Genomic DNA, 56,436 nt, shown 5'->3' with positions numbered 1-56,436 from the left:
TTCAGGCAAAGTCAGGGACCATCTTTGACTGGCAAAGGGAATCTGCACCCCATAAGAAATGCGGGACGCAAAAATGAAATCACCGGGTTTGAGCGCGGGCTGCATAGAGCCCGTTGGCACCTTATAGGCTGTTACCAGAAAATGACGCACAAACAGCGCACACAGCACAGCCAAAACTAAAGTTGTCAGATATTCCCGCCAGCGATTCATCCTTAAATCCTAAACGGAACAGGGACGCGCCTTCAAAGGAATTTTACACACAGAAGGTCTTTTTCGGGAATCAATGCAAGGACTGGAAGAGTCTGTTAAATCGGATTTGCGAAGGATCACACACAAATGTCATCGTCGGCAAGGTGCTGTGACAAGAAAGCCAGATCACTGACGCCCGCCCCACCAGATAATCGTTCTTCACGAATCCCCAAGCACGCGAGTCCGCAGATTGATCGCGGTTGTCACCCATAAAAAAGTATTCCCCCTCGGGAATCTTATAAACTTGCACGTCTCCAGAATCTTCAGGGGAAAGAAAACGAACCGTGTATGATCGCTCACCATTATTCTCTGTGAAATATTGAAAGCCCGCCTCAAATCCACGGTCCGACATGGGCGTCATCGTAAACGGATTGCCATTGACCGCCACGCGACCGGCTTTGATCTCCACTCGATCCCCAGGAAGACCGACCAGACGCTTGATGTAGTAGACATCCGGATTTTCAGGATATTTAAAGACCACAATATCGCCACGCGAAGGTGTCGACCACTGCACCAACCAGCGGTCACTGAAGGGAATATGCAAGCCAAAGGCGAATTTTTTTACAAGGATATGGTCGTGAATCAAAAGATTCGGAATCATGCTGCCAGAGGGAATGACAAAGGGCTCAAACAAAGCCCAGCGCACACCCATCACCAGTAAAATTGGAAAAAGGAACGTTAGAATCGCCTGATTCCAAGTTCCTTTTAAATTAGGTGTGCTTTTTTCTTCAGACATCTAGTTAACAGAGTGGAAGAAGCGGCCCCAGCGGATTGTCAGAGGGTTGCACAGGAATGGAAGATTCGGAACCGTCTCTTCACAGCTCAACCATACAAACATCGCACGGCCCAGGATATTTTGTTTGGGCAGGAAGCCCCAGCCACGGCTGTCGTGAGAATTCATACGGTTGTCACCCATGACAAACAGATGATCATCCGGAACTGTCACTGGGCCAAAAGTCTCATAGACGTCACCCTTGCGAAGAAGGATGGCGTGTTCTTTACCCTCTTTGGCGCCTTTACCTGCTGGCAAAGCTTCTGTGAATTCCACATAGTTTTCTTTGTTGTCGTTGATGTTGCCATCACGCTGGAAGTCCGCATCGCGCAGCCATGCAAAGTCATCCATGTTGGCCGGAACCTTTTTTTCAACCGGTTTGTCGTTGATATAAAGAGTTCCGTTTTCGTAATAAACCTTGTCGCCTGGCTCACCCACGATACGTTTGATGAAGAATGTGCTCATGTCCTTCGGGAACTTGAACACGATCACTTCGCCACGTTCTGGTTCGTTGAACTTCACCAACCATTTTTCACTGAACGGAACACGCAGACCATAGGTCAGCTTGTTCACAAAGATATGATCGTGAATCAGCAAGGACGGCAGCATGGAACCCGACGGAATCACATAAGCTTCAATAAAGCCCCAGCGAATGAACAAAGCGATAAAGACCGCCAGGAACAAAGAGCCCCAACCTTCGGTCCAAAAGTGCTTCGTTTTGAAGTCCCAGCTTTTAGGTTTGTTGTCACTCATGATGATTCTCCTAGTCTTCCACTTTCAAGATGGCCAAGAAGGCTTCCTGAGGGACTTCCACATGGCCGATGGCCTTCATGCGTTTTTTACCCTCTTTCTGCTTTTCCAGAAGCTTACGCTTACGGGAAATATCACCACCATAACACTTCGCGGTCACGTCTTTTCTGATCGCGCCCAGTGTTTCACGAGCAATGATCTTGGCACCAATCGCAGCCTGAATCGCGATCTGATACTGCTGACGAGGAATCAATTCTTTCATCTTTTCCGCCAACAAACGTCCGCGATTTTGCGCCTTGGAACGGTGGACGATCAAGGACAGCGCATCGATCGGTTCGCCATTGATCAAAATGTCCAGTTTCACCAGGTCGGACTCTTCAAAACCGATGAATTCATACTCCAAAGAGGCGTACCCCTTGGAGATCGACTTCAAGCGGTCGTAGAAATCCATGACCATCTCATTCATTGGCAGTTTGTACTCAATGATGACCTTTTTCTCTGTCACATATTCCATCTTCAACTGAATACCGCGCTTGTCTTCACACAGCTTCAGAATGCCACCGATGTAGTCCGTTGGCGTATGCAGAGTCACCTTCACGTATGGTTCTTCAAACTTGGCAATCAACGTTTCATTTGGCATTCCGGAAGGATTTTCCAGCATCATCTCCGTACCATCATTTTTGGTGATACGATAAACAACCGTTGGTGCCGTGGTGATCAGATCCAGATTAAATTCACGCTCCAGACGTTCCTGGACGATTTCCATGTGCAAAAGACCCAGGAAACCGCAACGGTATCCAAAGCCCAGGGCTGCGGATTTTTCCACTTCAAACGTCAAGGAAGAGTCATTCAGACAAAGTTTGTCCAAAGCATCTTTCAAATTTTCGTATTCCGACGCCACGACCGGGAAGATCCCGGCAAAGACCATCGGTTTGATTCTTTGGAAACCTGCCAGAGGCTCGGATGCCGGATGTTTTGCTGCCGTAACAGTGTCACCCACCTGGACGTCACGGATATCTTTGATACCGCAAACCAGGAAGCCCACTTCGCCGGCCTCAAGAACCTCTTGCATCGCAGGGAATGGTTTGTACTTACCCATGCGCAGGACTTCATAGTCACGATCCGTGGCCATGAATTTAATCTTGTCGCCTTTTTTAATCACGCCATCAACCATACGAACCAGGACAACAACGCCCTGATAGGCATCGAACCACGAGTCGAAAATCAACGCTCGCGGAGTCAAAGAGCGATCCGCTTTTGGCGGCGGAACTTTTTGAACGATGGCTTCAAGAATATCCGTGATGCCGATTTTTTCTTTGGCAGAGGCATGGATAATGTCTGTGCAGTCCAAGCCCACAGTGTCTTCAATCTGCTTGGCAACCCCTTCCGGGTCCGCCGAAGGAAGGTCAATCTTGTTCAGGACAGGAATGATTTCCAGATTGTTTTCCATGGCCAGGTAAACGTTGGCCAGCGTCTGAGCTTCGACACCTTGAGCGGCATCAACAACCAGAATCGCACCTTCGCAGGCGGCCAATGAACGGGACACTTCGTAAGAGAAGTCCACGTGCCCCGGTGTATCGATCAAGTTGATCTGATACATGTTTCCGTCTTTGGATTTGAAATCCAAACAGACCGTTTGAGCTTTGATAGTGATACCACGCTCGCGCTCAAGTTCCATGTTGTCCAGGAACTGATCCTTTTTCTCACGATCCGACAAAGAGCCGGTGGCAGAAAGAAGACCGTCAGCCAAAGTAGATTTGCCGTGGTCGATGTGAGCGATAATAGAGAAGTTACGTATAAATTTAGGATCCATAGGGCGGTATTATAAATAAGAAGCGCCGAGTTGCTAGGAACAACTCGGCGCAATGATTAAGGTTTTAAAGATTTTTAAGCCAGTGTTTTAACGGCATCTTTCAGTTGGTCGACCTTATTCAGGCGCTCCCAAGTGAAGGAATCTTCGTTACGGCCGAAGTGACCGTAAGCCGCTGTGGGGCTGTAAATGGGTCTTAGAAGGTCCAACTCCTTTGTAATGCGAGCTGGGCGCAAATCGAAGACCTGACGAACCGCTTTTTCCAGAACTTCTGGACCCACTTTGCTGGTTCCGTAGTCGTTTACGGTGATGCTCACTGGTTCTGCCACACCGATAGCGTAAGCGACCTGAACCAAGCAGCGCTCGGCCAAACCTGCACCTACGATGTTCTTAGCAATATGACGTGATGCGTAAGCTGCGGAGCGATCCACTTTGGATGGATCTTTACCAGAGAACGCGCCACCGCCGTGAGCTCCGTGACCACCGTAAGTGTCCACGATGATCTTACGGCCTGTCAGACCCGCATCACCCATTGGACCGCCCGTTACGAAACGGCCTGTTGGATTGATGAAGAATTTGGTTTTGGAATCGATCCACTGAGAAGGGATGGATTTTTTGATCAGTTCTTCTGTGATGAATTCCTTGATAGTCGCATTGGAAACGCTGTCAGCATGCTGAGTGGAGATCACCACCGCATCAATGCGTTTTGCAATGCCGTTTTCGTACTGAACTGTCACTTGGGATTTTGCATCCGGGCGCAACCAGTCAACCTTGTTAGCCTTACGAAGAGCAGCAAGGTCCTTCACCAACTGGTGCGACATCGCGATGCTCAAAGGCATCAGTTCTGGAGTTTCATTCACAGCGTAACCGAACATCAAGCCCTGGTCGCCGGCACCCTGATCGTCAGAAAGAGTTTCTTTTACACCCACAGCGATATCCGGGGACTGCTGACCAACAGCGATCATCACACCGCAAGTTTTGTAGTCGAAACCCTTGTCAGAGTGATCGTAGCCAATGCGTTTGACAACATCACGAGCCACTTCAGAGAAGTTTACTTTTGCAGACGTCGTGATTTCACCAGCAACAACAACCAAGCCCGTTGTCAGCATTGTTTCACAGGCAACACGTCCCTTTGGGTCTTGAGCCAAAATGGCATCAAGAATACCGTCAGAGATTTGATCCGCCATTTTATCCGGATGGCCTTCAGACACAGATTCACTTGTAAACAGATAATTTTTCACAGCTTTCGTTCCTCATTAGGGGAAGGTTGTTAATGAGCTCGGCCTCGTCAAAAAGGCCATCCTAAAATCAGTCTGCCCTCTTTCAAGCCCCCTCTGGGAGCGGAAATAAAAGCGGACTTTTTTAGCGAACGGCCAACCTAACAAAACGAGTCGGAGGGGTCAAGAGTCCTTGGGTTTGTGGTGGTAAAAATAGGCCAACTCAAGGAAAAAGACTGTAAAGCCTCCCACCAGGCCGATCAGCCCCATTCCAATCATGAACTGAGCAAGTGTTTTCCCCAGGGCGCTGATGGACGGTTCGGGAACCCAGCCCTGATTTTGCAATAAGAACATAAGGATGTAAGCAGCAACACTAATAAAGGTCCAAGCAACGGCATGAGTCCGATTCGTCAGCAGCCCGACAATCAAAGGCAACACCGCAAACCATAAAAGCGTGGGCGAGAAGAAGCCGCCGGTATAGAAAGAAAAGGAAAACTGAAACACCATTCCGGCTAGTACCATATTATAGGCTGCAGCCACCATCGAACGGCTGATTCGATAAACCAAAGGCGACAAGGCATGAATGATGGAGCAAGTGAAGCCAATGCGGGCCAAAACCGGCTGTTCCACAAAAAACAAGGAAATCAGACTGTAGGTCCACATCAGCAAACCCGTCAGAACCGTGATCAGAACAAGCAGACGACTCTTGTAGTGACGAACCAAATTATCCTCTTTGACATCCAAAGAGAATAAACTGGCGCCCCAATGCAAACGATCTTCGTGTTCCAAGCAACGTTCCAAACGAAAAAGAGGTGGATAAGTCCACCTCTTCAGTATAGTTCGGCACTATAAAAATTGCACGAAAATCAGGCCGCCTTTTTCCAGCGGGCAAAAGTCTCATAACGGGTCTCTTTTGTGCTTTCCGGTTTCTTATGGTCTTTGTATTGTTTGTTCACCTTCAGGAACTGCTTTTCAAGCTTTTCCGCCACGGAATCGACAACACTGTACGCATCCGGTCCGTAGGCCGTCGCCTTGAAATACTTCTCTCGGGTGTTCACGGAAATCTCAACGCAGAATTCATTCTTCTGCTTACTGAAATACACGTTGCCGTAGCCCTCTTTAAGCAGGAAGCGCCCGATCTCAGACATTTTTTCTTCTGTGTGTTTCACCAGGGAATCGGAGTGATCGAGATGCTTAAAGGTATAGTTGAGTTTCATGTTTTCTCCTTCTTGGCCCCTTTCAAGGCCTTGGTTTCGTACCTGGACTTCTTATCGGTCCAGCCGGACTAAAGATGAGCCCTATTTTGAGACTCATTTGGTTTTTCTTTGGGTTAATAAACAGGCCTTAAAAATTTCAACGTCCTGCTGATTTTTTAGATATTTCGCCACAGGAGCCATAGATGTATAGGCTTCCTGACATTGGCCGCGACTGAATTCAAGCTTGGCATCAAAATAAGAATCCCTCAAAGCTGCGGGCAAACGGTCGACCGTGCGAGGCTCCACCTCCCCGGCTTCGATTTTTCTTTTATATTCACGCAAAGCCTCTTCGGACTTGCGGCGCAGTTCTCGGATATCAGCATAACGAGGAACATGTGGTGGAATTCTTTTGGATGCTTCCAGTGCTCCTTCATAGTTCCCGGCCTGGAAATAGGTTTCCGCACGCTCTATTCGCGTGGCAATTTCATTCGGATCAATCTTTTTATTTGAAGAGCCAAAAGGATTGGCAAGGATTCCCAAGGACAGGCCCGAAAGGGCGACCGCATACATGGCGAATTGTGCTGGCTTAATCATAGGGAACTTATCGGAAACCCCCGACTAAAGATGAGGAATTTCCATGTTCCAATTCGAGATTTGGGCGAAGAAAAAAGCGCGCTTCGCCCCGGGAATGTCTACAGATTCACCATTTTCTTATAATACTCCAGAAGCTTTTTGGCCCCGTGAAGTAAATTGGCTTCCCAATCATTGTGCGCATTATGATCCGCACCATCGGTGATATATTTTAAAGAAATCAACTGCACATTCATTTTGCGACAGACTTTGGCCAGCGCATAACCTTCCATGTCCACCAGATCACAGGCCACTTTGGGCGTGCCGGTTTCAAAGGCGTCACCGGTTCCACAAATGCCCGAACTTAGTTCAGGGAAATACGGAATCAAATCAATCGCTCCGGGCAAGGGATCAAAAGGAGTTTCCCCCACTTTGAAACCCAACGGAGAAATATCCATATCCCGCTGCACGAAGCTGGACACCTCGACAAGATCATGGGTTTTAAAGCGCGAACTGCCCGCCGTACCCAGGTTGATCATCACTTTGCACTTGGTTTTGTGAATGGTATCCAAGGCGGCATAGGTGGCGTTCACCTTGCCGATACCAGAGTATATAACAGGAATATTTTCTTTTTCAAAAAGCCCCTGCGACTCTCCGGGAAGAGCCATTATCAGAGCCACGTCATTAATATTGAACAAGGGAATAGACCTCTTCGTTTTTAAACTTCATTTTATTCAGGAATGTCAGATTCACCAGAACCGCGACGGACTCCACCTTGTAGCCCGCAAGAACGCTTAAATCAATAGCCGCCTGCAGAGTCCCGCCCGTGGCCAACACGTCGTCGATGATCATGATATTGCCCTGACCCAAAGGCAGCTCAATTTCCGCCGTGCCGTATTCCAAGGCGTATGAAACTTTTTTGGTGGGTGGAGGAAGCTTCCCTGCTTTGCGAATGGGAAGAAAACCTTTTTGGTGTGTCGCTGCCATATGAGAGGCCAGAATGAACCCCCGGGACTCGATGCCCGCAAAATAGTCCACCTGACTCAAATCCACATTCTTCACAAGCTGCCTTGAAACAAACGCCATGGCATCTGGGTTCTGCAAAAGTGGTGACATATCACGAAACAAAATTCCCTCTTTAGGAAAATTTGGCACGTCGCGAATCAAACTCTTTAGATCCATAAAGCCTCTCCCCGAGAATCCTTATCTTATTTGCAACACGGCCCCGAGTAAAGAGGCCTTGGTCTTGTTGACTGGTTTTGTTCCTGCAAAGATTTTAAAAGAAAAAAGCCCTCTCGAAGAGGGCTCTTTTTAGAAGTATTTCTTACGTTGTGAAGATGGCAAGATCTTCAGCATATCGCGGTATTTGGCCACGGTACGACGGGCAATCTGGATGCCTTCGACCTTCAAAAGATCCACGATCTTCTGATCGGACAATGGGTTCTTCGGATCTTCTTTGGAAACCAGATCCTTGATCTTGATCTTCACGGACTCGGAAGCCAGAGAATCCCCGTCTGAAGAACTGATACCAGAGTTGAAGAAGTATTTTAGCTCATAAATACCCTGAGGCGTGTGCACGTACTTGGCCGTCGTCACACGGCTGACCGTGGATTCGTGCATACCAATGTCATTGGCGATATCACGCAAAACCATCGGCTTTAAGTGCTCAGAGCCTTTTTCAAAGAAGTCGCGCTGATGCTTCACGATGGACTCTGTCACCTTGTAGATCGTGCGCTGTCTTTGGTGGATGGACTTGATCAACCAAACGGCAGAACGAAGTTTCTCCTGGATATAATCCTGGGTCTTGTCGCCGGTGGTTTTGCCGCCTTTAAGCATGTTTTTGTAGAAGTTGGAGATTTTCAAACGCGGCAGACCGTCTTCATTCAAAGACACCACATAGTCATCACCGACTTTATAAACGTAAACATCCGGAGTCACATAGTGCGTGTCGCTGCTGACAAACGCGCGACCTGGCTTGGGATCCATGGCGTAGATGATTTTGCAGATTTCCACAATGTCTTCCACGTCACGGTTCAAGGCCTTGGCAATAGCCTCGTAGTTTTTCTTTTCCAGATCCTTCACGTGATTTTTGATCAGAGTGACCAGATCGTGGGTGTCTTCTTCCATGTGTTTGGCCTGGATCAGAAGACATTCCTGCAGATCACGAGCCCCCACACCCGGGGGATCAAATTCGTGAATCAGGGTCAAAGTGTCTTCCAGAAGCGCCAGATCCACTTTTTCCTCTTCCGCAATTTGCTCCAGAGGAACTTTGATATAACCGTCGTCATCGATGGCGCCGATCAGGGCGTCTGCGGCTCTTTCCTCTTCTTCAGAGAAGCCGTTCATTTTCACTTGCCAGTAAAGGTGATCATGCAGGGTTTGAGACGCCGTGATGACGTTCTCATAGTTCATGATTTCTTCAGAACCTGCCATACCGGATTGAGGCGGTTTTTGGTTGGCTTCGATGTAGGATTCCCACTCGAATTCATCCTGCTTTTGCGGGTCCTGAATATTCTGCTGGTCCGGAGCTTCTGAGTGCTCCACTTCGTTGGCAGCCTCCTTGGTGCGCTGAAGGTCTTCTTCCTTCAGTGCGGATTCTGCCTCCTCAAGAATAGGATTTTCCTCCAGCTCCGAGCGAACAGCCGATTCCAACTCCATACGCGACATCTGCAAAAGCTTGATCGCCTGTTGCAGCTGCGGAGTGATTACCAGAGACTGGCTCAGGTTCATCGTCTGTCGAAGAGCCATTAAAATTTCCCTTTCCTGTGAAACTGCTATAGCTGGAGGCGACTGCCTTTATCAGCTTTACAGCTTAAAGTTTTCGCCGAGATAGAACTTACGCGCCAATTCGGAATTTGCAATTTCGTCTGAACTTCCGCTGACCTGGATCTTCCCGTCCTTCAGTATATAAGCATAATCACAAATGCCCAAAGTCTCACGCACGTTGTGATCAGTAATTAGAACTCCTATACCTTTGGCCTTAAGTTCGCGGATGATATTTTGAATATCGGCGACCGCGATCGGGTCAATCCCGGCAAAGGGTTCATCCAATAGAATGAACTTCGGAGAGCCTGCCAAAGCCCGGGCAATCTCCACACGGCGGCGCTCCCCTCCGGAAAGGGCATAACCATAACTGTCACGGATATGACCCACGTGGAAGTCCCCGATCAACTGCTCCAGGCGCTCTGAGCGCTGCGCTCCTGAATAGCCATGGGCCTCCAAAGCCACCGTGATATTCTCCGCCACCGTCAGCTTGCGGAAGATGCTGGGCTCCTGAGCCAGATAGCTCAAGCCCACACGGGCTCTTTTATACATTGGTTCCTGCGTGATGTTTACTTCATCCAGATTGATCGAGCCGGAATCAGGCTGGACCAAACCCACCACCATGTAAAAGGAGGTGGTTTTCCCCGCCCCGTTGGGACCAAGCAGACCGACCACCTGGCCGGATTCCACAGAGAAAGAGGCGCCATCAACGACCTTGCGCTTTTTGAAAGATTTAGAAATGTCTTTGATGGTGAGCATGCTCATTGGTCTTTATTCTCCACCTTGGCCCGTACTCTTTCTACCTTAACCTTTTTTCCGCCATCGAGAAAGATGATTTCCTCGCCGGTCAGTTCATCATTATTCTGAATCACTTTTGGACGGCCTTTGAAGGTGTATTTATTGGCCAGCAGGTCCAGATCCACATTTTCTGCGGTCGCAAACTTATCCATGTCACTGACCCGAACACCGCCCTTAATGGCCACGGAACTCAGGACGTCCGCACCTTTGCCATACAGGAAGGAGGCCTCAGGCCCCTCCAGCTTCATGTTATCGTAGCTCATGCGAACGGCCCCCAGAAACCGGGCCTCACGGCTTTTCCCGCTGAACTCAGCTCCATCGGCGACAATGTCGAAGGATTTGCCATCCTTCATCGGCTTCTGTGCCGTCACTCGCTTTTCGATCAACATCTTGGACTGATCTACCAGCACCTTCATGCTGGCCCCTTTAAGGAACAAGGCCGCACCTGATGAATCCCGGGGGCCTTCCATCAGCACTTGCTCTGGACTTTCAATGCGGCGGGTTTTCGAGGAGTAAAAGATCGAAGGCGTCTTGAAAACATAGCCATTCTCGGACTTGGTCACTACATTTCCGATGACACTCAAGTCCTTGGATTTGGAATCAATGGCACCCTCATCCCCGGTTACGGTGAATTCCACTTTTTCCATATTATAGAAAAGCACCCGAACCTGCTTCAGTTTCCAGGTGCCTTCCCCCTGATTACCCTCGGCGGAAACGGCATACAATTCCCAGTCACGGGTGCCGGACTGGCTTTCCACCAAGTGCACCCCACCCATACGCTGCTCTGCTAAACTGGAGGGGGGTGGCACCCCTTTATTCTTCTTCGCCTCTTCCTTTTGACGTTCCACGCGGGCGCGCACTTCTGCCTCGTCCTCATGCTCGAGTCGGGCCGGGAAAATAATAAGAATCTCGACAAACAAAGCGAGAAGCAGAACCAGAAAAATAATATTCTTATATTTACCCATAGATGAAGGAAAGCTTAAACCATCCCGCAGGATCGGTCAAAAAGGATCGCCTAGCCGGGCTGCATAGAGCGCAAAAGATAAAGGCCCCATTATGAGGCCTTTCACAGTTTATTTCATTTAATTGGACGTGGGTTCCTGTGGAAGCTTCATAACCGCGAAGTTAATCTCGCTGGCTCCTGCTTCAGTGACGGTGTACATCACTTTTTTCACTGTGCCGAAATCGACCCCTTTATCGGCCTGCACGGTCACCTTGCTCCAGGCATTTGGATCTTCTTCAGTCTCGCCACGCGCTGTTTCCACAACATCGCGAATCTTGTTCTGAAGTTTGCTTTCCTGCTCTGCCTTGGATTTTTGCAAAGCATCCACCAACTGATCCTTCAGCTTGGCGATCATCCAATCCTCCTGGCCCTTGACTTCATCAAAGGTCGCAACAACCTCTTTGTCCAACAAAATTTCCTTGTTGGAGATCGTCACAACGTGGGAGGGCTTCAATTCCCGCACCGAAGCCGCTTTTGGCAGAACCACTTCCTTCGGAATGTAAAGAATTTCCCCCGTCGCATTGTAGTTCTGCAAAAGGAAGATAACCAGAACCGTGAACATATCCACCATCGCCGTCAAAGACAGCAACGCGGTCACATCACGCTTCCCTTTTCTTTTGCTTAAAATATTGTGGTAGCGATGACGCTCCCCCGGTCTGAAGATGGCCATTACTGTGGCCCTCCCGTCGCAACAGAGATCGCTGAAAAGCCTGCGGCCAGACAGTTATCCATTGCTTTAATCAATTGTTCATAAGGAATGACATCTGCAACCGAAACAATCGCATCCACTTTTTCAGGGTAAAGCTGTTTTACACGCTGCAGTTGTGCCACAAGACCTGCTTCGTCAAATTGTTCGTTCACCATGGGAAGACTGATCACTTGTTTCCCAACAGTTAAAACATAGCCAACTTCCTTCACATCCACTTTCAACACCACATCGGCATTCGGCGGAGGCGTCGGGCTTGGCTGCGTGTCCGATTTCTTCCCGTACAGGGAACTACCAATTTGAATCATAGACACTTGAGTCCAAACGGCGGTGATGAGCAGGAACGTGATAAGAACGCTCATCAAGTCGATGAAAGGCACGAGGTTGAGCTCGATATTCTTCTTTCTGCCGCTGGAATCGCCGCTATCTATGTGAGCCATTGAAAACCTCTACTAGTCTTTGATTTTTTCTCTATTAGCAACAACCAGATTCAAAAGGCTCATGCTTGTTTCAACAACTTCATTTTCAGTTTTCTGAATACGATGCTGGAACAAACCGTAAGCCACGATGGAAATGATCGCGACCAAAAGACCAAACGCCGTACAATTCAGGGCGTGGGAAATACCTTTGGAAAGCTCCAAAGCTTTGGTTGCAGGATCGGCTGCCGCCACCGCACGGAAGGAACCGATCATACCGATGATCGTACCCAAAAGACCCGCAAGTACCGCGACGTTACCAAACACAGCAAGGAAGGAAGTCCAGCCTTCAACTTTGGGCATTTCACGCATGACCGCTGCGTCCATGGCAACCTGAACCTCTTCATCCGGGCGCTTGTTCATCGCCTGCACCAAACCAGCTTTCACTGTGTTTGTCAGAGGAGCCGGACGAGCATCACAATAGCTGATCGCCTGGCGAAGATCACCGGCAACAACCATACGGAAGATCTGGTCAGTGAACTCCTTTTTGTCCACGGAAAGATTTTTTAGCTTCATCATTCTTTCGATGATCACAAATAGCGCCAAAATAGCGATTACTGCGATCACGTACATGACGAAACCACCCTCAGCGAAAGCACGCTGGATGAAATTCATGTTGTCTACTGTAACTGTTGGGTTCACGAGAACTCCTCCTTAAAAAACTTAATAAAAAAATTAATTAGCCTGATTCAAAACAAACGGATACGCCTGCACTTCGGCCGTCATGCCCGTTGGTGGTTCCGGGAACACCCAGCTTGCCAGACGGCGGCGGATACATTCCTCCACCTCAGCATTGCCCAAAGTGGAGCTCACCACTTTCACATTGCGCGCCTGACCACGTTCGATGATTTCCCAGCCCAGGATCACTTTACCTTCCATCTTACGACCTTTTTCCAAAGTGTTCAGAGCGCGCTCATAGCAGCTCTTCACTTCGTTCAGTTTGGAACGGATCACACGACGGATGGCTTCCTTGTCGATGGTTGGATCGAAGGATTCTTCGTTACCACCACCTTCGATAGCCACTGTTGTTTTAGAGCCAAAGCCTTCCGCCGCCCCATAGGCCGCCTGACCTGACCCACGACCCTTGGTTCCGATACCGGCGATCCCCTGTGTCGCTGTTCCTTTACCGCCGGCTCCGGCGTCTTTGAACTTGGAACCCAGATCATCTCCCGCACGGTCTTCATTGAAGCCGGAAGTTCCTGTGGCTTTGTCCGCCATCCCCAGAACCTCACCCGCACCGGAATAGGCTTTGTCGATGTTGGCGCGACTGCCACCGCCACCAAAGGCACTGAACAGACCCACTTTGGACAAATCCTTGTTCGAGGACTGCGCATTCGCCCCGGCCGTGTTGCCGGTTTTCACCGCGCCACCCTGACGAGTGGAAGTGAACTTCTTCGTTCTATCTTTAGCATTCGGCTTCGGAGCCACTTCGCTGGCACGTGCTGCCACTTCGTTCTTGGCAGCCGCATTCTGAGCCTTGGCACCTTTTTTCTGCGCGTCCTTATTCTGATCTGCCACAACGACCTTCTTAGGAGGAGGCGGTGGTGTCGGTGTCGCCACCGGTTGTGGTGGTGGCGTCGGAGGCTGCGGTGGCGGAGGCGTCGGTGTTGGTGTCGGCGCCGGAGGTGGATTATTAAATACCACCTGTGCGATACGCTGCACTTCTTCCTGTTTGTTTTCCTGCCAGTCCTTCGGGGTGGTCGCTGAAATGTACAAGGCCAGCAAGCCCACCATGATGAGTGACATCAATACACCCATCGTTTCTGAACCCGACAGCATCAACGGAGGCAACATTGGAACTGTTGGTGCTTGAGGCACGAAGCGGATGTAAAGACAGATATTCCCGCCGGGCAAAGTGAGGCAAAGCATTTCGTTTTGATCAACGCGAACGCTGTACCCGCTTCCACCTTTTTGCGCTTTGCCGGTTTTAACCAGATCTTCCGCATACTGGGTGCCCGCAGAGCTGACCAATTCTGATTCCATCTCGTTGGTGGTATTCACGCGAAGGCCTGCGGACATATCCAACAAAGCATAGCCGCGCGGAACCAATCCTTCCGGCAACGCCACTTGCTGGTCACCACCGATGTTTACACGGATGGTTTTATTACCTTTGAAGTGGTAAGTCGTCAGGATGCGCTCTTTCCAGGCCACAAGGACTTCGACTGTGGAGCCCTTGCCAGGTTTTAAGTGCGTCTTCAAATTTCTAATTTCACTTGGAGGAGCAAAAGTTTTACTCTTCTTGGCTTTTTTATAAGCACCACGCTCTTTGCGAATCTCAGGCTTGACTGGAATCGAGGTCAGAACCGGCTTTTCTTCAGCCTTCGCAGTTTCTGCCGGAATCACAGGAGTTGCCACCGGAATCACCGGGGTGACTTTGATTTCTTCTGTTTTGACCACCGTTGCCGGAGGCATGGAGGGCTCGGGTTTGGTCGGTGGAGCTTTGACTTCCACCACCGGCGCCGGAACATCCTCATTTACAACCGGAGCTGCACCGGGCACCACTTTTGGCTTCGGCACACCAACAAAGAAAGCGATGCGGAAAGGCCCTACTTCGATCTCGTCACCAGAAGAGATAGATTCATCCAACACGGCCTGACCGTTCTTAAAGGTGCCCTGTGAAGAGCCCAAATCACAGACATACCATCCGTTGTCGCGAAGTTCGATCAGACAGTGAATCGGAGAAACGCCGTCGGCGTCCAGATCCAGATGCACTTCGGCGTTGTGTCCGACCACGATTTGATCCTGGTCAAACTGCTTCACGCCCACTAGCTGATTGTTTTTGAAAATTCTAAAAATTAACGGCGATCTCAATTAGCACCCCGAACTCGCTGTATATCCTCTGTTGTTCTTCTCATCTCGGGTAAAAAGTTTTCTCTCAACTTGATCAATCTCTTGTAGTTGAAATTCTTCTTTTGGAAGAGATAAAAAAGCTCTGGCTTTTGAGTTGAACCCTCAACCAATTCATCTTCGAAACTCAACGTCGCCTTTTTTTTGGCCGTGGTTGTCGTCGTGGTTGTTGTGCTGCGGGAAGTGGACTGGGCAAAGCTGACTTCAAAGACCAGAAGCGCCGCTAGCAAAATTGTAATGTGTTTTAGGTATCGCAACATAGTCTTCACCCGACCCTTCACTCTATTTTAAACCAGCTTTCGCCTTATTTTCCAAAGCAATTATTCGATTACGGCTCTCAGCAGGTCCACCTACAAACTTTAGTCTATTAATGACTTCCAACCCGTCCTGATACTTCTTCATGTGATCGACAAGAAGAATTGCGTAATTAAAAAGCACTTCTTTATTATTGGCGTTGTCTTTCAAAGAGGTTTTATAAAGCTCTTCCGCGCGATCCAGTTTACCTTGAGCCGTCAAAGCGATCGCATAGTTATTGAGAACTCTCGGATCCCGGACCCCTTTGCGATAAGCTGTTTCCAGAACAACATTGGCTTTGTTGTAGTCGCGTTCCTGGACGTAAATGGCACCCAGATTAGCAGCGGCAACAGCTTCATCGTTGTTGATTTCCAGAGCTTTACGGAAGGACTTGATCGCATCACGACGCTCGCCTTGCGCCAACTGAACAATACCCATATTCGAATAGAGCTCAGCCGTTTTAGGGCTGGCTGCAATGGCTTTACCCAAAAGGTAGCGGCACAGATCAAAACGACTGCGCTTGTAGTGATACATCGCCAGAGCATTCAGGGCGCGAGCATCATTAGGCGACTGGGTCAGGATCTGCGTCGAAGCCTGATAGATCTTCTCATCATTCTGAGCTTTGATCGCTTCATTCAAAGATGCATACTGGGAAGGAGCTGGCGGAGTCACCGGACGAACCGGCTCGACCTTTTCCAGATCCTTGAATTCGTCCATATCCGCTCGCGGGGCTTCGGAGACGGTCGAAGTCTTGGTCTCTTGCTGAGGGGTTTCTTTTGTGGGGCTGGATGAACAAGCCGCCAAAGCCAACAGAGAAAAACAAGTGATGATCTGTTTCATTATTGACCTATCCAATTCACTAGACGAATGTCAGATCCCACTTCGCCACCGTTGTAGTAGTTCTTGGGATCCTGTCGGTTCATAAAATCGTACGCTGACTTGAATCCGGCGTTGTAAACTTCCAGCTCAAGGCCGCGATCCACCGTCGCTTTATAACTTTCGCGAGCCTTCGCATTGAAGGGTTCTGCAAACTTCTCGACTCCGGCCTGATACTGTTTGGTCTCTTCGGCATTCAAGCCCGGAGGCAGTGGCGCATTGAGGATCGATTGAGCCATATTCAGGTTGGCATCACCTAAAATCGAAAGCGAGCTGACGATTTCTTCGGCGCTGTCAAACTTGATCACTTCCGCCAGCTCCCCTGTCAAACGAGTCAGCAAAGCGACCTTCTTGTCGGCTGCCGCTTTCTGTTTGGCCGGATCTTTCGGGAATGTGATGGCTTTCATTTCCTTGTAAGTGTCTTCCGCGTCACTCAACTTCAACTTGGCAGCATAAGAGGCCCCGACACCTTTTTTGTTCGGTGCAAAACGCTTTTGAATCGCCAAAGTCTTCTGCTTCCATTCCTGAGCACGGGTGGTGGCACGCTGGCGCGAGGACAATTCCGACACCCAGTAAGCACTTTCAACCACTCTTTCCTGATCACGACCGCCGCCTTCCACATACTCGGTGTAACGGGCAATCGCAGCTCCAGTCTGACCCGCTTTGCGATGGATCTGAGCCATGCTGTACACTGCTTCAATATTGTCGCTGTGCTTTTTATTGATCTTTGTAAAGTCCGTATAGGCACGGATGGCTTCATCTGTCTTACCCAGGGCCTCATAAAGAACTGCCGCATTGAACAGCAGATTTGGAGACAATGGGTCGGTCGGACTTTCTTGTGCGGCCTGTTTGTAAAGCTTCGCCGCTTCTTCAAACTGCGCTGAATCCTGATAAAGCTTTGCCAGCAAACGTCGGGATTTTGGTTTTAACTTATCCGCGGCAGGGTCTTTGGAGTTCAAGACACTCTGATACGACGCAATCGCCGGACCGTTCATTCCGGCCCGCTCGTAGTTGACGGCCGCATTAAAGGCCGCCGTCGTTGCCAGACTTGATTTTGGATTCTGTTTGGCAAAGGCTTCAAACACCTGCGCACTGTCTGCATACTTCTTTTCCAGCTCCAGATCCTGACCACGCTTGAAGGATGCTTTTTCCATCACACCACGGATGTCCGCTCCGGCCTTGGAGGAAGCAATGCCCGGCACAGCCAAAAGCTCGGCCCCGGTTTTTTCCAGACCGACATAGTCCTTGCGCAGATTGTAGATATCCAAAAGCAGATTCGCAGAATATTCCGCCTGCTTGGTGTTTGGATACTGCTTCACAATCTCACGGAACTGCGTGGTTGCCGGATCAAAGTGATTGCTTTGATAGTAAAGACGACCGATACGGAACTTGATCTCGGGCGTTTTTTCAGAAGCCGGGAACTTTTCAACATACCACTGACCGGCTTTAATAAAGCGGTCCACTTTCGGCTCCAAAGGAACCGGGTCGGTGGAATCGCCCACACGTCTTTGCATTTCCTGATCCGACGGAATGGATCTTTCAACGGAAAGAATCAGGTTCTGGGCTGCTTTACCATAGAATTTGCTTTGTGGAGCATTATCCACAACCCATTTATACTGGGCTCCAGCCTCGTCGTACTTACCCATGTCATAAAGCAATTCACCGAAGTAAAAATGCATGTCCGGGGCGGTGGCTGAGTCAGGGAACTCTCGCAGGTAAAGCTGATAGCCTTCGTAAGCTTGAGTCTGAGAGAAGGCCGCACGAGAGTTTTGTGCTGTCTGGTGCTGTTGCAGAACGTAGTTACGTAACGTGGTTTCACGCAATTTGTAGGAGTTCTCCACCAGCTCTTTATTGTTTTTATTGGCCGCATACCACGCACTGGAAGAATCGTAGTCCTTCACCCAACCATAGAGTTCGTTTTTAAAACGCTGCGTGTTCTTGGCATAGAAGTAGTTCTGAACAATTTGATACTGATACTCAAAAGCTTTCGGCGCTGCCGGATTCTGGGAAATCAGAAGCTTAAACACCTCGCGAGAGCCATCTTTGTTCCCGCGGTCAGAATATTGATAAGCCAGTCTTTCAAGATAAGGGCTGTAGTTATTCCCGACCAGGTTCTTAAAGTAATTGGCCGCATTATTCGGATCGCCGCCTTCCGCATAGAAGACCACGATGTCACGCAAAGCTTCCCCTTCCAAGCGAGTGCGGTTGACCTTCATACGGCTGGCCAATTGGTCACCCGTCTCGGCTTTTCCGGCCTTGATAATGTACTCCAGATAATTCATTGCCTGCTGAACCTTGCCCAGACGGAACAAGCACCAGGATCCCTTATACAAGGCAAAGGTGTGCAGACGATGTTTCTTTTCCTTGATCAGGTGAGAATATTCTTTATAGGCATTCGCCCACTTTTCATTTTCAAAATAGTATTCCGCTAAAGCGAAATGAGCTTCACCTACGAACGGAGAATTCGGATAACCCTTGGTCAAACGCTCGTAGTATTCAGCACCTTTTTTAACATCGCCCAGTTCAAAGTAATTGTAGCCCAGGAAGAACAGGGCCTGGCTCATCTTCTCATCACGAGGGAAATCACGCTGGAACCACTCATATAGCTGAACCGCTTTTTTGTTGTACTCACGAGCTTCAGCCGTGTCCAAACGCGGTTTGCTTTTGGTTTTCCCCGCCTGGAAAGCACGAAGCTTCGCATCGTATTCGTCCTGTTTACGGGAATCTATCAAGCTGGCTTTTTCGACATAAAGTTCTGCCAAACGCAACCACAGCTCACCACGGTTGGGGCTGGTTTTGAACTTTTGGGTCAGCTTATACAATTCCCGAATCTGCTGATCCAAAACGCGTTCGTATTCGGCCTTGTTCCCGCCCCCGGTATCGTGTTCCATGATCTCCGAAGAGCGAGGAGGTTTCACAGACTCCAGATTGTAGTTCTGAACATCCTGTTTAAAGCCCATATTTGCCGATGGCAATGAGGTGTCCGTCTTGGACATCTGCATCTTACCACCACGGCTGCTTTCACTGGCCTGGGACAACAGTTCACCGACTGTCTTTTTCTTCACGGTTTTAGTGGTTCTGACGGTCGTCGTCTGGGCCTGCGTTGCCGGAGTCGCCAGAAGAAGACTTAAAAATCCTGAGACAAGAAGTTGATGCCTGTTGAATTTCATATATTACTCGCAGCTCTGTTTTCCAAGGTAGTGATAATTTCCAACTTCATCCAACCAGTATTCACCTTGGAACGGATAGTACTCATAACCATTTTCGATATAGAACTTGCGGTTGACGTTTTCGTCGATCTGATCCCCGCTGATGTCCTTACCGGCAATTTTCTTTTTGATGCTTTCTTTGCGACCCGTGATCATCTCGTAGCGGATGAAACCGGCCTGCTCATAAAGATCACGCAGTTCCACGCGCATGTTCAGCAAGTGCGCTTTGGCCATATCGCCAATTGCGAACTTGGTGTTCTTGCTTCGATTCGCCAGAATCTTCAAAGAGTACTGCCCCAGCGGAGACGCGCGGAAGGAGGAGTTCGATTCCACACGATGTCTTTCCTGAGTCAGTTTTTCCAGATAGTTCATGGAGCGCTTCACATCCCCCTGATCCAGAACACTTCTTAGAACAATGTACGGCAAACGAAGATTCGCCGATTTATCCGTGGTCTTCATCAGGTGCGCTTTTTCCAATTCATTATAGAAGGCCCCAGCCTCGTTCGTGGACTTCAGGAAATCCCCAATCTTGGCACGAACCGGTCCGTAAGTTTTTTCAAACAAACTCAGGACCTTTTCCATCTCGTCATACTTACAGATGTACAGGTACACGATGGAACGCAGAAGTAAACTCTCCGGCATATAGAAGTCTTCGTAATATGCCGAGTGGAGAGTTTGGAAGTTACTAAGTGCCGAACGGAAACGTGCTCCGCGCAACATCGCCCAGCTTTGTTCAAAGACAGCGTCATGCCACATCAAGGTGTCTCGGGGAACCTGGGCATAAGCTTCGACGGCCTGATCCCAATCCTGCTTTTGATAAAGCGCACGCGCCAGACCCATCTGAGCCGCCACTTTATTCGTATCAGTCACTGGAGCCTTGCGACGGGCATCGAGCATCTTATTGAAAGTGCCGATAGCAAGAGAAGTTTGATTCGCTTCAAGTTCTGCCAGACCTTTGGAATACAAAGCCTGGAAGTAATAACTGCTGGTTGGGCTGACCTTGCTGAAGAGCTCTGCCGCTTTCGCAAAATCACGGTTTCTTAGACGGATTTCACCCAGGCGATAGTTGATCATGTCACGCAAGTTGGCCGGGAAGTCGTTCAAGTCCACGCGGGAAACGGCGTAGTTCAGAATCGTATCATCCCCCAGGGTGTCAGCCACCACGGACAGTTTTTCAATCGCCATTTTGGAATATTTGGGATGCTTCATGCGGATGACATCCACAAACTGGAAGGCCGCTGTCTGGTAAAGCTTCAGCTCCACAAGCATGGTCCCTAAGATGTACTTGATCTGAGGTCTTTCCGCCGCGAGTTCAGAGCGACGGCTCAAAGAGAACAAGGCATTTGCTGCGGATTCGTACTGTCCGCCTTGCGCCATTCGCAGCGCATTGCTCAGCTGATTTCTCAGTGTGGCCTCACGTGAACTGCCTGGCATTGCTGAACTGCGCGAAGGTTGCTTCTTCAGCGTCTTTCTTTGCTGGGCATCCCCGACAACCGGAGTCACGATACTTGCTGCAATCAGGAGTAGTAATAATTTCTTCATCTGTAGCTAGCCTCCGGGAAGAACCAACTCATACCCACGGTAAGGAAGAGGTTGTTGAAAGAGTTTGTCGAACCGTCGATGCCTTTGGCGTTAAAGAAGTTCCAACTGAAATCCCAGCGCAAGGCATAGGCTTTGCTGATGGCAAAGATCTGACCCGTCGCCAGATGAATGGTTCCGGCATTTTCGCCAGACTGAGTGTTCGTCGTTCCATAACCTGCAGAGAAATACAGATCGAACGGAATGATCTTTTCATTGAACCAGGACATTTTTCCGTACACCGGAATGTACATCAAATCAGCCCCGATGAAAGACTTTGGATACACAAGGTTTTCAGTGGAAACCCCTTGAATCTCTCTCAGCTCATCAGTTCCTTGGCGGTTAGAGGTCGTCAAACCGAAGTAATTTAGTTCCAATCCCCAGCTTTCGCTCATGAAGTAGCTGGCTTTCGCCACGCCCCCGAACGTCAGGAAGAACGGATCATTGGTCACAGTTGTCAGACCTCCGAACAACTGGAAACGGCCCGTTTTAGGAAGGAAACGTTTTTGAATAACGGAAATTTCCTGAAAAGGAGCCAAACCACCCAGACCTGAGAAATCAGTCAGTGTATTGTCTTTCGGAGACGTTTCCTGATAGGAGGGCACTGAGTTAGTGATGGCCGGACGTGGAGCCTCTTTTTCAAGCTCCATCTCGATAACGTCCAGCTCTTCACCTTCTGATTGAGCCTGTGAAAGCCCCGGAGCCAGCAGAGTCAGCAGCAGTAACAAAGAAGAGATTTTTCTATTTAACATCTGTCAGCTCCTCTTAGAACAAATAAGACAAACCCACATCCAGGTTTGTCGTGTAAGTAACGCGTTCTTGATAAGCACTATATTGAGGGGGTGGATTCGATCCAGAGTTTGCGATAAATGGAATCGGAGCCTGATGCGCATACAAGCGCAAGTCAAAGCGGAAGGCCCATTGTTTTGTGAAATAGAACTTCTGGCCGATTCCGAACGCTACCGCCGGATAAGTCTTGTGGACGTATTTTACCGCACCTGCAGAAAGCGACCCGTACAACTGGGTATTGAAAACAATTGATTTGGTCAAACTCATCTTCCCGTAGAAAGCCTTGAGATTGTAGTCTCCCATGATCGTCATTTCAGGATAAGGAGCCGGTCCATATTCCACATTCGGGAACTGAGTCTGCAGTTGCTCTGCATAGCTGGAAAGACCGGAGAAGTTTTTGGCAATCAGAAGACCCCAGGCATGGTGCTCACTGGAGTTGTAGTAAAGACCAAGACCCAGTTTGCTGACATTGGCGATGGGCTCTGTCATGGCGTAGCCATAAAAACCGTCAATTTCAAATCGCCCTTGAGTCACCACATTGCGGTTCTTAACACTGACCGGTTTGTCGAACACAGGAAGGACGGACTCTTGCGCCAGCTCTTCTGTTGGCAGATTCACAACTTCCGCAGCAAAGGCGGCCTTATGAAGCATCAACGCAAGAACTATGATGAGCGCGGCTTTGAAACCAATTTTTAACATGTATTACCTACCCGATGAAAAGGCACCGTATTTATAAATGTAATCGCAAACTTCCCGAACCGCCCCGCAACCACCAGGTCTGCGAGTCACGTAATCAGCAACTTCCATAACTTCGTCCACCGCTTCGGGGACGGTTGCTCCAAAGGCCACTGCCTGAATCATCGGAATATCGAAAATGTCGTCACCGATGTAAGCCATTTCCGCTGTGGAAATGCCGGATTCCTGCTGCAGTTGTAAGAAAGAAGGCTCTTTGTCGAGAGCGCCTTCGTAAAAGTAATGAATTCCCAGGGATTTCACACGAGCGCGAATGTCTTCTGCTTTACTGCCGGTGATGACCGCAATCTTGTAACCCGCTTCTGTCAGGCGTTTGATGCCAACGCCGTCACGAATTGAAAAGAAGCGACGCCATTCTTTGCCGTCAAACCACAAACGCGTGTCAGTTAAAACGCCATCAACGTCGAGCACCAACATCTTGATATTTTTAAGTTTTGATATTTCTAATCCCACTGAATCATTGTGAAAAATAAAAGATCAAGGAGCAAGTGCCCCACCCTGATACAGGACTTAAGGTTTGATTCAGTTCACGACGAACGTCCAGCAGGCTGTAAACTAAGACCCAGGGCGTTTTGACAATAACTCCAGTTCATTTACTCGCTGCTGTAATTTGAAAAGCTGCTTTTCAAGCTCCTGGACCCGCTGCTTAAGAGCCTGGCTGTCCGCAGAGGGTTCAGCCGCTGGAACGGTCCCGTTCAAAAGTCCAGCCCCAAGTTCAGCCCTGCGCAAATTCAACTCCTGAAGCTTTTCCAGATCCGCATCTTCCACAAAACCATCACCCACGGCCTGCTGACTTTTCAAAAGCTGATGTTGGTCGTGAATCTGGCGACTGAGCTGCGCCATTTTTTGCAGATTCTGCCAGGAGTTTTGCAGTTTCGAAAAATTCGGCGGGAACTCTCGCGTGATCACAGAGAACACGATAACAAACATGACCAAAGAAACAAACAGACTGCGTAAAAGAGAACTTAAAATCTTGGCCAATGCCGTTTTCATTCATGACTCCTGAAATGATATTTGACTCAAGATAGAAGCGATGGTCAAGTGAGCCTAAATGGAGATCGCTATGACCAGACTCGCGCTTCTTTTGACCAGCTTCTTGCTTGTTGCCTCTTTCGGATGCACCCAGAAAAAGGAGGAGTCGACCTCCTCCCCTGCGGAAAAATCCTCATCAAAAAAAGAACTCATCGTCGGAACAGATGCTGCCTATGCCCCGTTTGAAAGTGAAAATGCCGACAAAACCTTGAGTGGATTTGATATCGAGATCATGCAGGCCGTGGCCGCAAAGGCGGGTCTGCAAATTCAGATTGTAAACACCCCTTGGGAAGGTTTGTTTAATCAATTGAATTCCGGCGACCGGGATATTCTGATTTCAGCCATCACGATCAATGACGAGCGCAAGAAGTCCATGGATTTCTCGGATCCCTACTTCGAAGCCGTTCAGCTGATCGCAGTCCCGAACAAATCCACGGTCACCAAATTTGAAGACCTGAAGAAACTTAAAGTCGGGGTGCAAATCGGGACCACTGGCGACAGCGTTGTCACACAACTTCTGGGCCGTGACAGCTCCAGTATCAAACGTTTTGAAGGAACGCCTTTGGCCTTGCAAGAACTGATTAACGGCGGCGTGGATGCTGTGGTGGCCGATAACGGAGTCATCAACAATTTCTTTGCCAACAACCCGAAGAACTTCAAAGTTCTTTCGGACACCAGTTTTTCCAAAGAGGTGTATGGCATCGCAGTTAAAAAAGGGAACACAGAGTTGTTGCAAAAAATCAACTCTGGCCTAAGCCAGATCAAGGCTGACGGCACCTACGACAACATTTACAGAAAGTACTTTGGGGAAAAGAAAAACTGATGTTCGCGTGGTTTCGCACTGACATTATCATCGAATACTGGCCCTTGTTTTTACAGGGGCTGAAAACAACCCTGATCCTGACCGGTATTGGCATTTTCTTCGGCACCATTCTGGGACTTTTTCTGGGCCTGGGAAAAATCGCCACGGTCGAGCGGGGCCTCTGGAAGTGGCCGGTTCAGCTTCTCATCCGCCTTCCTTCTCAAGTCTACATCGGCTTTTTCCGTGGAACTCCCCTTTTCGTTCAAATTCTGCTGATCCATTTTGCCTTGGTGCCACTTCTGATCCATCCCGATGAAGGTCTGTTGATTCAAGGAGAATGGGCTCTGTACCTGAAGCGCGAATATGGCGCCTTGATTTCTGGTGCGATGGCTTTGAGCTTGAATTCCGCAGCTTATATCGCCGAAATCTTCCGAGCCGGGATTCAGTCCATCGACCGTGGACAATTTGAGGCCGCTCGTTCTTTGGGGTTAAGTTATTTCCATACGATGAAGTCCATCATCATTCCACAGGCATTCCGTCGCATGTTGCCACCGCTGGGGAACGAAGCCATAACACTTTTAAAAGATTCATCCCTGGTGTCGGCCATCGGCTTAGCTGAGCTGGCCTATGCGGCCCGCACTGCCGCCGGTGCCTATGCTCGGTACTGGGAACCATATTTGTTCATCTCTTTCCTTTATCTGGTTATCACGCTGGCCATGTCCTTTGTCGTTCATCGTCTTGAAAAAAGGTATCAATCCGCATGATTAAAATTCAGAATTTGCAGAAATATTTTGGCAGCAAGCAGGTTCTTAAAAGTGTCACGTGTGAAATCAAGGACAATGAGGTCGTCTGCGTGATCGGTCCTTCCGGATCTGGGAAAAGCACCTTTCTTCGCTGCATTAATGCTTTGGAAACGGCCCAGGGCGGAACTATTGAAGTCGACAGTTTCACCGTGACGTCTGCGGAAGCGGACCTGAATAAACTGCGTGCTCATGTAGGCATGGTTTTTCAGCGCTTTAATCTTTTTCCCCATAAAACGGCCCTGGAAAACATCATGCTAGCACCAATGAAAGTCAAAGGCCTGTCGTATCAGGAAGCCAAGGACAAGGGGCAGGACCTTTTAGCGCGTGTCGGCTTGGCGGACAAAGCCCATTCCTATCCTAGTGAGCTTTCCGGAGGCCAGCAGCAACGTGTGGCTATTGCACGCGCACTGGCGATGGAGCCTCAAGTAATGCTTTTCGATGAACCAACTTCAGCCTTGGATCCGGAAATGGTGGGTGAGGTGTTGGACGTTATTAAATCTCTGGCCCATAGCGGAAAAACCATGATTGTCGTGACCCACGAAATGGGTTTTGCCCGTCAAGTCAGCGATCGTATTATATTCATGGACCAAGGCCAGATCATAGAACAAGGCCCCCCGGACAAAATATTCAGTTCGGCGGAAAGCGAACGCACTCGCACGTTCCTAAGCAAAGTCTTGTTACATCATCAATAAAGAATTCCGGGCCTTAAAACTTCCGGGGGCTGCAGATGGGTCAGCATCGAGTTTCCAAACTTGGAAAAGGATCCTTGCTCCAACTGGAAGTAACGAATCAGGTCGACCATCCACAAGGGAATTTTCTTTTCGCACTTTAGCTCCAGTATGACATTGCACCCGGGCTCCTCAAAGGACCCTGGGTGATCATAGTGACTGAGGCCTTTCTCATCAGGTGTCACACACCATCGATCCGTCTCTTGATAGCGCAGGTCTCGGTCAAAGGTCACCCGGGCATAATCATCAATAAATGACAAATAGGCCTTGCGTCGATACTGGGTCAGAATGACCGGGCCCACGTTGTAGGTCTGCTTCATAAAAATAAAATTCTCAAGATTCATCCTGGAGCCTAACTCCATCCCCGCAGGTACTTGACCCCACTCTAAGATGTCCATCCAATCGGCAGTATCGACTTTGGCTCTTTTCTTGCGCACAAAATCCCGCAACTTATATTTGATCTCGAAAAAGTACGGGGGCTGAGGCGAACCGCCGTAGGAACGAACCCGCATATTAAAGCTAAAAGCATTGGCCGCTTCTTTAAAGCGCAGTAGATAGAGACTGGGAGTGTCCAGATAAAGACTGTTGATTGTGTAAAACTGGTCCGGCGAAACCCGAGAGTAATAGTCCATTTCGCAGTACCGTTCCACGAACTGAGAGATCGGCCCTACCAGACTGAGGGGTATTAGATACTTCAGCTCATAGCGTTCCAACGCCATAGGAGAAATCGGCCCGCTCATAAGGACACCGTTTTTAAGGTTCGACTTAAAAAATTGCGGGTGGGCTCTTCCGTCAGCCGCTCGTTTTCCAGCAGATATTCCACATAAAGAACTAAAATTTCCTGCTGCTGGGAAAGTAACTCCAGCTGAGCCTGTTCTGATGACATTCGATTTTCGATTTCGGTCAGTGTGTCCACACTCCGCGACTTCTGACTGAGCACCAAACCGGACTTCAACATCTTATAAAGACTTCCCAGGTTCTGAATTTGATTACGCAAACTCTGCAGTCGGTCCTGACTGCCCGAGGCTTCCTTTAACTTCAGTGCTCTTTTTAGAACCAGTTCGTTCTGCTTTTGTCGGGACAAATCATCCGCCCCCAGACCAGGAAGCTGAATACTCAACTCCACTTTATAGCCGATCTCTTCATCCTTACGGCTTTGCGAAACACCCACCCCTTTGATCCACTGGTTCTCTCGTGCGCGCAGAATTTCAAGTTCCTTTCCCAGATCTTTGTATTCTGCCCTTAAGAGCCGTGCCGTTAATGAGCTGTCATGCGCCTTCTGAGAATTCACCGCTTCAAGCACATCCTCTACGGTAAGTAAGTCGAAGTCTGCCAGACTGTCCTCTTTCCAGTCCGGAGCCCACTGCCTGATTTTCTGCACAACGGCCTGGTGCTCTTGAGCCAAAACATTTTCAAGACGTTTGAGCTTGTAAATATCAGCCTGTGCCGAAAGAAAAGACTTGCTGGTGCTGCGGCCTGCCCGCAAAGAAAGCCCCTGAGCTTTAAGATAGTTCTCGGAAAGTTTAAGAACTTTATCCAGTGCGATTCTTTTCTGACGGGCGATTTCAAATGAAATCAAATGCACATAACGTTCATGCAGAGCCCAGGCAAGAGACGCTTCTTTTACAATTTTTGTTTGTGAGTCCGCGCCAGCCCCGAGCTTCCACTCTGGCCAAGAGCGGAACTGAAACTTCAAGCCCACCTCGTACTCACGATTTTGATCTTCACTTTCCACAGAGGCGAAGGCCTCGACATTTCTTAGGGGGTTGCTGGAATCCGTGGAACGCATTTTTTCCTGGGACAAAACAGTTTCATCCTGCCAGGCCGTTTTCAGAACTTGCTCAGCAGTCAAGGCCAACGAAGGCGTGGAATAAAACGAAAGACAAAGCACCCACAGCATTAGGGTGTCCTTTTTTCTGATGTTGGCAGAACCACAAATCGTCCACCCGATTTAGTTTCAAAAACCGCAAAAAGTTTTTTACTTTCCGGATGCATGGCCAACGCCTCCAGATGAGAGTATGAATAATCACGAACCAGCTCGGCCTTGGGTTTTTCGGGCTTCACTTTCCAGACGGCACTGCATGAAACACCCCGGCAACTGGATGCCACATAAAAGTCCTCGCCCAGTTTCACCACATCAGTGACAACAGATTCCGCTTTCTCATGGGGCAGCGTCATCTCAAACTCAGCCTCGACATGAACCCGCTCCGGTGCCAGTGGACGATCCTCAAAAAGATCCTGGAAATCATCGATTCTTAAAATCAATCCTTTATTCAGAGCCAGAGCCGGCCCCTTGAGCGCCAGATACAGACTTTCACCTTCTATTGCATGACCTTCCACTTCGAAACCCGTTCTGGGATTCTGCTGATCCAAAATTGCCAGCCGATTCAGAGTCTGATCTTTGGATCGCGCCAGGGCCTGCAAAATCTTTTCGCGCAGCTCAACTGTCTGCTCCAGATGATAGCGCAAACCATGGCGGCGGACTTTGGCAAACAGATGTCGATCCCGTTTCAATTTGCCCTTTTTAGTTCGGGACATTGATCCCATCAGATAAAGACGGTCGCCCCGCAGGGACACGGACTCGATGTCCTGCATTTGCTCCAGACCAGCTATTGAAATCTGATGAGATTGCACCTGACCCTGTTCATTCATCAGGAAAAGAACAGGTCGATCTTTGGGGTAATCATCGGAAACCAACACAAACTGGCGCAGCTCGGGAATGAAAACCATGCCCGACATTTCCGGACGGAACCGGGTCAGAACGTCTTCAGGCAATTCCAGATCTTGTGGCAGATCATTGGCCGAGTCAGTGACGACTTCATCCGCCTGAGCAAAATTAACAAATGAAAGCCCCCAGCGCTTATACACAGAAACTTTTTCCCCGAGCAAAAATCCATTCGTCGGCGGAATTTTAATCACCACCTCGCGTCCCCAGGCCGGCAAGGTCTGAATTCGCAAAAGACGCTCTGGAATAGGCACGATCCGTGAACCAACACTTATGACCTGACCGCGAACAGATTTGCCAGCACTGGAAACAACCTCCACGCTTTGGCCCACGGACAACGAGGAGTTCAGGTTTTCATTCACATAACCGTTCACATAGGTGGGATTCAAAGGCAACAAAGTGATCAGCGGCGCAAAGGATGGAGCCTTTTCACCGCTTTTAAAATTAACCGCTCCAACCGCGCCATCCACTTCGGCAAAGACAAAAAGATTTTTCAATCGGCTTTCGATCAGATCCATCTCGCGTTTGGTGTCTTCCAGATCCACACGCAAAGGATCCGCTTCGCTGGGCACCGCGGAACCCAGATCCTGGGCGATACCTGCAATCTCACGACGCAAACGCATTTCTGCATTGAGTTTATCATAGCGACTTTTTAAGACTCGCAGCTGAGCATCCCACTCGGACTGTTCCAACTCCGCCAGCAGATCGCCTTTTTTAACAATCTGGCTGGGCATCACATAGATGTGCTTAATTTCAACGGGACTGTCGAAATTGATCTGATATTCACGTGATTCTGCCACCCCCAGAATATTCACGGGATCTGAGCTCAATAAAAAGCCCAATACCAGCACCAAAACCACAGCGCCAATCCAGCTGCCTAATAAAAAACGGTTTTCGGTCCCGAAGACCTCGCTCATCTTCAAGCTACACCTCGATCACCGATTCCTGGTTCATGAAATTCAGACCCCGAACCGAGGGGACTTTGCCCAATTGTTCCACCAACTCCGCCGATGTTGCGCGCGGATTCAGGCGCACCTGATAGGAAAAGTCCAAACGATCCCCCTGCGCAACCTCCCGGATAGTAGCCAAGGCAAAATGCCGGCAGGATTGTCCCAAAATGCTTTCCACCTCTCGCTGATCATCGCCAGAACGGGAAAGATTCAAACGCAACAGACCATCAAACTGCGGGCCCGAGGCAAAAGGAGACCTTTGCAGCACCAGCAGTGCCGAGATAAAACAAACGGCCCCGATAATCGCAATGCCATAAGCATGCACCCCCGAGGCCAGTCCCACCGCCAAGGAGGCAAAAATAAAGAACATGTCCCGCGGATCTTTGACGTTGGTGCGAAAGCGCAACAGGGACAGAGCCCCGATCATCCCAATACCGCGAGCGACATTGTCACCGATGGCCTGCATCGCGATGGCAATGACAATCGGAAGTAGAATCAAACCGTGCAGAAAATTAAGTGAATAGGAAAGACCGCGAAATGTGCGTACGTACGCCACCGCTAAAGCCGTGCCCAAAATAAAACTGAGTAAGAACGCATAGACGACGGAAATCCAAGTCGGGTTTGCAAATGATGAATTAAGGACCGCAAAATCCAACATACCCTTGCCTCCTCATAAAGTCAGGAAGGGCCCATCTTTCAAACAATCCCCTGTTATCTCAACCAAAATAAAACATAATGACAGAGACTTAATAGCATCTCTGCCCCTGCTGGATCTGGCAATTCACATACTGCTATCTGACAGATTACACAGAAGAAATCCTCTGGTGTTTATTCTGCCACTAAGACCTCCCGCTGTTGGCCGATTCTTCTGGCTCAGCTTAGGCTTTACTCAAAGGACCTATGCACTTCAAATCAGGAGGATCTATGAAAACTCTGTTTACAATCGCCTTATTTTCGTTCTTGTTCAGCCTTTCCTCAGCACAGGCCACTGAGGATGTCAGTGCAGGCCTGAACTATTTGAATCAAGTTTTGGATGTTTCACAGGATCTCAGCGGCGGAACGGAGAAGCTCAGCTCCAGCCCCGAGACACAAACTTACACGTGCCGGGCCTGGACTCGTTGCTATAATGGCTACACGATTTCCTGCTGGGCACGGGGCTACGGCTGTTATGCTGAATACATCCCTGGCTATCGTGTGTACTGCGAAGCCTGGGACCGTTGGGGCAACACCCGTTACGCTGTCGACTACTGCTACTGATAATGAATGCCCTCAGATAAAGGGACCTTTTTTGGGTCCCTTTATTGTCACCTGTCAGGCAATTAGACACCCCTTCCCCCCACAGATGGCAGCAGATTGAAAAAACTCCAGGCACAGATTATGAAACAGCGGCAAACGTCTGGAAGGAGTGCCCATGGTACGTCTGTTCACAAAAAATGTTTTAACGATGTTGGCTGGAACCCTGATGGTGTCGTCCGTGGCATCCGCCAAAGTCTATGTCAACTCCGTCTGCCACATGAAAACTTCCGCTAGCACAAAAGAAATCAAAGGTGATGGCGATATCACGAAAAAGTTCCCTTTGGCCTCAATCTCCAAAATCGTGACTTCCCTGTGGGCAGTTGAAAAACTGGGCGTGGACTATCGTTATAAAACGATTCTGCATCTGACTCCGACGGCAAACGGCCGTATGGACATCCATATCGAAGGCAGCCGTGACCCCATGTTCGGGCGCAACATGAGCTACTTCCTGATCTCTGAATTAAACCGCATGAAGATCACTAATATCGAGAAGCTGACTTTCGATGAAAACTTCCTGATGCACTGGCTGGCCGAAGAATCCCCTTTGATCGGCGGTGTCACACCAAGATATGAAACCATCGAACAACAAGCGGCCGTGGTTCGCAAGCACCTGCTTGAATATTTTGCCACTGCCATCAACAAGTCGATGTATTCCAGCCTGCGCACCAAAGCCACGAAGAACAATGTTTTCATGCTTGAAAAACCAAGCATCACGGTCCGCTCTGTGGAGTTTGTTCCGAAATCCCAATACAAAAAAGAGCAATTGACGGCTTCAGTTGTTCTGAAGTCAGCGCCGTTGCGCATGCTTTTAAAGCGCATGAACAATCAATCCAACAACTATATTGCTGACAATCTTTATTGGAATTTGGGAGGCACGTCGGCCTTTAACTCTTTTGCCCAGTCCACGCTGAATGCAACCAGCAGTCAAATCGTGTTCCATAATGGCTCCGGCAATAACGAAGGAACGACCGCCAAGCCGATCTACAACGAGGCCAGCTGCGAAACGATGATCAAAGCCATCTATGCCCTGAATAAGGCTCTGGCGGCAAAAGGTTACAAACTCAGCGACGTGATGGCTGTGGCTAATAAGGACTCTGATTCCACTGTCGACAACTTTGGTGGCGTCGCCAGCGGTGCGATGGTCGCTAAAACAGGAACGGTGAACAAGGCTAAAACTTTGGCCGGCAGCATTTCCACCAAAGACGGTGAGTTCTTCTTTGCCATTCTTCTGCATGCGGATATGGACCAGAACAGTTCGGATCGCGGTGTGGCCACTCAGATGATCAAAAACAAAGTGGCTCAGATGATCAACAATCGTTCCGGCCCGCGTGCGATCAATTATACTGAGTTCATTCCTTTGGCTTTCGATACAGGTTCCTACCTGACGGAATATCAGACGATCACGCCTGCACCTTCAGTCAGTCTCAACAAACAATAATAAAATTGTTTTTCAAAACCCTGGAAAGGTCTTCTATAATAAAGACTCTTTCCGGGGAAAATATGCCTATTATACTGTTGTCGGTCCTGACCTTGGTCCTGGTTCAATGTTCCTATTTTCAAAATAAAAACAATCCCGTTCAACGCGGAACTGCCGCATCCCGCATGGTGCTGGATAAAAGCGGTTATCTTTACGATCCTACTGACACCTCCTGCGACGGCTTTCCGCGCGTACAGGTGGAAACGATGCCGGGCACCTGCCTTGGAATGGTCCTCCCCCGGGATCGCGCCATGGACAATGCCACACAAAAAAGCTTTATCAAGCCCCGCACCATTTTGCAGATCGGAAATACACGCAACTTCCTGGTGGTGGACATGGGGGGCTGGAGTCCCCAGAATGGCCGCCTGTTCCTGCTGACCCCTTCCGCGGCAGGCCCTTATGAAATCAAAACACTGAAAGTGGGCCTGGAAACACCGCATGGCCTGGCACTGGGACCAGACGGATTCTTCTATATCGGTGAGCGCACACGCATTTCCAAGTTTCACCTGCAAAACAATCAACTGACAGATTGGACCCTGGTGATTGGCGACATCGCCCGCAAAGAGGGTTACATGCATCCACTGTCCCAGTTCGTTTTTGATCCGCGCAATGGGGATCTTTATATCAATTCCGGATCTCCGAGCGATCACTGCGTGGTTCAAGGCACTGGGGCTTATAAGACGTGCCCGGAAGAACAAGCTCAAGGCAACGGAGCCATCTATCGTATTCCAGCAGAGCATCTTAAGAATCTTCCCCCAAAAGGTTTGCGCTTCTTTGAAGTGGCTGCGGCGGGACTTCGCAACTCTATGGCGATGGCCATTTCCGATGCGGGCTTCCTGATTCAGGGGGAAAACAGCCGTGACTTCCAGGAACTGGAAGAACCCTATGAAGAAATCAATGTCGTCGATCTGGATAACGGTCGCGGTTATCACTATGGATGGCCTTACTGCTATAACTTCCACGCGACGTCTCCAGAGTGGCTGTTCCCGGAAAATAAAAATCTTCCTTTGCACAAACAATTTAAAAAGCCCGTGGACTGCGAACAGAGGCAGCCCCGCGAAGTCGGTGACTATCAAGCCCCTTGGCTGCTGATGCCACCACACGTGGCGCCTCTGCACATGGCCTATTATAAGGGTAAGATGTTCGCAGATCTTTTCGGCGGACAACTGCTGGTGACCTGGCACGGTTACCAACCCGCCGGGCATCGTCTGGTGGCCTATCCGGTGGATGACAAAGGCCGACCCCGTGCTGATGAAAAAAGCTCCGTCTACAACGTGAATCAAAAAGGGGCCTGTTCCGCTCGTAAGGCCTTTGCGCCTCACGGGGGTATGGATCGCCATGGATCTTACCGCGAAATCATTTCCAAGTGGGACGAGGTCAAGGGCCTTCGCCCGAAGGGAGCTCCCGTGGCATTTACGGAAGCTGTGGATGGTTCTTTGTGGATTGTCGAGGACCGCGAAAATCGCACGATCCTGCGTCTGGCCCGCACTCACAACGCAAATTATCAGGAGCCCTGCGAAGGGAGACGCTCTAGCGTGGACCCGCAGGTGCAACTGCTGGCCTGGAGATCCGCCATCCGTGAAAATGCAAAACTGGAAGAAGGCTACCGCCAAATTCAAACGGGCCTGATTCAAAAGCACTGTCTGGGCTGTCACGGCAATATGCAGGCTCAGGACATCGCAAGCGACCGCTTCAGCAATCTGGATTTCCTTATTAAGAACGAATGGATTTTGCCGCGTGAAGTGGAACGCAGCAAAGTCTATGGAGCTGTGGCCCGTATCGAGGGTTACACTCCCATGCCTCCGGCAGACAAAGAGCAGATCTATGGCACCGCCGAAGGTGAACGTGTGAATAAGATCATTGCCGCCTGGATATCAGCTCTGCCGACAGATGTGGATCAGCGCTATTCGCAGGTGAAGATCGTGGATACACGCAATATCCGCGCCGCCCCCAGCACCAGCGCCAAAGTCTGTGGGCAGGCTGTGAACGGGGATCTGGTTTATATTGATCCTCGCCCATCTTCCGTGGTCACAAACAACGGGCACAAATGGAGTCGGGTCTATCTTGTGCCTTCGCACAGTCGTCTGTTTAAGGGCACCTGTCAGCCCCCGGAAGATGGCGTGTACTACATAGCCCGCTAGTGAGGTTTTCCGCCGCTCTGTCAAAAAGAAGGACAGTTCTTGTATTACAGAGTGATCAGGAAAACCCGTATAAAACTCTGTATTAGAATCCAAGCTCTAGCTTCGATGGCATCCTTTATGCTTTACCTCCGGAGATATCTATCGGTCTGGAGGATCTATGATTCGGGATTCACGTTTGAAAGCCCTGTTGGTGCTTGCCTGTGTTGGCGGCCTGACCAGCGCCTGCGAAGTTAAAAAGAACCTGGATGACATGCACAAAGCCACGGTGGAGATGAGTGAAACCACCAAACGCATGGAAGAAAAAACCGGCGAGCTGGATAAGAAATCCGGCTCTTTGGACGATAAAACCGCTGAGCTCTACGATGCCTTAAGACAGGGTAACGCCGCTCTTTTGCGCAAAGAGTTCCTGCAACAAATGAATGAATCCAAAGAAATGGCCAAGAAGCTCAGTCTGGGCGTGAAGTACTTCTGGGCCTATGAGTTCCAGTTGTGGTCCATGCAAGGCTTGGATAACGATCACCGCCGTGAGGAGTTGGCTTCCTCCGCCGCCCGTGAATTCATCCGTGAGATCCATGAATATGCTCCGACGGAAGAGTTCATTTCTCCAACTTCAGACAACAATACCGAAATGAATTTCCTGGCGCTGGTGACCACTTTGCACGAGGTCAACGACAAGCAAAAAAACCGCGTGGACCCTAAAGGTATTGAGCATATGTCGATGCTGTCATTGATTGAACGCGCTCTGAAGCAAAAGACGGATCTGGATGCGGGTCGTATTTCCATCAATGATCTGAAACCAGCTTCTTACGACCTACTGGCTTTTGAAAACAAGCTGATCCAGATTCTTCAGGCACGTCAGAACTTCATCCTGACCATGCTGGTGGCCAAAGCCAGCAACATCGATAAAGACCTGAAGACGAAAATCAAACTGGGTCTTTTAGGTATGAAGTGGTCGTTGGATCTGGGTCGTTATAACGATGTTGAAATCAACGAAATGACCCGCTATCTAAAGGCGGTCCTGGACACAAGAGCCATTCTGAAGAATGCCGGCCACGCGATTGTCGTGGATGAAACCATTCAAAAAGTCATGATGAATGGTCAACTCACTAAAACCAAGCCCCAGAGCAAAGCCCGTTTGGCAGCAGAGTCCCAGATCGCGGACTACATCCGACAAGTCCGCAGCGACTCCATAAAAACAAAATAACCCTCCGCCTTTCCTACCCACAACCAAACCAAGGGAGCGAACCTTGTGCCCGCGGTAAAAAGCGCCAGCGGGAGGCGCCCCGTGAAGGCGGGTCGGCGACCGACGTTGTCGGGCTCGCATCCCGATACAAGGAAAACCCACCTCGAAGCCAAAATACATACAATTAAAAAACAGAAAAAAGAGAAATTGGTGGAGCCGATCGGGATCGAACCGACGACCTCAACACTGCCAGCGTTGCGCTCTCCCAGCTGAGCTACGGCCCCACATAGTGACAAGATCCAATAATAGCCCTAAAATCTTTTAAATGAAAAGCCAAAAATTGCTGTTTGTCTGCCTGGGAAATATCTGTCGCTCCCCCACTGCCGAAGCCGTGGCGGCTCACCTTATTCGCCAAAAGGATCTTCCCTGGGTGGTGGACTCTGCCGGGACCTCTGGCGCCCATGACGGCGAAACTTCCGACCCCCGCAGCATTCTGCACGCTCAGCGGCGGGGGTATGAATTAACCAGCATCTCTCGGCAAATTCGCGAGTCCGACTTTTACGATTTCGACTGGATTCTGGCGATGGACCGATCCAACTTGGACTTTATCAAGCGCATCTGCCCGGATGTCAGCCTGCTGTCGAAGGTCTCGCTCATAACCGACTATTGCTCTGAAAAAAGTTATCAAGGCGTCCCCGATCCTTACTATGGAGGGGCCGAGGGCTTTGATGAGGTGATAGACATACTGGAGGATGCAATCGAGGGCTTGTTTGAAAAAGTCCTCGATTACGGTGATAAAACTTAACGAACCTTGGCGCGCAACAAATCCTGGATGTGCAGAATACCCACCGGCTTTCGTGGCTGGGCTGAATCCTTGTCCAGCACAAAGACCATTTGGATCTGGAACTGCTCCATCACGAACAGGGCCTTTTCTGCCAGCTCGTTAGCATCAATGGTGCGTGGGTTGGTCGTCATCAGGTCTTTGGCGACTCCTGTCAGAGGATCATTGGATTTTTCCAGGCGGCGACGAATATCACCGTCGGTGATAACCCCCACCAAATCCCCTTTTTCATCAACAATACCTGCAGCACCACGCACGTCTTTATGGGTCATGATAGAAAGGACCTGACGTACTGGCGTATCCAGACTGACCGTCGGCAAAGCTTCCCCCGCATGCATCACATCGCGAACACGAGTCAGGAGACGATACCCCAGACTGCCCCCTGGATGGAATTCTGCAAAGTCTTCGGAGCTGAAGCCTTTTTCCGCCATCACGGCCATTGCCACAGCATCGCCCATTGCTAATGTCGCCGTGCTGCTGGCCGTTGGCGCCAACCCCAAAGGACAAGCCTCTTCCGAGACATGCACGTTCAGGGTCACTTGGGCGGCTTTAGCCAGCGAAGATTCTGGCTTGCCGGTGATGGCCACCAGCGGGATGCCTTTGCGATTCACAAAACGCAGAATGCCTGCAAACTCTGGAGATTCACCGCCATAAGATAGAGCCATGACCAGGTCATTATTTTCCACCAGCCCCAAATCCCCGTGAGAACTTTCAGCCGGATGTAAAAAGACCGCCGGCGTTCCTGTCGAGGAAAAGGTGCTTGCCAGCTTGCGTGCGATCTGACCGGACTTCCCCATCCCCGTCAAAACAATCTTTCCGTCGCAGGCTTTGATCATTTGAACCACTTTTTCAAAGTCCGGGCCGATGCGTTCTTTCAAAGCCAAAATAGCCTGCGCCTCGACATCCAAAACTTTCAAAGCCTGCTGAATCACTCTAGACATAGATCAAACCTTTCTTACTTCTTCTTCAGGCTGGCTTTTACAAAGTGCACGAAGAGAGGATGCGGAGCCAGGGGCTTTGATTTAAACTCCGGATGGAACTGCACCCCAATAAACCACGGATGATCCGGCAGCTCCACGATTTCAACCAGATCACGTTCTTTACAGATCCCTGAAGCCACCATTCCGTTTTTCTCAAACAGAGCTTTGTACTTGTTGTTGAACTCAAAGCGGTGACGGTGACGCTCCATAATAGAGGAGCTCTTATAAACCTGATGCGCGCGCGTGCCGGAAGCGATGGCACAAGGGAAGGCCCCCAGGCGCATCGTTCCGCCTTTGTTGACGATGCCTCGCTGTTCGACCATGGAATCGATCACAAAGTTTCCACTGCGTTTGCTTTCCGCATGGAACTCGCGACTGGTGGCATCCTTAATGCCACAGACATTGCGCGCAAACTCAATTGCTGACAATTGCATACCGAAGCAAATGCCAAAGAATGGAATACGCTTTTCACGGGCAAACTTGATGGCCGTAATCTTGCCTTCCACTCCACGGGTTCCAAAACCACCCGGCACCAGAATTCCGTCCACTTTACCCAGCAAGGAATTCACCGTTTTTTCATTCACATTTTCTGAATCGACATAGATGATTTCCACACGGGCATTGTTGGCCACGCCCCCATGAACCAAGGATTCATGCAAAGACTTGTAGGACTCTTTTAAGTCGACATACTTTCCAACCACACCAATCTTGACGGTATGAGCCGGGTTCCCCAAAATCTTCACCAGATTCTGCCAGCCTTTTAAATTCAGCTTGCCAGCAGACAGACCCAAACGAGCAATAATCAATTCATCCAGTTTTTCTTTGTGTAAAGACAGTGGGACTTCATAAATGAAACGACTGTCCTGCGCGGCAATGACGTTTTCAGGTTTTACAGAACAGAACAGCCCAATTTTGGCCTTCAGATTATCATCAATGACTTTCTCACTTCGGCAAACCAGGAAGTCCGGCTGCAAACCGATTTCACGCAGCTCTTTCACCGAGTGCTGGGTTGGTTTGGACTTTAGCTCTCCCGCCGCAGCGATATAAGGGACATAGGTCACATGCACAAGGACGGAGTTTTCCATGCCCACATCATTGCGCATTTGGCGGATGGCTTCCAAAAACGGCTGACCTTCGATATCCCCGACCGTTCCGCCGATCTCTACCAGAATGATCTCGCTGCCTTGAGCCGCTTCATAAATACGTGCTTTGATTTCATCAGTGATATGCGGAATGACCTGAACCGTCCCCCCAAGATAGTCCCCGCGTCTTTCACGGTTTAAAACCGTGTCATAAATCTGACCGGTGGACACAGAGTTGGACCGATTCATCAGTGCAGAAGTGAAGCGCTCATAGTGACCCAAATCCAAGTCGGTTTCAGCACCGTCTTCGGTGACATAAACTTCACCGTGCTGCAACGGCGACATTGTCCCAGGGTCCACATTCAAGTAAGGATCAAATTTCATGATGGTCACTTTGTGACCGCGGCCTTCCAGCAATGCCCCAAGGCTTGCTGCTGTCAGCCCCTTGCCAATCGAGGAAACAACGCCCCCGGTGACAAAAATAAATTTCTGCTTCAAAGCCTTCTTCGTCGACTTTGCGGTTGAAACCCTGGTGGTTGCCTTTCTCTTCGCCATTACATCCCCTGTGAGCTTAAGAGTTTTTCGAGTCGCGCCAGATCCTCGGGAGTATCCACCCCGACACTGGCTTCCTTGACTCTGATAACTTTGATTTTAGCGCCTAAATACAGTGCACGAAGCTGCTCCAGACTCTCGGCTTTTTCGATGAGGGCCGGAGGAGCTTCACAGAACTGCTTTAAAAAACCTTTGGAATAAGCATACATGCCAATATGCTTGAGACACCCGTCCATCGTGCCAGCATCAGCCGCAGACAAGCGCGAATAAGGAATGGCATACCGGCTGAAATAAAGAGCCTCATCACGGAAGTTTGTGACCACTTTGACTGAATTTGGTGACTGCAATTCTTCCGCGCTGATTGGGTGAGCCAGCGTAGCCATGTCCATTTTCGGGTCGTCCACAAAGACCTGCGCCAAACGGTCAATCAGCTCGCCAGTTACCAGCGGCTCATCCCCTTGAATGTTGACAACAACATCACAGGGCACATCTTTGATTGCGGCATGAATACGATCACTTCCCGTCGGAAGGTCGCTGTCAGTCATCACGACTTTAACACCCACCGCTTCCGCAGCGGCCCTGATGCCCTCGTGATCGGTGGCGACAATCACCTCGCTCAGAAGTTTCGACTTCTTGGCTCCTTCCACCGTCCACTGAATCAGCGGGCGGCCTTTCAAGTTCACCAGAGGTTTTCCGGGAAATCGTGTAGAGCCAAAACGAGCGGGAATCACGCCAACAATTTTCATTCTTTTACCCAATTTTCATAAATATATTCTTCGACCGCGTCCTGCCCTTCCTTTTTCAAAGAGGACACCGGAAACACAGCACTGAGGCCTGAAGCCTTTTTGACTTTTGCTGTCGCCTGCAACATTTGACTGCGGGACATTTTATCGGCTTTGGTCAGCACGACCGCCAAAGGGAAACCACGTCTTTCAGAGAATTCTTTCAAGAGTTCCTCATCCTGGGTCCACGCACGGCGAATATCCATCACCAGCACCAGACCACGCAGATTCTCTCGATTCATCAAATAAGTTTCAATCATGCGATGCCATTCACGCATTTCGTCGCCCGAACGAGCCGCAAAACCGTACCCTGGCATGTCCACCAGTACATAGGACTGATCCAATTCAAAGAAGTTCAGCAGACGAGTTTTACCCGGCGTCGAACTGACTTTGGCGATCTTGTTTTTGGTCAGGGCATTGATGAAAGACGACTTTCCAGCATTGGAGCGACCGGCGATGGCCACTTCTGCTTTTTTGTGTACAGGGAAGTCTTTTTCCAGAACGGCACTTTTAATGAATTGAATCGTCTTTGGCATAGCCAAGACTATCAAAGCTCACCCCTTTTCTCAATTCTCGGAATCAAGTCTCCTCACCGATAATCTGGTGAGTCGAAAAACCCCGAGCCCCTCTTATATTTGATCCCAGCCTGGCCAGGGACTTGAAAAGGCCCAAAGCATCAAAACCGGCACTTATGCTGGACATTTTTTAAGCAGGAGACCCCATGCCACAAGCCTTTTTGAAAACTATGGATGAAAACGGAAAAACCCTCAGCCTTCAGGACTTCTCAACTCTGGGCAAGGATTCAAACTGCCAACTCCAGGTCCTGGGAGTGGATGTTTCAGATCGCCATGCTCGCATCGAAAAAAAGGATCAATCCTATCTGATTCGCGATTTGCGCTCGACCACGGGAACCTTTGTTAATGATGCACGTGTCATGGAGGCCTTTCTTAGCGACGGTGATGTGATTCGTCTGGGAGATCAGGAGTTCTTATTCCTGACTCAGGAGCAAACCACCAATCCCTTCCCCATTACCAGCCGCAACGAAGTCTGGAATGAAGAACTGCAGGCCCTTTCCAACGTCTCGCAAACTGAATTCCCTGTTTTGATTTTGGGCCCCTCTGGAACCGGTAAAGATGTTATTGCGCATGCCCTGCACGAGCAAAGCAATCGCAGCCAGGGGCCTTTTGTCAGCGTGAACTGTAGCGCTTTAAGTGAAACCCTGATCGAAAGTGAGTTGTTTGGTCATATCAAAGGAAGTTTTACTGGTGCCATCAACGACCGCAAAGGGGCCTTTGAAGCCGCTCGCGGGGGCACCCTTTTCCTGGATGAAATCGGCGATCTGTCTTATGGCTTGCAGGCCAAATTGTTACGCGCTTTGGAAAACAATGAAATCCGCCCCGTGGGGGCCGATCGCAACGTGCGCACGGATGTTCGCATTATCGCCGCCACCCACCAGAACCTGGCGCAAAAAATTCGTGAAGGTTTGTTCCGATCTGATTTGTACTTCCGCTTAAACGTTGTCACCATTGCGCCACCAGCATTGGCTTTGCGCATGGAGGACTTTGAAGAGCTGTTGTACAGTTTCGCAAAAAAAATGCGCGTACGCTTTTCCCATGGCGCGATTGTCCGCCTGAAAAAACATCCGTGGCCGGGAAATATTCGTGAACTGAAGAATCTGGTCAGCCGGGCCGCAGCCCTGTACCCGCGTACTCATATTACGGAAAGTCATATCGAAAAGCTGCTGGATAAAACTCTGCTGGAAAAATCAGAAGAGCGGGTCACCAATGACATCCCGGTCATCAAGGAAATTGAAAAGCAGATGATCATAAAGCGTCTGGAAGCCAATCGCGGCAATCAGCGCCGAACGGCTCAGGATCTGGGAATGCCGAAAAGCACCCTGCATGACCGCCTGAAGTATTACAATATCGATCTGGCGGCTTTTAAGGTTTAACGATGGCCGTTTTTATAAAGATGCGACGAACATAACCTTTCGTCAGAATCTTGTTCACGTCTTTGCGCAAACGATCGCAAAGAGCCTGCTTGCCCTCCGCCGAGGAAACCTGATCGAACGTCATCTCTTCGATCGTCCTTAGGAACAAGTCCTCCACTTCCGCTTCGCGGTCTTTGATTTCCACGACGACATCAGAGGCCGCGCCTTCCACGTAGAACTCGAATGCTCCCATGGGATTGGATCCGGCTTCACCGGAACGACGCAGATTCACCACCATTCGTTTCATCAGGAAAATATTCTGAGCGGCCCGCGTGGAATCGTAAAAAGGCTCTGTCTCTGTTTTGGGGTCATATTGATATCGCTGTGACGACCAATCCGCCAAAGAGCGAACAAACAGATCTTCACTGTGTGGCAAAAGCCCCTTGGTGCTGACCCGATACAAAACAAATCCGCCGACCCCGGTCGCCACAATCAGCCCCACCAGGCTCAGTTTTTTGATCAAGGAGTAACCCTTGAACGCCGCCAGACCTTGACCCACACTTTTTTTGAATCCTGCCAGAAGCCCTTTCAACCAGGCAACCGTCAAAGGCCCCGCGTTCAGAACACGATGGCGCAACTGTTCTTTGAATTTTCTAAAGCTCAGACGCAGTCCCGTGCGCTTCATCTTGATCTTGTAGGAAAGCTTGGGGATAAAAGGGAGGACTTTTAAAAGCTTCGCACGCAAGCCCGTGGCTGACTGCCACAACTTTTCCTCTTCCGCCAGAGTGTACTCCAGCTCAAGCCCCTCTTCGTAGATCTCGCCGACCCCTTCGACATCGGGACCAATTTCATTCAAGGATTTGGCAAACTCCGGATCTTCTTCGGCCAAAACAGAGTCCAAGGACTCCAAGGACATCAAATCTTCGCCATCCCCTTCGACGGCGCCATCTTTGATCTCTTCCTCAACTTTGGTCGTGTTTTCCTGTTCAGCCAACTGCATTCCCCCAAGACGATTGTAAGGAAGGAATCAAATACGCCGCAAGAACAATTTATAAACAGAAGTCCATCGGCTAGCATTAAAAGGTAGGAGTTTTTAATGAGAGTATTGATTTCGGTATTGGTGGCCGCAATGGCCTTGTCGGGTTGTGCAAATTTCCATCGTTCCGCAGAAAGTGGATACTCAGGCAGTCCAGAAGACGTCCGCTACAGCGATCAAGCAGATCGCGGCAGCTATGATCGTGAAACACGTCAGACCGCCTACGAACTGGGCAAAGACCCCGCCTATCTGAGCAGCAAAGACCTGCAGGATATCCGCAATCGTCAGCAGGTTCGCCAGCTGGAAAGAAGCCTGTCCTCGCGCAAAGAGCGCGAACAGTACTCAAAAATCCTGCCCTGGCTGAAGAACGACGCCGAGAAGATTGAGTTTCTGTCGGTACCTTCCATTGAAGGCCGTCAACAATGGATCAATCGCAACAATGTCTGGAGCCGGGCACAAGCCCCCCAAGAGGAGATGAAAAGTCTGATTGAAACCCAGGATATCGCCGTGGGTATGCCCCAGGACTATGTGAAACGATCCTGGGGAGACCCCATGAGTGTCGAAGTGTCCGGAAATCCGATCTATAAGAACGAACGCTGGAAGTACCAGAAATTTGTCTCCGCCCCCGAAGGCTATCGCAAAGAAACGCGATACGTTTACTTTGAAGGCGGGCGCGTGGTGGGTTGGGAAACAGAATAGTCTCCCTCCCCTTGCAAGGCCAACTTAGTGGGCCTCGTCCCAGTTGTTGCCAATGGCGTAATTCACCTTCAGAGGCACTTTCAACTTCACCACATTTTCCATGATGGAGACCAACTGAGGTGTGTGCTTCTTTAAGCTTTCTTCAAAATCCTCAAAGATCAACTCGTCATGCACCTGCAACAGCATGCGCACAGGCACTTTTTCAAACACTTCGATCATGGCCTTTTTCACCAGATCGCTGGCCGTCCCCTGAATGGGAGCATTGATGGCTGCCCGTTCACCGAACTTCTTTAGGGCCATATTCTTTGATTGAAGCTCTTCGATATAACGACGGCGGCCGAACAGAGTTTCCACGTAACCCTTTTCATGCGCCATTTTTACCGTGCCATCAATGTATTCACGCACATTCTTGAAGCGATTAAAGTAGCGTTCGATAATGTCCTTGGCTTCAGTTCTGGAGATTCCCAGGTTTTCCGCCAAACCAAAAGCTCCCTGCCCATAAGCGATCCCGAAGTTCACCGCTTTGGCGGAGCGACGCTGTTCGGAAGTCACCTCTTTCAAAGGAACTCCGAAGACTTCAGAGGCTGTCGCCGCATGAATATCCAGATCATCAGCAAACGCTTTACACATATTCGGATCTTCTGAAATGTGCGCCAAAATACGCAGTTCAATCTGCGAATAATCGACAGAAAGAAGCTTCATGCGAGGAGCCGCAATGAAGGCCTTACGCACCTGCTGCCCGCGCTCTGTTCGAATGGGAATATTTTGCAGATTGGGCGCGGTGCTGGAAAGACGTCCTGTGGTCGTTAAAGCCTGATTGAAGCTGGTGTGCACACGATCATCCTTCGGATCAATCATGGTTGGCAAAGCATCCACGTAAGTGGATTTCAGTTTCGACAGCTCACGCCAGCTTAAAACCAATTTGGCGATCGGATGATCCAGCCCCAGCAAAACTTCCTCGTCCGTCGAATAGCCTGTTTTCGTCTTCTTACCCGCTGGCAGCCCCAGTTTTTCAAACAAGACCACGCCCAGCTGTTTGGGGCTTCCGACATTGAAGGACTCTCCCGCAGCGGCATGGATCTTTTCTTCCAAACTGGAAATTTCTTTGGCCAGATCCGCACTTTGTTGCGCCAGCAGCTCTTTATCAATTCGCACACCATAGCGTTCCATGGACAGAAGCACCCGGGCCAGAGGCAGGTCCAACTCACGATAGACTTTTTCGCCCTGGACGTTTTTCAGTTGATCCTGAAGAGTTTTGGCAAAGTTTAAATGTGCATTGTACAAATACGCCGGCGATGCCAATTCTGGCAGAACATCTGCCATGAAACGTGTGTAGATCTTACCAAAATCTGATGTGTCGCCGGCTTTCAGTACATAGGCCGCCAACTGAGAATCCCATGCCGCCGTCGGAGTTCGTGCACCGATTTTGTGCCAGAAACTTTTCAGGTCATATCCGTGCCATTGAATCTGGAAGGTGTCTGTCAACTTGCCTAAAAATTCTGCGTCAGGCACCTCAATGATCTCGGTCTCGGTGCCAACAAAAACACCGCGAACACTAGCAAAGCCCCACAAGCCCTGTTTTTCACTCAAAATCTCGGCAAGCTCGCGTGTGTTCAGGCTTTTTTCAACGAAGTTTCTCTCATCCTTGTCGATCACGAGTGTCGGAACCACGTCATCTTGTTCAGACGAGGTCGTCCCAACAGGCGCTGCCGTCACCAGCTCTTTTGAGACTGCTGCAGGAGGTGGTGTCGCGGGGGCTGTTTCTGAAACAGTTCCAAACAAGCTCTTTTCAAAGCTCTTGAAGTTCAACTCATGCAATAGTGCTTTGAGCTCTTCTGTATGGAAAGGTCTTAATTTGTACGCCGCCAGATCATCCGGCATTGGCACATCCAGAGAAATCGTGACCAGCTTTTTGGACAAAAGAGCATTTTCTTTCGATGCCAGCAGCTTTTCTCGGACGCTCTTGCTTTCAACCTTGTCGATGTTTTCGTAGATATCCTCTACGTGCTTGAACTGCTCCAGAAGCTTGATAGCTCCTTTTTCTCCGATACCCTTCACTCCAGGCACGTTGTCTGAGGTGTCACCCACAATCGCCAAATAGTCTATGAATTGATCAGGGCGCACACCCCATTTTTCAAAGACACCCTGGGCATCGTAACGGACACCTTTCATGGTGTCGTAAAGAATGATGTGATCATCAACCAACTGCCCGAAGTCTTTATCACCACTGACAATGAAAACTTCCATGCCATTGCGGCGGCCCCATTTGGCAGCAGTTCCAATGATATCGTCGGCCTCAAAGGATTCCACTTCAAAGGAAGGAATTCCCAGCAAGTCCGCCAGCTTTTTGATGTAAGGCACCTGTTGCGCCAGCTCATCAGGCATTTCCGTACGGTGAGCTTTGTAGGCCTCATACATTGTTTTACGGAAAGAAGGCTCTTTACGGTCATAGCAGAACACCAGGTACTCAGGCTTTTCTTCCTTGAGCAGCTTGATGATCATCGCCAAGAAGCCGTAAATGGCATTGACTGGCAATCCTGAAGGTGACGACAGCGGACGAATCGCATAATAAGCGCGAAAGAACATGGCGCTGACGTCAATGAGGTAGAGTTTTTTCATGAGGACCTCCGGATGTAAAACCTAAGGTCTACACCGCAGGGGCCCGAATGTCGATGCTTGATGCTTATTCCAAGTCGGCTTTCACGCGGGAAAAGTCGATCTGTTCCAAGGCCTTTTTATCCAACTCAGCTTCAGCAGCTGGTGTGTACATGACCTCATCACAGCAAGCCTCCGCCTGACGAAGCAGGATCTCCAATTGACCCTTCAAGGCTCCTTCAATTGAGCGGTGGCCCGCTTCAAGCGCTTCAACATCCAAAGATGAACAATTTAAACGACGGGCCAGATCAGAACGGCTCCAACCCAAACGAAGGCGAAGCGTGTGAAGAGATTCTTTAGTCCAATCAAGCATTTGATTCTCAAGCATATAAACCCCTAGATTCACTTAAAAAAGTATCCTCTAATAGAGCAGGAATACTATTTCTATTATAGGTGGTTTGCACTAGATAATGCGACGAGCTACAGACTATTGTTCAGGGAAAACAAAGACAAGGTCGTGTTCGCCCGCCAGATCCAATTTATCACGGGCCTGGCGCTCGATAAACGCAGGGTCTTTAGCTTGTTTGAGCTGCCCCGACAACGCTGCAATATTCTGACGCGTTTGCTGAATCTCATAAGTAATACGATCGAAATCCCGGTGAAGTCCCCATAGACGGAAGGCATTGCCATTCACAACGATGGAAGTGGAAAAGACCGCCAGACAAGCCACGGCTACTTTTCCGGGGCTGTTTAGAAAACGTCGCAAACCTACTGCAAACTGAGTGTAAGACATGAATTTATTCTAGCCAGATCTTGGGTGTGTGGCTACAGGACTGAGGCCTAGGTCCAGCTCTACATCCATAGATAAAATCAATAACATAGATGACTTTTATCGATTCGATTTATCCATAGAAATCACCGATCTTAGCGGCATGAGAGGTGTTATGAGAACATGGTCCGACTATCTTAAAACGGCGCAGATCGAAGACCCGATTTTTGCGTCTGTGCGCGAGGGTCAATATGCCGAGGTCCTGGAGTATTTGGAGAACCTGGGAAATCCCAATTTGCGTAATCACAAGGGGCATTCCCTGCTGATGCTGGCAGCCTACAATGGGCACCTGGCCTTGGTCAGCCTTCTGATTTCCTGCCATGCAGATGTGGACTCTCGCGATGATTCAGGCAACACCATCCTGATGGGTGCGGCTTTTAAGGGCCACAAACAGATTGTCCAGCAACTGCTTCGCGCCGGAGCCGATCCGCATGCAGTGAATCCCAAAGGGCAAACAGCTTTGACCTTTGCCGAAGCCTTTGGGCGCCATGAAGTTGCGGCATTGCTGGCGGATCTGGATTCTGAACGTCTGTCGGACCACCCCCGCTTTCTTCGTCGCATTTCAGCCCTGATGAAACTTTTTTCCCTTCCCGCAAAAGGAGCTTAATTCCATGAGCAGAAAAACACTGACGACAACAGCAGGAATCCCCGTTTCTGAAAACCAGCACAGTTTAACCACCGGCCCCCGGGGTCCGGTGACCCTCCAGGATTATCATCTGATTGAAAAGCTGGCCCACTTTAACCGCGAACGCATTCCCGAGCGTGTGGTTCATGCCAAAGGTTCTGGAGCCTACGGCACCTTCACTGTCACTCACGACATCACCCGTTTTACCAAAGCAAAAATCTTTTCTCACATCGGCAAGAAGACTCCCGCCTTCCTGCGCTTTTCAACCGTTGCCGGCGAAAAAGGCTCGGCCGACACGGAACGAGACCCCCGTGGTTTTGCTTTGAAGCTTTACACCGAACAGGGCAACTGGGACATTGTCGGCAACAACACACCGGTGTTCTTCGAGCGTGATCCTTTAAAATTCCCGGACTTTATTCATTCACAAAAACGCGATCCGCAGACCGGTTACAAAAACCCTGTGCGTATGTGGGATTATTGGGCCAATGCGCCCGAAGCCCTTCATCAGATCACAATCTTGTTCAGCGATCGCGGCCTTCCCGATGGCTATCGCTTTATGAATGGTTATGGCAGCCACACCTTCAGTTTTATCAATGACAAGAACGAACGCGTGTGGGTGAAGTTCCATTTCAAATCCATGCAGGGAATTAAAAATCTGTCCGTCGAAAAAGCCGTCGAACTGGCCGGTACAGATCCGGATTATGCAGGTCGTGATCTCTTTGAAGCTATTGAGCGCGGCGAGTTCCCCAAGTGGGCTTTGAAGGTACAAATCATGAGTGAACGTCAGGCTGAACAATTCCGCTTTGACCCCTTCGATCTCACCAAGGTGTGGCCACACAAGGAATTCCCCCTGATGGATGTGGGCGTGCTGGAACTTAACCGCAATCCAGAAAACTATTTTGCGGAAGTGGAGCAGGTCGCTTTTTCGCCTAGCAATGTGCCTCCGGGAGTGGGGTTCTCTCCCGACAAAATGCTGCAAGGACGATTGTTTGCCTATCCGGATGCCCAACGCTATCGCCTGGGTGTGAACTATCAATATCTGCCGGTGAATCGACCGCACGCGGAAGTAAACACCTATCACCGCGACGGAGCCATGCGCTTTGATGGCAACAGCGGCCGCTTGGACAACTACGAACCCAACGGCTTTGGTGGACCTGTGCAAGACGCCTCAGTGCTTGAACCTGCGCTGGCTTTGTCAGGCTCTTTGGACCGTCATGATTCTCACAAAGGCAATGATGACTTTACGCAAGCCGGGAACTTATACCGCATTCTGAGTGAAGTCGAAAAAGACCGCCTGACCACCAACATCGCAGGCACCATGAAGTCGATCCCCGAAGAACTGCAGCGAAGAAACATCTCTCACTTCACTCGATGCGACACTGACTATGGAAACCGTATCGCCATCAAACTGGGCCTCAAATAAAAAAAGCCCTGTGATTTTGACCTCACAGGGCTTTTTAAGTTCTCTTTCTTTTGCAGACTATCTAAAAGCTGCTTTGTCCCAGTACAGACCCATACCGCCCAAGTCTTCTTCAATACGCAGAAGCTGGTTGTATTTGGCAGTTCTTTCGCCACGGCACAAGCTGCCAGTTTTGATCTGATGGCAGTTCAATGCCACAGACAAATCAGCGATCGTCACGTCTTCGGTTTCACCAGAACGGTGAGACATGATCGTGCGGTATTTGTTTCTTTGCGCCAAATTCACGGCATCAAACGTTTCAGACAAAGTACCGATTTGGTTTACTTTCACAAGCAAGGCGTTTCCGGCTTTCTTCTCAAGGCCCATGCGCAGACGTTTTGGATTGGTCACGAACAAATCATCACCGATCAACTGCATCGTGGAACCCATCTCAGAAGTCGCCTTCACCCAGGAATCCCAATCGTCTTCAGCAAAACCGTCTTCGATGGAAACCAGTGGGTATTTCTCAGCCCATGATTTGTAGATACCCAGAAGTTCTGCCGGGCTGATGTGGCCACCTTGCCATTCGTATTTACCGTCTTTGTACATTTCAGTGGAAGCCACATCCAAAGCCAGGAACACGTTTTGACCTGGATCATAACCAGCATCCACGATCGCGTTCATCAACAAATCCAAAGCCTCCTGATTGGAACCCAATTTCGGAGCAAAACCACCTTCGTCACCCACTGCTGTGGAAAGACCTTTTTTCGCCAGGATCTTTTTCAGCGTGTGGAAGATCTCTGCACCAGCGCGCAGGGATTCGGCGTAGGAGTTATTCACAGTCGGAACAACCATGAATTCCTGAATATCCAGACCGTTGTTCGCGTGCGCACCACCGTTCAGGACGTTCATCAACGGAACTGGCAAACGAGTCGCCTGAGAACCACCCACATAACGATACAACGGAAGATTGCAGTCAGCGGCTGCGGCTTTTGCCACCGCCAAAGAAACACCCAGAATCGCATTTGCGCCCAAGTTTGATTTGTTTTCGGTGCCATCGATATCGCGAAGGATTTTGTCGATGTATGTTTGTTCAGTCACTTGCAGACCGATTATTTCCGGAGCGATCTTCTCACGAACGTTATCAACAGCCTTGAAAACGCCTTTGCCCAGGAAACGGTTTTTGTCGCCATCACGAAGCTCGCAAGCTTCATGGGCTCCCGTGGACGCTCCAGATGGAACCGCGGCACGGCCCATGTTGCCATCTGCAGTGGTCACCTCAACCTCAACAGTTGGATTGCCACGGCTATCAAGAATTTCACGAGAGACGATGTTGATAATTTCAGACATGATGAGTTCCTTCCTTCTCGGCGTTCTTATTCATAGTTTTCTTTACCAAGTCCATGCTTTCAAAGACCGTACGTGGATACTGGGTCTTGACGAACTCCCAGTCCACTCGGCGCATGGCCTCTTTCACCGCCGGGGTCATTTTCCCCTGAGCAGCGAGCATGGTGATCAGTTGCTGCGCTCGCACCATGTAGTCGTGCAGTCGCGCCAGATTCTGACTTAGAACATACCCCGGTGTTTCGCTGTCAAAGTTCAAGTGTGACAGAGATCCTTCGTGAGGCAACAGGGAAGAAGCATTATTCGTGGCTTCCTCCGCCTGCACGCCCGTGGAGGCTTTCAGATTCTGTTTTTCAATTGTGCGGATTTTTTCTTCCAGATCGCCGACGTACTTTTGCAGATCCTCACGCTCACGCTGAGTGCGCTGAAGATCGTCAATCAGACTCTGAAACAAGGCCGGACTGACTTGATGTCCGACGCTTTCACTGAAGATCGAACTCTGCTGTGTGGACCAGTTCAACTGGATCGTGATGCCTTCCCAGTGACAGACCGCCGGCGGTTGACCGACATAGACTGGCAACGACTCAAAGGCCGATTTCAGGTATGTCGTCACCAAAGGGTACTGCTCTGCCGGAAGTGGCAGATCAAAAGAGATGCTGACTTCGTCACGACGAAGATTTTCAATCGGCGGCTTCGGAGAAATAAAGTACGACAGGAACTGTTCCGGCTGATTGAAGATCTCCTGAGGATGCGGCATCATGCGCAGAACGCTATCCAACACACCCCAGGCACGCAGCTCCGGGCCTTCATGCCCTGCCCGCTGCAGAATATTTTCTTCTCTTTTCAGGGGAAGACGCAGCACCGACTCCAGAAAATTTTCCATTTCTGGCGCCGTCATCCAATACGACGAGTCCTTGAGCAGCTCCATCGGAAGATGGGCCTGCTCATACAGCTGGCTAAGGTCTTCGCCTTGCTGTTCCAGAACGGTTAAAACTGCGTTTGAAATCTTACAACTAAAGTGCACGAAATAGGTCTTAGCCTAGTTTTCCCACTCTTTAAACACAAAAAAACACACCCTCTTTTCACTCGAAAAAGAGCACCCGCGTCACAATCGTGACGCAGCATTGCCAGAAAAAACAACCAGGCACCTTTTGAGGTAAAGCGGTCAAAACCGTTCCAGCGCAAGGCGGAGGGCGTTTCGCGCAGCGGAGGCGTGCTCCCAGCACGTCGGAGTGAAGCGGAAGGCCCGACAACGCAGTCGATGGGGCGGTTTTCACCGCTTTAAGCGGCTTTGGTAAATTTGGATTTGGGGAATGGGAGGTTATTGTCGATGATCTCTTCCATAAACGAGGGGATGTTCCCCGTTGGGATCAGCTTGCCTTCCAGCGTTCCATCGGGACGGCGTGTTAGGCGCGACATTTCGAAGATTGGAATCACGTTGTATGAACCATCTGCATTGAATCCGCATACTTCGCTGATTGCCGCAATACGTCGAGATCCATCGGAAAAACGCGAGACCTGGATGATAATTTCGATCGCCGAAGACACTTGAGAGCGCAAAGCCTTCTCACTGACCTTGGCGTCGCCCCCTTGAGCCAGGGCTTCCAAACGCACAATCGCATCTTCGGGCGTGTTCGCGTGGACCGTTCCCATACAGCCTTTGTGACCGGTGTTCATCGCATTGAGAAGTTCCATCGCTTCACTGGAACGAACCTCCCCCACAATGATTCTGTCGGGACGCAAACGCAGAGCGGACTTGAGCAAGTCCTTGATCGTCACTTCCCCCTTCCCGGCCGCATCGGCCTGGCGGGTTTCAAACATCACCACGTGCTCATAGTCGACCTGAAGCTCGGAAGAGTCCTCAATCACCATCACACGCTGACCTTTCGGAATGCGCGTGCACAGCAATGACAACAGCGTGGTTTTACCAGAGCCGGTACCACCGCTGACGATGATGTTCTTGCCAAGGAACATGCAAATATCCAGGAAGCGCGCACCATCTTCGGTGATCGCTCCGAACTTGATGTAGTCGGCAAAAGTGATTTTGTTATTGGTGAACTTACGAATGGAAAGAGTCGTTCCCTTGCGCGACATGGGCGGGATCACCGCCGCAATACGCGAACCATCCGGCAGACGCGCATCCAGACGAGGCGATTCATCGTCGATACGTCTTCCCACGCTTTGCGCGATACTGTTGACCGCCGCACGCAGATCATCTTCTGACGGGAAAGATTCCGCAACCCTTTCGAGTTTGCCTTTTCTTTCCACAAAGATTTCCTTATGGCCGTTTACAAGAATTTCCGACACACCCTTGTCTTCGAGGTATTTCGCAACAGGACCGAGATTCTGCTGAATGGTCTGTTTGAAAACGTTCGACTGATCAGACATGGGTGCCTTTCCTCACTAAAGATTAGTTCGATGCGGGCTTGCGGTCTGCCGCAGCCGAATCTGAATAGATGATGAACTTCCCCTGCACCGCGGTTTCAGGGCACTGATACGAGAAAATTCCATCGGTCTTTGGATTCACAAAGAAAGTTTTTTGTTCGCCAAACACCGTGTTGTGGTGCTCGGAAAATGCATCCAGCACGAAGCTGACGTTCTTTTCCTTGCTGTTCACATTCACGATATGAACCCGGTAGTTACCCCCCTTTTTAAGGCGCACCTGCTCGGGCACAAAGCCCTTGTCCGTATTCATGATAACGATGTCCTGAGTCGGCTCTACCGAATCAAAGACCTTGCTTAGAATATTGACGGATTGATCCTCCTGCACACTGGCCGGAAGACGGTCTTCATTTTTGACTTTATTGAATTCGACCTGACGACGGGAGAAGTCCACTTCCCACGCATTCGCTACAGAAGAAAACAACAACAGGCAAAGAACCTTAGTGCAACTCTGTGCGATCCTGGAACTCACAAAACTCACGGGCCACCTCCATAGCGATATAATTCACGGACCTTGGGTCCATCATGTGGAGCTTCTGAATCAGAAGATCTTTGTCGCCGCGGCAGCCGTTGATTGTCTGGAAAGCGTCGCTCAGGATTTGTGGGTTTGCCATCATCTCCTTCGTCACTTCACTCCAATCCAACTTCAATACAGGGTCGATCGCCCCTACGCTGTAGAGAGCATCAAACACTAATTGCAAATCGCCTTGCAGAAACATCGAATCCTCCTAATTGCTCAAGGGCATCCAGCCCACATGGTGTTTCTATCGGTAGGAGTTCATTAGAACTTGAGTCAATTTGAGGCGATTTTTGAGGACTTGAGGAGATCTATCGTTTGACGCTGGCCCAGAGTCGAATCGGACTTGGGCCCGGTCAAGTCGAGGGAAATTACTGTTCGGAGGCGGCAGAATCTGCCGGTTTTTCGGTTGGAGCTTGAGAAGATTCAGTCAGAATTTTGCCCGCAATTTCGGACGGAGACGTTGTGTCCTTCATCATACGCAGCTTTCTTTCACCGACCGCTTCTTTAGAAACTTGGATTTTTGCATCCCGAATGCGCTCGGCAATCTTTCTTTCAAATCCGTCATTCTTGATATAGGGCTTGATCTCTGACAATAGATTTTCAAGAAAAACGACGTAGGTTGTTTGGACGACGGGTTTAAAAGCCCGAGGATTTTTCAGAGCATTGATGGCTTCGTCAGTAAGTTGACTGATCGTTTTTTCCCAGGACTCCAATTCATCGAGGTTTGAACGCAAGGGTGACACGATTTTTTCGATCATCTCATCATCGTTAGGACGAGAATACACAGCCTGAAGTGCCTCTTTCAAAGGCACCACTTTGCCGCTGGATGACTTTTTGGACTCAGTCACCTTGTCACTGACCAACTTGTTCATTTGATCCAAATCTTTCAGGGCCAGTTGAGAATAGTTAAACAGCAGACCAGCATGCGCCGTGCCGCCAAGAAACATAAGAGCGAACATTGTTAAAAGGAAATTTGATTTATTCATAGAACTCAGTTTAAAGGGGTCCCAGAGTGAGACAAGTCCTGATTAGCAGGACCTTGGACCGGGATTTTTTCCTTCCCTCTAAACTGAAAATGATGTCAATATAAAGGGGCTCAAAAAATTACAATCATCCATCTTGGAGGAAGACATTGAAAGCACTTAAGTTATTTGGAATTTCAGCACTGGCACTTACCCTGGTAAATTGTGCCCCTTCAGCTAAACAACTCAAGGAAGCAGTAGAAAAGGACCCGAGCATCGTTTTCGCAGCGATCGAAAAAGATCCTGAACAATTCATCGAAGTGGTGAACAAAGCCGCCCAGAATGCTCAACGTAAAGCTCAAGAAAAAGCTGTTGCCGAAGAAGGCAAAAAGCGCGATGACGAATTCAAAAATCCGTTGAAACCAGCTATCGAAGAAGGCCGTGTTATCTTTGGCCCTAAAGATGCTAAAATCACGATCATTGAATACTCTGACTTCGAGTGCCCATACTGCGCTAAAGGTCACGCGACTGTTGATGAAGTGATGAAAGCTTATCCAAAAGACGTTCGCGTTGTTTACAAGCACCTTCCTTTGGATTTCCACCCAATGGCTATGCCTGCGGCTGAGTACTTCGAAGCGATCGCTCTTCAAGATCACGCTAAAGCTGAAAAGTTCTACAACCTAGTGTTTGAGAACCAAGGTGACCTGCGTACTAAAAAGGAAGGCGCTTTGAAAGACTTCGCTAAAAAAGTAGGCGCGGACCTGAAGAAAGTTGAAAAAGACCTTAAGTCTGAAGTTGTGCAAAAGCGTATCGAAGCGGACATGGAAGAAGCTCGTAAATTCAACTTCTCCGGCACTCCAGGCTTCCTGATCAACGGTGTTTCTTTGCGTGGTGCTTATCCATTTGCGGACTTCAAAGAAATCATCGATCGTCACCTTAAAGAAGCGAAGTAATTCTTCTTTAAAAAAGATCAAAACAAAAACCCACAGTCTCAAAACTGTGGGTTTTTTTATTTGCCCCGACCCACGTCCTGCCTCTAAAGTGAAAGGAACCACTCACCCAAGGAGTTCCATCATGAGCGCCCACGCCAAGTCGATGATTCTAAAAGCTCAGGACGACCTCGACATCGCAAAAAAACACCTGAACGATGAAAAGCAGCACGATCTGGTCGGCTACAACCTGGCTCAAGCCTGCGAAAAATTCTTAAAAGCTCTTTGTGAAATGCGTGGCCTTGAATATCCCCACGACGAAGAAGGGCATGATCTGGACGCCCTGATGCAGGTGCTGGAAGAAAATAACTTCTCGGCGATTTCCTCTCACGCCGATGTGATCGAACTGACTCCTTACAACTCCCCGAACGCCCATGTGCGCGCTGATGAACGTCTGGATATGGAAGAATACTTCGGCTACGTTGAAAATCTAAAAAAACTTGTCGGCGAGCAGCTGCGAGTGCTTCTGTAAAGAAGCCCCCGCCCCGCTCCTTATGGCTGACTGAAAAAGATTAAGTCAGTCGAAAGAGTTTGTGAAATCGGTGGCCTATTGCTGTAGGCCAACGACGTCCGCGAAAAGACTTACAACTTCTTTAGGTTTTTCGATGCGTTTGAATAGACTGTACTTACGGGCGCAAACCAGCTCAAGTGAAGTGTTGATCTCCTGGTTTGAGGAATAGACAGTAGAATTGACATAGATCTTCTTAGTCTCCAGATCGAACCCCTTTTCATTGTCGACCACGTTTATAACTTTAAATTTCAACCCGGCAGGCAGAACGATCAGACCTTGCGCATTGACGTACTGACTATTGCGCAAATTATTTCCCACCAAACTCATGTAACAATGATCATTTTTACGCAGCACATAGATAGACTGACTGGAACGACTGTTCTCTGCATTGAAAGCAATATCCTTTTTCAGAATCAACTGAGTCTCTGCCAAAGAGACTGACGACACCAAGGTAACACCCATCACAACTGCCAATAAACGAGAAATAGTAAGCATAAACATCCTTTCCAAGAAAGATCTTACGCT

The 56,436-nt window shown here is 49.5% G+C and carries 58 protein-coding genes and 1 tRNA gene (1 of these 59 only partly in view); 14 read left to right on the top strand and 45 right to left on the bottom strand.

Translation table 11 applies throughout. The features are described 5' to 3' along the window. The 25 genes from lepB (ACZ5ZZ_RS03630) to ACZ5ZZ_RS03510 all read right to left on the bottom strand — a co-directional run. Positions 1-210, bottom strand: partial view of a signal peptidase I gene (lepB, locus tag ACZ5ZZ_RS03630; RefSeq protein ID WP_464133512.1) — the beginning only. It extends 468 nt beyond the left edge of the window; only the first 210 of its 678 coding nucleotides appear in the window; its start codon is at positions 208-210; its stop codon lies off the left edge, out of view. Positions 211-280: 70 nt separating this feature from the next. After that, entirely contained in the window at positions 281-985 is a 705-nt protein-coding gene (gene lepB / locus ACZ5ZZ_RS03625; protein ID WP_464133509.1) for a signal peptidase I, read from the bottom strand. Continuing rightward, positions 986-1,774: a signal peptidase I gene (gene lepB, locus ACZ5ZZ_RS03620; RefSeq protein WP_464120238.1), complete on the bottom strand. Its 789-nt coding sequence runs from the start codon at positions 1,772-1,774 to the stop codon at positions 986-988. It abuts the gene before it with no gap. 10 nt (positions 1,775-1,784) lie between these two features. Then, positions 1,785-3,584, bottom strand: a complete 1,800-nt coding sequence (gene lepA / locus ACZ5ZZ_RS03615; protein WP_464120237.1) for a translation elongation factor 4 — start codon at positions 3,582-3,584, stop codon at positions 1,785-1,787. A gap of 74 nt (positions 3,585-3,658) precedes the next feature. Further along, positions 3,659-4,822: a methionine adenosyltransferase gene (gene metK, locus ACZ5ZZ_RS03610; RefSeq protein ID WP_464120236.1), complete on the bottom strand. Its 1,164-nt coding sequence runs from the start codon at positions 4,820-4,822 to the stop codon at positions 3,659-3,661. Between the two features lie 159 nt (positions 4,823-4,981). After that, positions 4,982-5,599: a hypothetical protein gene (locus tag ACZ5ZZ_RS03605; protein ID WP_464141282.1), complete on the bottom strand. Its 618-nt coding sequence runs from the start codon at positions 5,597-5,599 to the stop codon at positions 4,982-4,984. 65 nt (positions 5,600-5,664) lie between these two features. Beyond that, positions 5,665-6,015, bottom strand: coding sequence for a ribosome hibernation-promoting factor, HPF/YfiA family (gene hpf, locus ACZ5ZZ_RS03600; protein ID WP_464141281.1), 351 nt, complete (start codon positions 6,013-6,015; stop codon positions 5,665-5,667). A gap of 93 nt (positions 6,016-6,108) precedes the next feature. Continuing rightward, positions 6,109-6,588: a hypothetical protein gene (locus ACZ5ZZ_RS03595; RefSeq protein ID WP_464120233.1), complete on the bottom strand. Its 480-nt coding sequence runs from the start codon at positions 6,586-6,588 to the stop codon at positions 6,109-6,111. Between the two features lie 98 nt (positions 6,589-6,686). Then, positions 6,687-7,232, bottom strand: coding sequence for a 5'-methylthioadenosine/S-adenosylhomocysteine nucleosidase family protein (locus ACZ5ZZ_RS03590; RefSeq protein WP_464135170.1), 546 nt, complete (start codon positions 7,230-7,232; stop codon positions 6,687-6,689). A 16-nt stretch (positions 7,233-7,248) separates the two neighbouring features. Beyond that, positions 7,249-7,746, bottom strand: a complete 498-nt coding sequence (locus ACZ5ZZ_RS03585) for an adenine phosphoribosyltransferase (protein ID WP_464133502.1) — start codon at positions 7,744-7,746, stop codon at positions 7,249-7,251. A gap of 129 nt (positions 7,747-7,875) precedes the next feature. Further along, positions 7,876-9,312 (bottom strand): RNA polymerase factor sigma-54, encoded by a 1,437-nt coding sequence (gene rpoN / locus ACZ5ZZ_RS03580; RefSeq protein ID WP_464120231.1) that lies wholly within the window; start codon positions 9,310-9,312, stop codon positions 7,876-7,878. Positions 9,313-9,369: 57 nt separating this feature from the next. Continuing rightward, positions 9,370-10,092: an LPS export ABC transporter ATP-binding protein gene (gene lptB / locus ACZ5ZZ_RS03575; protein WP_464133498.1), complete on the bottom strand. Its 723-nt coding sequence runs from the start codon at positions 10,090-10,092 to the stop codon at positions 9,370-9,372. Continuing rightward, positions 10,089-11,090 (bottom strand): LPS export ABC transporter periplasmic protein LptC, encoded by a 1,002-nt coding sequence (lptC, locus tag ACZ5ZZ_RS03570; protein ID WP_464120229.1) that lies wholly within the window; start codon positions 11,088-11,090, stop codon positions 10,089-10,091. Before lptC ends, lptB begins: the two co-directional genes overlap by 4 nt. Positions 11,091-11,207: 117 nt before the next feature. After that, positions 11,208-11,798 carry an ExbD/TolR family protein gene (locus tag ACZ5ZZ_RS03565; RefSeq protein ID WP_464120228.1) on the bottom strand — a complete coding sequence of 197 codons (591 nt, stop codon included), beginning with the start codon at positions 11,796-11,798 and terminating at the stop codon, positions 11,208-11,210. Beyond that, entirely contained in the window at positions 11,798-12,274 is a 477-nt protein-coding gene (locus ACZ5ZZ_RS03560) for an ExbD/TolR family protein (protein WP_374001366.1), read from the bottom strand. Before ACZ5ZZ_RS03560 ends, ACZ5ZZ_RS03565 begins: the two co-directional genes overlap by 1 nt. 12 nt (positions 12,275-12,286) lie before the next feature. Next, positions 12,287-12,952: a MotA/TolQ/ExbB proton channel family protein gene (locus ACZ5ZZ_RS03555; protein ID WP_347357020.1), complete on the bottom strand. Its 666-nt coding sequence runs from the start codon at positions 12,950-12,952 to the stop codon at positions 12,287-12,289. Positions 12,953-12,985: 33 nt separating this feature from the next. Next, positions 12,986-15,070 (bottom strand): AgmX/PglI C-terminal domain-containing protein, encoded by a 2,085-nt coding sequence (locus tag ACZ5ZZ_RS03550; RefSeq protein ID WP_464141279.1) that lies wholly within the window; start codon positions 15,068-15,070, stop codon positions 12,986-12,988. A gap of 47 nt (positions 15,071-15,117) precedes the next feature. Further along, positions 15,118-15,417, bottom strand: coding sequence for a hypothetical protein (locus ACZ5ZZ_RS03545; RefSeq protein WP_464141277.1), 300 nt, complete (start codon positions 15,415-15,417; stop codon positions 15,118-15,120). A 22-nt stretch (positions 15,418-15,439) separates the two neighbouring features. After that, positions 15,440-16,291, bottom strand: coding sequence for a tetratricopeptide repeat protein (locus ACZ5ZZ_RS03540; RefSeq protein ID WP_464141275.1), 852 nt, complete (start codon positions 16,289-16,291; stop codon positions 15,440-15,442). Beyond that, positions 16,291-19,497, bottom strand: coding sequence for a tetratricopeptide repeat protein (locus tag ACZ5ZZ_RS03535; protein ID WP_464141273.1), 3,207 nt, complete (start codon positions 19,495-19,497; stop codon positions 16,291-16,293). Before ACZ5ZZ_RS03535 ends, ACZ5ZZ_RS03540 begins: the two co-directional genes overlap by 1 nt. Before the next feature lie 3 nt (positions 19,498-19,500). Further along, positions 19,501-21,078, bottom strand: coding sequence for a tetratricopeptide repeat protein (locus ACZ5ZZ_RS03530; RefSeq protein ID WP_464141271.1), 1,578 nt, complete (start codon positions 21,076-21,078; stop codon positions 19,501-19,503). Further along, on the bottom strand, positions 21,075-21,866 hold the full coding sequence (locus ACZ5ZZ_RS03525) for an outer membrane beta-barrel domain-containing protein (protein ID WP_374001362.1): 792 nt from the start codon (positions 21,864-21,866) through the stop codon (positions 21,075-21,077). Before ACZ5ZZ_RS03525 ends, ACZ5ZZ_RS03530 begins: the two co-directional genes overlap by 4 nt. Before the next feature lie 13 nt (positions 21,867-21,879). Next, complete coding sequence (locus ACZ5ZZ_RS03520) at positions 21,880-22,602, bottom strand: outer membrane beta-barrel domain-containing protein (protein ID WP_464141269.1); 723 nt, start codon at positions 22,600-22,602, stop codon at positions 21,880-21,882. Between the two features lie 3 nt (positions 22,603-22,605). Beyond that, positions 22,606-23,109, bottom strand: a complete 504-nt coding sequence (locus tag ACZ5ZZ_RS03515; RefSeq protein WP_464120220.1) for a KdsC family phosphatase — start codon at positions 23,107-23,109, stop codon at positions 22,606-22,608. Positions 23,110-23,211: 102 nt separating this feature from the next. Further along, positions 23,212-23,649 carry a hypothetical protein gene (locus ACZ5ZZ_RS03510; protein WP_464141267.1) on the bottom strand — a complete coding sequence of 146 codons (438 nt, stop codon included), beginning with the start codon at positions 23,647-23,649 and terminating at the stop codon, positions 23,212-23,214. A gap of 70 nt (positions 23,650-23,719) precedes the next feature. On the opposite strand from ACZ5ZZ_RS03510, the gene ACZ5ZZ_RS03505 reads away from it, so the two are divergent. The 3 genes from ACZ5ZZ_RS03505 to ACZ5ZZ_RS03495 are packed head-to-tail and all read left to right on the top strand — an operon-like array spanning position 23,720 to position 25,985. Further along, the gene (locus ACZ5ZZ_RS03505) at positions 23,720-24,511 is read left to right on the top strand and encodes a basic amino acid ABC transporter substrate-binding protein (RefSeq protein WP_464141265.1); all 792 of its coding nucleotides are present in this window, start codon (positions 23,720-23,722) and stop codon (positions 24,509-24,511) included. Continuing rightward, on the top strand, positions 24,511-25,254 hold the full coding sequence (locus ACZ5ZZ_RS03500) for an amino acid ABC transporter permease (RefSeq protein WP_464133478.1): 744 nt from the start codon (positions 24,511-24,513) through the stop codon (positions 25,252-25,254). Before ACZ5ZZ_RS03505 ends, ACZ5ZZ_RS03500 begins: the two co-directional genes overlap by 1 nt. Continuing rightward, positions 25,251-25,985: an amino acid ABC transporter ATP-binding protein gene (locus ACZ5ZZ_RS03495; protein WP_464133475.1), complete on the top strand. Its 735-nt coding sequence runs from the start codon at positions 25,251-25,253 to the stop codon at positions 25,983-25,985. Before ACZ5ZZ_RS03500 ends, ACZ5ZZ_RS03495 begins: the two co-directional genes overlap by 4 nt. Here the strand turns inward: ACZ5ZZ_RS03495 and ACZ5ZZ_RS03490 are convergent. Genes ACZ5ZZ_RS03490 through ACZ5ZZ_RS03475 form a run of 4 tightly spaced genes read right to left on the bottom strand, consistent with a single transcriptional unit; the run spans position 25,979 to position 30,354 of the window. Beyond that, positions 25,979-26,761 carry a VTC domain-containing protein gene (locus tag ACZ5ZZ_RS03490; protein WP_464141263.1) on the bottom strand — a complete coding sequence of 261 codons (783 nt, stop codon included), beginning with the start codon at positions 26,759-26,761 and terminating at the stop codon, positions 25,979-25,981. The genes ACZ5ZZ_RS03495 and ACZ5ZZ_RS03490 overlap by 7 nt on opposite strands. Then, positions 26,758-27,921, bottom strand: coding sequence for a hypothetical protein (locus tag ACZ5ZZ_RS03485; protein WP_464141262.1), 1,164 nt, complete (start codon positions 27,919-27,921; stop codon positions 26,758-26,760). Before ACZ5ZZ_RS03485 ends, ACZ5ZZ_RS03490 begins: the two co-directional genes overlap by 4 nt. Beyond that, a complete protein-coding gene (locus ACZ5ZZ_RS03480; RefSeq protein WP_464141260.1) occupies positions 27,921-29,663 on the bottom strand; it encodes an HlyD family secretion protein in 1,743 nt (580 codons plus the stop codon). The genes ACZ5ZZ_RS03485 and ACZ5ZZ_RS03480 overlap by 1 nt, the downstream gene beginning before the upstream one ends. Before the next feature lie 7 nt (positions 29,664-29,670). Then, positions 29,671-30,354 (bottom strand): DUF4956 domain-containing protein, encoded by a 684-nt coding sequence (locus ACZ5ZZ_RS03475; protein WP_464133467.1) that lies wholly within the window; start codon positions 30,352-30,354, stop codon positions 29,671-29,673. A gap of 266 nt (positions 30,355-30,620) precedes the next feature. Here ACZ5ZZ_RS03475 and ACZ5ZZ_RS03470 point away from each other — a divergent pair, with 266 nt between their 5' ends. The 4 genes from ACZ5ZZ_RS03470 to ACZ5ZZ_RS03455 all read left to right on the top strand — a co-directional run bounded on the left by ACZ5ZZ_RS03470 (position 30,621) and on the right by ACZ5ZZ_RS03455 (position 35,814). Further along, positions 30,621-30,953, top strand: coding sequence for a hypothetical protein (locus tag ACZ5ZZ_RS03470; RefSeq protein WP_464141258.1), 333 nt, complete (start codon positions 30,621-30,623; stop codon positions 30,951-30,953). Positions 30,954-31,107: 154 nt separating this feature from the next. Beyond that, complete coding sequence (locus ACZ5ZZ_RS03465) at positions 31,108-32,430, top strand: D-alanyl-D-alanine carboxypeptidase (protein WP_464141256.1); 1,323 nt, start codon at positions 31,108-31,110, stop codon at positions 32,428-32,430. Positions 32,431-32,492: 62 nt separating this feature from the next. Next, positions 32,493-34,610 carry a PQQ-dependent sugar dehydrogenase gene (locus ACZ5ZZ_RS03460; RefSeq protein ID WP_464141254.1) on the top strand — a complete coding sequence of 706 codons (2,118 nt, stop codon included), beginning with the start codon at positions 32,493-32,495 and terminating at the stop codon, positions 34,608-34,610. A gap of 157 nt (positions 34,611-34,767) precedes the next feature. Further along, complete coding sequence (locus tag ACZ5ZZ_RS03455; protein ID WP_464141252.1) at positions 34,768-35,814, top strand: hypothetical protein; 1,047 nt, start codon at positions 34,768-34,770, stop codon at positions 35,812-35,814. Between the two features lie 187 nt (positions 35,815-36,001). Here the strand turns inward: ACZ5ZZ_RS03455 and ACZ5ZZ_RS03450 are convergent. Next, a tRNA-Ala gene (locus tag ACZ5ZZ_RS03450) sits at positions 36,002-36,077 on the bottom strand. Between the two features lie 41 nt (positions 36,078-36,118). Here ACZ5ZZ_RS03450 and ACZ5ZZ_RS03445 point away from each other — a divergent pair. Further along, a complete protein-coding gene (locus tag ACZ5ZZ_RS03445; RefSeq protein WP_464141250.1) occupies positions 36,119-36,598 on the top strand; it encodes a low molecular weight protein-tyrosine-phosphatase in 480 nt (159 codons plus the stop codon). On the opposite strand, the gene ACZ5ZZ_RS03440 is transcribed toward ACZ5ZZ_RS03445, so the two are convergent. The 4 genes from ACZ5ZZ_RS03440 to yihA are packed head-to-tail and all read right to left on the bottom strand — an operon-like array spanning position 36,595 to position 40,566. Further along, positions 36,595-37,575 (bottom strand): KpsF/GutQ family sugar-phosphate isomerase, encoded by a 981-nt coding sequence (locus ACZ5ZZ_RS03440; RefSeq protein WP_464133453.1) that lies wholly within the window; start codon positions 37,573-37,575, stop codon positions 36,595-36,597. The two genes, ACZ5ZZ_RS03445 and ACZ5ZZ_RS03440, sit on opposite strands and share 4 nt — an antisense overlap. A 14-nt stretch (positions 37,576-37,589) precedes the next feature. Further along, entirely contained in the window at positions 37,590-39,251 is a 1,662-nt protein-coding gene (locus ACZ5ZZ_RS03435; protein WP_464120205.1) for a CTP synthase, read from the bottom strand. After that, a complete protein-coding gene (gene kdsB, locus ACZ5ZZ_RS03430) occupies positions 39,251-39,994 on the bottom strand; it encodes a 3-deoxy-manno-octulosonate cytidylyltransferase (RefSeq protein WP_464141249.1) in 744 nt (247 codons plus the stop codon). The genes ACZ5ZZ_RS03435 and kdsB overlap by 1 nt, the downstream gene beginning before the upstream one ends. Next, positions 39,991-40,566, bottom strand: a complete 576-nt coding sequence (gene yihA / locus ACZ5ZZ_RS03425) for a ribosome biogenesis GTP-binding protein YihA/YsxC (RefSeq protein ID WP_464120203.1) — start codon at positions 40,564-40,566, stop codon at positions 39,991-39,993. The genes kdsB and yihA overlap by 4 nt, the downstream gene beginning before the upstream one ends. Before the next feature lie 185 nt (positions 40,567-40,751). Here yihA and ACZ5ZZ_RS03420 point away from each other — a divergent pair, with 185 nt between their 5' ends. Next, a complete protein-coding gene (locus tag ACZ5ZZ_RS03420; RefSeq protein WP_464141247.1) occupies positions 40,752-41,981 on the top strand; it encodes a sigma 54-interacting transcriptional regulator in 1,230 nt (409 codons plus the stop codon). On the opposite strand, the gene ACZ5ZZ_RS03415 is transcribed toward ACZ5ZZ_RS03420, so the two are convergent. Continuing rightward, the gene (locus tag ACZ5ZZ_RS03415; protein ID WP_464141246.1) at positions 41,971-42,960 is read right to left on the bottom strand and encodes a flagellar basal body-associated FliL family protein; all 990 of its coding nucleotides are present in this window, start codon (positions 42,958-42,960) and stop codon (positions 41,971-41,973) included. The two genes, ACZ5ZZ_RS03420 and ACZ5ZZ_RS03415, sit on opposite strands and share 11 nt — an antisense overlap. A gap of 96 nt (positions 42,961-43,056) precedes the next feature. Here ACZ5ZZ_RS03415 and ACZ5ZZ_RS03410 point away from each other — a divergent pair, with 96 nt between their 5' ends. Beyond that, complete coding sequence (locus tag ACZ5ZZ_RS03410) at positions 43,057-43,695, top strand: hypothetical protein (protein ID WP_464141244.1); 639 nt, start codon at positions 43,057-43,059, stop codon at positions 43,693-43,695. 24 nt (positions 43,696-43,719) lie between these two features. Here ACZ5ZZ_RS03410 and polA read toward each other — a convergent pair whose 3' ends face one another. The 3 genes from polA to ACZ5ZZ_RS03395 all read right to left on the bottom strand — a co-directional run bounded on the left by polA (position 43,720) and on the right by ACZ5ZZ_RS03395 (position 47,083). Next, a complete protein-coding gene (gene polA / locus ACZ5ZZ_RS03405) occupies positions 43,720-46,314 on the bottom strand; it encodes a DNA polymerase I (protein WP_464141242.1) in 2,595 nt (864 codons plus the stop codon). A 64-nt stretch (positions 46,315-46,378) separates the two neighbouring features. Then, positions 46,379-46,678, bottom strand: a complete 300-nt coding sequence (locus ACZ5ZZ_RS03400) for a helix-turn-helix domain-containing protein (RefSeq protein WP_464120198.1) — start codon at positions 46,676-46,678, stop codon at positions 46,379-46,381. Positions 46,679-46,777: 99 nt separating this feature from the next. Further along, on the bottom strand, positions 46,778-47,083 hold the full coding sequence (locus ACZ5ZZ_RS03395) for a septum formation initiator family protein (RefSeq protein WP_464120197.1): 306 nt from the start codon (positions 47,081-47,083) through the stop codon (positions 46,778-46,780). Between the two features lie 151 nt (positions 47,084-47,234). On the opposite strand from ACZ5ZZ_RS03395, the gene ACZ5ZZ_RS03390 reads away from it, so the two are divergent. Together ACZ5ZZ_RS03390 and ACZ5ZZ_RS03385 are read left to right on the top strand one after the other, a co-directional pair. Further along, a complete protein-coding gene (locus tag ACZ5ZZ_RS03390) occupies positions 47,235-47,726 on the top strand; it encodes an ankyrin repeat domain-containing protein (protein ID WP_464133439.1) in 492 nt (163 codons plus the stop codon). Positions 47,727-47,730: 4 nt separating this feature from the next. Further along, positions 47,731-49,167 (top strand): catalase, encoded by a 1,437-nt coding sequence (locus tag ACZ5ZZ_RS03385; RefSeq protein WP_464141240.1) that lies wholly within the window; start codon positions 47,731-47,733, stop codon positions 49,165-49,167. Between the two features lie 57 nt (positions 49,168-49,224). Here the strand turns inward: ACZ5ZZ_RS03385 and eno are convergent, their stop codons facing one another. The 6 genes from eno to ACZ5ZZ_RS03355 form a co-directional block, all read right to left on the bottom strand. Beyond that, a complete protein-coding gene (eno, locus tag ACZ5ZZ_RS03380; RefSeq protein WP_464120194.1) occupies positions 49,225-50,493 on the bottom strand; it encodes a phosphopyruvate hydratase in 1,269 nt (422 codons plus the stop codon). Beyond that, positions 50,486-51,511: a hypothetical protein gene (locus ACZ5ZZ_RS03375; RefSeq protein WP_464133435.1), complete on the bottom strand. Its 1,026-nt coding sequence runs from the start codon at positions 51,509-51,511 to the stop codon at positions 50,486-50,488. The genes eno and ACZ5ZZ_RS03375 overlap by 8 nt, the downstream gene beginning before the upstream one ends. A 257-nt stretch (positions 51,512-51,768) precedes the next feature. Next, positions 51,769-52,875, bottom strand: a complete 1,107-nt coding sequence (locus ACZ5ZZ_RS03370; RefSeq protein ID WP_464133432.1) for a CpaF family protein — start codon at positions 52,873-52,875, stop codon at positions 51,769-51,771. 22 nt (positions 52,876-52,897) lie between these two features. After that, entirely contained in the window at positions 52,898-53,410 is a 513-nt protein-coding gene (locus ACZ5ZZ_RS03365; protein WP_464120191.1) for a cupredoxin domain-containing protein, read from the bottom strand. After that, on the bottom strand, positions 53,370-53,648 hold the full coding sequence (locus ACZ5ZZ_RS03360; RefSeq protein WP_464120190.1) for a cytochrome: 279 nt from the start codon (positions 53,646-53,648) through the stop codon (positions 53,370-53,372). Before ACZ5ZZ_RS03360 ends, ACZ5ZZ_RS03365 begins: the two co-directional genes overlap by 41 nt. A gap of 169 nt (positions 53,649-53,817) precedes the next feature. After that, on the bottom strand, positions 53,818-54,435 hold the full coding sequence (locus ACZ5ZZ_RS03355) for a hypothetical protein (protein ID WP_464120189.1): 618 nt from the start codon (positions 54,433-54,435) through the stop codon (positions 53,818-53,820). A gap of 146 nt (positions 54,436-54,581) precedes the next feature. On the opposite strand from ACZ5ZZ_RS03355, the gene ACZ5ZZ_RS03350 reads away from it, so the two are divergent. Both ACZ5ZZ_RS03350 and ACZ5ZZ_RS03345 read left to right on the top strand, forming a co-directional pair. Next, positions 54,582-55,364: a DsbA family protein gene (locus ACZ5ZZ_RS03350; RefSeq protein ID WP_464120188.1), complete on the top strand. Its 783-nt coding sequence runs from the start codon at positions 54,582-54,584 to the stop codon at positions 55,362-55,364. A gap of 121 nt (positions 55,365-55,485) precedes the next feature. Continuing rightward, positions 55,486-55,872, top strand: coding sequence for a HEPN domain-containing protein (locus tag ACZ5ZZ_RS03345; protein WP_464133426.1), 387 nt, complete (start codon positions 55,486-55,488; stop codon positions 55,870-55,872). A 75-nt stretch (positions 55,873-55,947) separates the two neighbouring features. Here ACZ5ZZ_RS03345 and ACZ5ZZ_RS03340 read toward each other — a convergent pair whose 3' ends face one another. Then, positions 55,948-56,406: a hypothetical protein gene (locus ACZ5ZZ_RS03340; protein ID WP_464141239.1), complete on the bottom strand. Its 459-nt coding sequence runs from the start codon at positions 56,404-56,406 to the stop codon at positions 55,948-55,950. Positions 56,407-56,436 lie beyond the last annotated feature (30 nt).

Source organism: Bdellovibrio sp. HM001 (genome assembly GCF_055397275.1).
This window is presented reverse-complemented; position numbering and strand designations above follow the sequence as displayed.

Excerpts from the sequence above, each read along its gene's own strand:
- ACZ5ZZ_RS03475 (WP_464133467.1), bottom strand. The coding sequence starts at position 30,354 with ATGTTGGATTTTGCGGTCCTTAATTCATCATTTGCAAACCCGACTTGG.
- ACZ5ZZ_RS03390 (WP_464133439.1), top strand. The coding sequence starts at position 47,235 with ATGAGAACATGGTCCGACTATCTTAAAACGGCGCAGATCGAAGACCCG.
- ACZ5ZZ_RS03565 (WP_464120228.1), bottom strand. The coding sequence starts at position 11,798 with ATGGCCATCTTCAGACCGGGGGAGCGTCATCGCTACCACAATATTTTA.
- ACZ5ZZ_RS03480 (WP_464141260.1), bottom strand. The coding sequence starts at position 29,663 with ATGAGCGAGGTCTTCGGGACCGAAAACCGTTTTTTATTAGGCAGCTGG.
- ACZ5ZZ_RS03500 (WP_464133478.1), top strand. The coding sequence starts at position 24,511 with ATGTTCGCGTGGTTTCGCACTGACATTATCATCGAATACTGGCCCTTG.
- ACZ5ZZ_RS03540 (WP_464141275.1), bottom strand. The coding sequence starts at position 16,291 with ATGAAACAGATCATCACTTGTTTTTCTCTGTTGGCTTTGGCGGCTTGT.
- yihA (WP_464120203.1), bottom strand. The coding sequence starts at position 40,566 with ATGCCAAAGACGATTCAATTCATTAAAAGTGCCGTTCTGGAAAAAGAC.
- lptC (WP_464120229.1), bottom strand. The coding sequence starts at position 11,090 with ATGGGTAAATATAAGAATATTATTTTTCTGGTTCTGCTTCTCGCTTTG.
- ACZ5ZZ_RS03505 (WP_464141265.1), top strand. The coding sequence starts at position 23,720 with ATGACCAGACTCGCGCTTCTTTTGACCAGCTTCTTGCTTGTTGCCTCT.
- ACZ5ZZ_RS03385 (WP_464141240.1), top strand. The coding sequence starts at position 47,731 with ATGAGCAGAAAAACACTGACGACAACAGCAGGAATCCCCGTTTCTGAA.
- ACZ5ZZ_RS03530 (WP_464141271.1), bottom strand. The coding sequence starts at position 21,078 with ATGAAGAAATTATTACTACTCCTGATTGCAGCAAGTATCGTGACTCCG.
- ACZ5ZZ_RS03495 (WP_464133475.1), top strand. The coding sequence starts at position 25,251 with ATGATTAAAATTCAGAATTTGCAGAAATATTTTGGCAGCAAGCAGGTT.
- ACZ5ZZ_RS03420 (WP_464141247.1), top strand. The coding sequence starts at position 40,752 with ATGCCACAAGCCTTTTTGAAAACTATGGATGAAAACGGAAAAACCCTC.
- lepB (WP_464120238.1), bottom strand. The coding sequence starts at position 1,774 with ATGAGTGACAACAAACCTAAAAGCTGGGACTTCAAAACGAAGCACTTT.
- ACZ5ZZ_RS03585 (WP_464133502.1), bottom strand. The coding sequence starts at position 7,746 with ATGGATCTAAAGAGTTTGATTCGCGACGTGCCAAATTTTCCTAAAGAG.
- polA (WP_464141242.1), bottom strand. The coding sequence starts at position 46,314 with ATGAAAAAACTCTACCTCATTGACGTCAGCGCCATGTTCTTTCGCGCT.
- ACZ5ZZ_RS03445 (WP_464141250.1), top strand. The coding sequence starts at position 36,119 with ATGAAAAGCCAAAAATTGCTGTTTGTCTGCCTGGGAAATATCTGTCGC.
- ACZ5ZZ_RS03535 (WP_464141273.1), bottom strand. The coding sequence starts at position 19,497 with ATGAAATTCAACAGGCATCAACTTCTTGTCTCAGGATTTTTAAGTCTT.
- ACZ5ZZ_RS03595 (WP_464120233.1), bottom strand. The coding sequence starts at position 6,588 with ATGATTAAGCCAGCACAATTCGCCATGTATGCGGTCGCCCTTTCGGGC.
- ACZ5ZZ_RS03460 (WP_464141254.1), top strand. The coding sequence starts at position 32,493 with ATGCCTATTATACTGTTGTCGGTCCTGACCTTGGTCCTGGTTCAATGT.
- ACZ5ZZ_RS03485 (WP_464141262.1), bottom strand. The coding sequence starts at position 27,921 with ATGCTGTGGGTGCTTTGTCTTTCGTTTTATTCCACGCCTTCGTTGGCC.
- eno (WP_464120194.1), bottom strand. The coding sequence starts at position 50,493 with ATGTCTGAAATTATCAACATCGTCTCTCGTGAAATTCTTGATAGCCGT.
- ACZ5ZZ_RS03345 (WP_464133426.1), top strand. The coding sequence starts at position 55,486 with ATGAGCGCCCACGCCAAGTCGATGATTCTAAAAGCTCAGGACGACCTC.
- ACZ5ZZ_RS03545 (WP_464141277.1), bottom strand. The coding sequence starts at position 15,417 with ATGTTGCGATACCTAAAACACATTACAATTTTGCTAGCGGCGCTTCTG.
- ACZ5ZZ_RS03340 (WP_464141239.1), bottom strand. The coding sequence starts at position 56,406 with ATGCTTACTATTTCTCGTTTATTGGCAGTTGTGATGGGTGTTACCTTG.
- ACZ5ZZ_RS03435 (WP_464120205.1), bottom strand. The coding sequence starts at position 39,251 with ATGGCGAAGAGAAAGGCAACCACCAGGGTTTCAACCGCAAAGTCGACG.
- ACZ5ZZ_RS03455 (WP_464141252.1), top strand. The coding sequence starts at position 34,768 with ATGATTCGGGATTCACGTTTGAAAGCCCTGTTGGTGCTTGCCTGTGTT.
- ACZ5ZZ_RS03465 (WP_464141256.1), top strand. The coding sequence starts at position 31,108 with ATGGTACGTCTGTTCACAAAAAATGTTTTAACGATGTTGGCTGGAACC.
- ACZ5ZZ_RS03590 (WP_464135170.1), bottom strand. The coding sequence starts at position 7,232 with ATGGCTCTTCCCGGAGAGTCGCAGGGGCTTTTTGAAAAAGAAAATATT.
- ACZ5ZZ_RS03400 (WP_464120198.1), bottom strand. The coding sequence starts at position 46,678 with ATGCTTGAGAATCAAATGCTTGATTGGACTAAAGAATCTCTTCACACG.
- ACZ5ZZ_RS03520 (WP_464141269.1), bottom strand. The coding sequence starts at position 22,602 with ATGTTAAAAATTGGTTTCAAAGCCGCGCTCATCATAGTTCTTGCGTTG.
- ACZ5ZZ_RS03395 (WP_464120197.1), bottom strand. The coding sequence starts at position 47,083 with ATGTCTTACACTCAGTTTGCAGTAGGTTTGCGACGTTTTCTAAACAGC.
- lptB (WP_464133498.1), bottom strand. The coding sequence starts at position 10,092 with ATGAGCATGCTCACCATCAAAGACATTTCTAAATCTTTCAAAAAGCGC.
- ACZ5ZZ_RS03510 (WP_464141267.1), bottom strand. The coding sequence starts at position 23,649 with ATGAAAACGGCATTGGCCAAGATTTTAAGTTCTCTTTTACGCAGTCTG.
- ACZ5ZZ_RS03355 (WP_464120189.1), bottom strand. The coding sequence starts at position 54,435 with ATGAATAAATCAAATTTCCTTTTAACAATGTTCGCTCTTATGTTTCTT.
- lepB (WP_464133509.1), bottom strand. The coding sequence starts at position 985 with ATGTCTGAAGAAAAAAGCACACCTAATTTAAAAGGAACTTGGAATCAG.
- ACZ5ZZ_RS03410 (WP_464141244.1), top strand. The coding sequence starts at position 43,057 with ATGAGAGTATTGATTTCGGTATTGGTGGCCGCAATGGCCTTGTCGGGT.
- ACZ5ZZ_RS03490 (WP_464141263.1), bottom strand. The coding sequence starts at position 26,761 with ATGAGCGGGCCGATTTCTCCTATGGCGTTGGAACGCTATGAGCTGAAG.
- ACZ5ZZ_RS03360 (WP_464120190.1), bottom strand. The coding sequence starts at position 53,648 with ATGTTTCTGCAAGGCGATTTGCAATTAGTGTTTGATGCTCTCTACAGC.
- rpoN (WP_464120231.1), bottom strand. The coding sequence starts at position 9,312 with ATGGCTCTTCGACAGACGATGAACCTGAGCCAGTCTCTGGTAATCACT.
- ACZ5ZZ_RS03440 (WP_464133453.1), bottom strand. The coding sequence starts at position 37,575 with ATGTCTAGAGTGATTCAGCAGGCTTTGAAAGTTTTGGATGTCGAGGCG.
- ACZ5ZZ_RS03470 (WP_464141258.1), top strand. The coding sequence starts at position 30,621 with ATGAAAACTCTGTTTACAATCGCCTTATTTTCGTTCTTGTTCAGCCTT.
- hpf (WP_464141281.1), bottom strand. The coding sequence starts at position 6,015 with ATGAAACTCAACTATACCTTTAAGCATCTCGATCACTCCGATTCCCTG.
- ACZ5ZZ_RS03560 (WP_374001366.1), bottom strand. The coding sequence starts at position 12,274 with ATGGCTCACATAGATAGCGGCGATTCCAGCGGCAGAAAGAAGAATATC.
- ACZ5ZZ_RS03415 (WP_464141246.1), bottom strand. The coding sequence starts at position 42,960 with ATGCAGTTGGCTGAACAGGAAAACACGACCAAAGTTGAGGAAGAGATC.
- kdsB (WP_464141249.1), bottom strand. The coding sequence starts at position 39,994 with ATGAAAATTGTTGGCGTGATTCCCGCTCGTTTTGGCTCTACACGATTT.
- ACZ5ZZ_RS03525 (WP_374001362.1), bottom strand. The coding sequence starts at position 21,866 with ATGTTAAATAGAAAAATCTCTTCTTTGTTACTGCTGCTGACTCTGCTG.
- ACZ5ZZ_RS03370 (WP_464133432.1), bottom strand. The coding sequence starts at position 52,875 with ATGTCTGATCAGTCGAACGTTTTCAAACAGACCATTCAGCAGAATCTC.
- lepA (WP_464120237.1), bottom strand. The coding sequence starts at position 3,584 with ATGGATCCTAAATTTATACGTAACTTCTCTATTATCGCTCACATCGAC.